Genomic DNA, 57671 nt, shown 5'->3' with positions numbered 1-57671 from the left:
TCGCCACCGAAAACAGATTTGTAAAAGTTAAAAGCTTCTTCGGTATTACCGGCGAAGTTTAAATAAGGGTTAATTACTAACATAACTATAGGTTTTTAATTTATTAACTACTGTTTGCTATCTGCCAACGCTACCCAATCATTAATCAGGTTTTGCAGCGCAGCGCTTTTTGTTTCAATATCTTCTATGCCGTAAAATCGAGCTTCCCTACGATCTTTCCAATCACCCTCTAATATCCCATAACTGTGAGACAACAAGCCTTCGGGAAACAGGAGGATAAGCTGCACAAACTTCTGCTGCCTTAAGTTAAAGGCAGCCACATCTTTCAGGTAATAGTAGCTTGGAGCATTCCATTTAATACGTTCGGCAATTTTAGGGTTCGCTCCGTTTATAATAGCGCGAAGCTTTTCCACTTCGGCTTTCATGGGGTGAATAAGAGCATCCATAAAGTCGCTGACCTGTTCGGCATCCGGCACTCTTTTTTTCATAACTAAGTTTCCAATACCTTCTTTAGGTTCTGTAAACCTACTTCCAGGTCTTTGCCCATCATTTTATCCATGTTCATAAATAATAGCATAATATTCATGGGGTAGGCCATTTTGCTACTGAAGCCCCAGTTTACTTTGGTAGAATCGGCGCCTATAGCGTCCGTAACCATATGTGCATTGGCACGGCCGTCAAATGGCTTTATAAAATGGAGCTCCGATTCGATCCTTTCACCATCAACCACATTTTTGAGCTCTTGCTCGCCTTTACCAACCTTTTTATTACTGCTGTCCCAGCTCGATTTAAAACCGGGAGTACCGTCAACGCCTTCAAATGTTTTGGCCATGCTGGGGTCCATCATCGCCCAAACGCTGTAGTTATCCTGATTTTTAAGGTATTTAATATAATCGAACACCTCCCGTTGGGGCTTATTGATAATTACGCTGCGACCAACGTTGTATTCGCTTTTAGTAACCGCAGCAACAATTAATACAATGCCGATAATGATTACAACACTGGCAACTATGGTCAGTAAAACGCTCATAATTAGTTCGATTTAAATGGTGCGTACAATTTGTGGTAACATACATATGATATCAGCAGAATGGCGAAGCCCACTACCGGGATAAAGGTTTGCGCGTCCATACCATCTACCGCCAGATGGCCAACAAAAGCCGAGATAATTGAGATACCGAAGCCAACGTAAGCCCACTCTTTATAGCGCGGAGGCACCATTGGCAGTATAAGTAAAAGGCCGCCGATAATTTTGCCTACGGTAAGTTCGATCCTGAAATAATCCGGATAGCCTAAATGGCTTATGCCTTGTTTGGCTAAAGGTGTATTAAAGGTGAATGCAGGCATCACAGAATCGAGCAAAAAGAAGATAGTGGTGAATACCCAGTAAACTACTTTGGTTGTTTTGGTACCTTGTACCGTGTGCTGTTCCATTGCTAAAGTTGTCATGATTGTAAGTTTTAGTGGTTTCTGATTTATTATTCCTGAATCACCGACATGATATTACCCGCCGGGTCTGTAAACCACGCTATAAGCGGCCCTCCTCCGCGGAATATATTATCGTCATCGGTTTTAAAGCCGGGCCAGTCGTAACTTTCAAACTTTACGCCTTTATCTTTTAACTGCTGTACTGCCGCAGCCACATCTTTTACCGGAAAATTAAGTACAGTAAAGCTTGCCGGTGTATGATTAGGTTTAGGATAAACAATAATCTTTCCGCCTCCTGTTATATGCAATGTAAGGATGTGCTCCATTTCAGGATTTTCTTCAACATCTAATCCTAATATGTTACTGTAAAATGCTTTGGCGGCCGGGATATCGTTTACCGAAAATCCACTGAAAGCCTTGGTGTCTTTAAACATATTGATCCTCTCTTTTATAGTTGGTTATAATTTACAATACAAACTTATTGGCAATTAAGCATTTAGAGCGGGTGTAAATACGACAATCTAAGGGGTTGATTGCGAAATAGCGATTGTCTAACTTTATTTACATGAAACATATATCCATACTTATCCCGCAGGGCACTTCCAGCCTTAGCAATATAGAGGGTACCTTTCAGATATTATCTGAGGTAAACAATCTGAGGGCCGAGATGAGGCAGGCACCTTTGTTTAATATACAAATGGTGGGCCTGGCAACGGAGGCGAAGCAGCGCAACGGGCTGTTTACCATAAAGCCGGATGTAGTGTTTGAAGATGTAAAGAAAACAGACCTGATCATTATTCCCGCCATGCACGGTAACCTGCCTGCTGCGTTGGAGATGAACAAGGATTTGCTACCCTGGGTAGTAAAACAATATAAGAACGGGGCCGAAGTAGCCAGCTATTGCATAGGCGCTTTCTTTTTAGCCCAAACCGGCTTGCTGAAGGGCAAGCAATGCGCCACGCACTGGAAACTGGCCAACGAGTTTAGGCGCATGTACCCGGATGTAAACCTGGTGGACGATAAAATAATGACCGAAGAAGACGGCATTTATACAAGTGGCGGGGCCTATTCTTATCTCAATCTATTACTGTACCTCGTCGAAAAATATGCCGGCCGGGATGTAGCCATCCTGATGTCCAAAGCGTTTATGATTGATATCGACCGGGATAGCCAATCGCCATTCATAATCTTTCAGGGTCAAAAAACGCATGAGGACGAGCCGATAAAAAAAGCGCAGGTATTTATTGAGAAAAACTTTCAGGATAAAATCACTGTAGACCAATTGGCTGGCATGCTGGCGCTTGGTCGCCGTAACCTGGAGCGCCGGTTTAAGAAAGCAACTTCTAATACCGTAATAGAATACATTCAAAGGGTAAAAATAGAAGCTGCGAAGAAAAACTTCGAAACCAGCCGCAAAAATATCAACGAGGTAATGTATGATGTTGGGTATTCGGACACCAAAGCCTTTCGCACCATCTTTCGTAAAATAACAGGGCTATCGCCTATCGAATACCGCAATAAGTATAATAAGGAAGCGGCAACCCTTGCATAAGCCGACATGTTCTATCGTAACTTTTCGGTTAAGTTAAATCTTGGGTTGTGAGATTAAAATTAACTGTATAACTTACAGCCATTCTAATTATACCTAAAATTACTATAAATGAAAAACCTGTTTGTATTGCTGGGTGCGTTAGCTATGACTTATAGCGCATCGGCACAAAACCAATTATCTAAAAAAGAACAACAGCAAGGCTGGCATTTATTATTCGATGGTAAAACCACCACCGGTTGGCATACCTATTTAAAACCCGAAGCCAGTGCTGCCTGGAAGGTAAGTGATGGTGCCTTAACCTTAGACCCTAAAGCTGAAGGCCAGGGCGACTTGGTGACCGACAAAGAATACGAAAACTATGAACTTTCGGTAGACTGGAAAATTTCGCCAGAAGGAAACAGCGGTATCATTTTCGGCGTACACGAAGACCCTGCTTTGAGCCAAACCTACTTATCTGGTATAGAAATGCAGGTATTGGATAACGAGAAAGCAGAAGACAATAAAAAGGCGAACCACCTTGCCGGATCGTTATATGATATGAAAGCCCCTGCCGTTGCATCTGCTAAACCGGCGGGTGAATGGAATACCGCTAAAATCTCTAAAAAAGACGGCCACCTGATCTTCTGGCTTAATGGCAAAGAAGTGATCAATGTACAAATGGGCAGCCCGGAGTGGAAGGAGCTGATCAACAACAGTAAATTTAAAACCTGGAAAGATTTTGCAGCTTACCCTAAAGGTAAAATTGCCCTGCAAGATCATAATCACGAAGTGGCCTTTCGTAATATAAAGATCAGAGAGATCTAAAAAAGAAAGCCCTCGAATACTCGGGGGCTTTCTTTTTTAGATCTTATTTTTTCAAGAACGTTAATACCTCGTCTTCCGTTCCCTCAAACGGCCCCGATGACTGGATTTTTAAGCCTGCCATAGCCGAAGCAAATTCGCCAGCCCGTTGTATATCGGCTCCCTTTACACGCTTATAAAGATAACCAGCCATATAGGTATCGCCGCAACCGGTAGCATCAGTAATTACCGCTGGTTTATAAACCGGAATGGTGTAAAACACACCATCGGCATAAATAACAGAGCCCTTGCTGCCCAGTGTTATTACTACTTCTTTAACACCCCAGTCGGCTAACATTTTTGCGCCGGCTTCTATATCATTTGCACCGGTAATTACCTTCATTTCATCATCATTTACCTTTAAAATGGCAACATGAGCCAGTGCTTCGCGCTTGGCAGCCCAATCTATATGATGTACTTTTTCGTCTTTCACCTCGCGCAAATAGCCTTGTATGTCTAACGATACCTTGCCGCGTTTAGCCAGTTCCTTAATTACATCAACAGGGATATCGCCAGAAACCAACGGGCCCAGGTGAAATATTTCGGCATCCACATCCAGGAGTTGATCCGGCGAAAACGGGTCGGCCTGCTGGCGTACGCGTTGTGTGCGATGATCCTGATCTTCGTCGTAAATATTTTCGAAGAATACCGTATGCTCACTAGGCAGCACTTTTACTTCAATGCCCTTCCTTTCCAGGTCTTTTACATAATGAATTTCGGTTTCTGCAATGGCAGTTACCAGAATGTATTTCAGATCCATTTGGCTGATGGCGTTTGAAAAGTAGAACGAAGTGCCACCGGCCATAAACTTTTCTCCATGGCTGGTAACTACTTTATCCAGTGTAATATGGCCTATGCAGCAAATATCATATCTCATCTTAATGCGGAAAAAAATTTTAGTAAGGGGCAAAATAAATATTCTAAAAGTATTTAACTAAATATTTACATTGTATATGTTTTATTCGTCTATACATAAACCCCGTTTACCGATACATTTTTGTCCTGACTGACGCGTTTAAGCACTTTTAAACCGTATACCAGGATTGTTGTATGCGATCGAGTTTCCGGGTATATAGTATTTTCTCAATAAGCACCTGTTTTGCAGGTGCTTATTTATCGTATATTCAAGTAAGACGTTACCAGTTTTAATCCGCGCGCACAGCATGAATAGAGTTTTAAGATTAGTGTTGTTTCTTTTAACAATTGCAAACCTGGCCATTGGCCAGCAGCGTCCGCAGTACACTCAATACGTTTTTAACAACTATCTGCTTAACCCAGCGGTAACCGGTATCGAGAATTACACCGATCTTAAATTAGGATATCGTAAACAATGGACCGGATTAACCGGCGCACCAACAACTTCTTATCTAACCATCAACGCGCCTATAGGTAATCAGTTTTTACAGGGCGATGCAACCGCCTCGCCCGCGGGCGGCTCCGAAAATCCGCTTGGCCGCTCGTATGTTCGTGACTATATGGCAGCAGAACCCCACCATGGTATCGGCTTAATGGTGGTAAATGATAAGGCCGGGCCGCTTACCGAAACCAACATAGATGCTACCTATGCCTATCACCTGGGGTTAAGCCCTAAATGGAATATGTCGGTAGGGGTATCGGCAGGGGTAAGCCATGTGGGCTTAAATGTTGCGGATATATTCCTGGGCGACGACAGCTCTATAGATCCGGCTATTGCCAACAACAATATTAGTCAGTGGAAGCCCGACGTTGGCGCAGGTATCTGGATCTACACTTCTAACTTTTACGTCGGTGCATCTGCGCAGCAATTATTGAAGCAAAATTTATATTTCAGCACCAACACTTCGGTATATAATCAAGGCCAAACCGTACCGCATTATTTCTTTACGTCGGGGGTTAAATTGTTTATATCAGACGATGTATCATTTATGCCATCGGTAATGGTAAAGCTAATTAAGCCTACGCCAACTTCGTATGACATTACCGGTAAACTAGCCTTCCGAGACAGGTTTTGGTTTGGTGGAGCTTACCGGCATAATGACTCTTTTTCTGCCCTGGCAGGGTTCAATATAAGTTCGCTTATTAACGTAGGATACTCTTACGACGTTACCACATCGGCCCTCAACACGGTAAGCAACGGCACTCACGAAATTGTGATTGGCATACTGCTTAACAACCGCTACAAGGTTACCTGCCCAATGCATACCTTTTAGATTTTTGGACAAAAGGCCGATTAGCAAATTGTTTTTCTCCTTTTCTACAAGCCGTGTTTATTTTCGCACTGGCTTTCACCCCTTTTCCTTTGTCTCCCGTCTTCTCAACCACAAGTCCCCCAATCCTTTCGTCTACACATAAGGCGCGTTTAACGATACATTATTGCCCGCGGGTATGCAAAGCGCCAATTTTAGATTAAATAAAATTTGTGATGCCCGGCTTGCCAAAACTTAACCGTCTTTCTTACATACTCTTAATTACTTTAATACTGATATTACTAAGTGAGTTTTCGCAGGCCCAAAGTTTAGGCGACCCTGTGGTGAAGATCACTTTCGGATCGGGAACGGCAACGCGTGCAGGAGCGTTGGCAGCCGATTCGGGCAGCACTACATACACTTATGCCGCCAGTGGAGAGATTGGTGAAAACTATTACACGATTACAAATCAGGTTAATACAAGTGTGCACGGAAGTTTTGTTACCAGCTACGACCACGATTATGAAACCAACGGCCACCAAACCACCGGTTATATGATGGTGGTTAACGGAAATATTCAGGCCGGTACGGTTTTTACCCGCAAGGTTACCGGTCTGTGCGGTAACACGCAATATCAGTTTGGGGTTTGGATAAAAAACGTATTATCCAGCAATGGCATTTCGCCCAATATGGTTTTTCACCTTTATGCTGCCGATGGCATTACCGAATTAGGTACGGGCATATCAACTGGCGATGTACCAACCGGCAATACCTGGCACAATTACACAGCCAACTTTAGCCTTCCATCGGGCAACGAAACCGTAATTATTAAACTAGTAAGCAATGCGAGCGGCACCGTTGGCAACGACTTTGCTGTGGACGACATTACTTTTAGTCCTTATGGCTCAACCGTATCGGCTGTGTTTACACAAAACACCAGTACAACCCAAACTACTTGTGCAGGTTCGGCACAAACTTACACCATCAATGCAACCAGCACTCTGGCCAGTGGCTATGAGCAAAAACTACAGGCCTACATTAATGGTGCCTGGACGGACCTCAGCGCAGCAAGCACGCAAACCAGCTATCCGATAACTGCACCAACCACAGCCGGAACTTATTTGTACCGCTTAGTTTCCGCCACAACAGATAATATTGGTTCAGCGAGCTGTGTGGTAGCTTCTAATAATTTGACGCTAACCGTATCGGCAGGGCCTGTAGCCGGTTTTTCTAATAATAACTCGGGGTGTTTAGGTAGCCCCATAACGTTTACTGATAACTCAACGATTGCCGGTGGCACTATAGATTCGCGAACATGGGACTTTGGAGACGGGCAGACTTCAACAGACCCAAACCCGGTTCATACTTATGCCATTCCCGGCGATTATACGGTAAAACTCACTGTAGGCAGCAGCACCTGTACTTCGTTCACAACGCAGCAAATTCATATCAACGCCAAACCGGTTGCCGGCTTCACTTTTACTACACCCGCTTGTGTGGGTCAGCAGGTAACATTAACAGATAATTCAGCCAATGCCAGCGGCGCAATTACGCAATGGATTTGGGATTATGGCGACGGCACAACGGAGACACGTACTACTAACACGCCATTTACACATATCTACACCACGGCTGGGCAATACAATATTACTTTACAGGTTGCATCCGGAACCTGCTTAAGTGATGCGCTACCACAAACTATTACGATTAGCCCTTTGCCTGTTGTTGATTTTTCGCTACCGGATATTTGCCTTTCTGATGCTTACGCGCAGTTTAACGATCTATCAACCATTAGCGACAACACTCAATCGGAATTTACCTATTTATGGAACTTTGGCGATAGCAATGCAACTTCGGCTAATCCTAACACTTCAACGGAGAAAAACCCCAAACACAAATATTCACAGGCTAATAATTACACGGTTACATTAACCGTAAAGTCAAAATATGGCTGTACAGCGGCGACTGTGTCTAAGCCTTTTACTGTGAACGGCGCAACACCGGTATCGGGGTTTACGGTAGAAAACGTTAACAACCTTTGCAGCGGCGATGCTGTTGTATTTGACAATACCGCCTCGGTTGATTTTGGGAACATCACCAAAGTTATTTTCTATTACGATTACGACAACCACCCTACAGATGCCACAACGTACACCCGTAGCGACAACACCATACCTGCCGATGGTAAGTACACCCATAATTATGGTGTATTTAATTCGCCTTTGACTAAGAATTATCACGTACGTATGATTGTGTATTCGGGTGAAACTTGCGTGAGCAACCCTTATGATAAAACCATCACTATTAATGCTAATCCAAGCGTTACGCTTTCTGCAATCGGCTCCATATGCCAGGAATCTGCGCCGGTTCAGATAACAGAAGATAAACAAGGATTTACAGGCACGGGCGTATTTAGCGGCACAGGGGTTTCATCAACAGGCCTATTCAATCCGGCAACGGCAGGGGTGGGCACGTTTACCATCAATTATCTATTTACTGCTCAAAGTGGCTGTACCTATACATCATCGCAACAGGTTACCGTAAATGCTACGCCGGTTATTACCGCACCGACCACACTTACCGTATTAGAAGGCGGGCAACTTACTATTAATGCCACGGCATCGCCTGCAAGTGGCCTTACCTATAAATGGGTGCCGGCAACAGGGTTAAGTGACGCCACAATTTTAAACCCGGTGGCTAACCCTACAGACGATACTTATTACACGCTAACGGCTACTTCGGCACAAGGGTGCTCGGCTTCTGTACAAGTTTTTGTATCAGTATTAAAAGCTCCCATAGTACCTAATACTTTTACCCCCAACGGCGACGGCCGCAACGATACCTGGGTAATTAAATATTTAGATAGTTATCCAAATGCTACGGTTGACATTTTTAGCCGCTACGGCGAGAAGGTATACTCTTCAGTAGGCTACCCTGCGCCATGGGATGGCACTTACCGCGGCAGTGATTTACCCGTAGGGGTATATTATTATGTCATCAACCCTAAAAATGGGCGAAGTGTAATGTCGGGCAGTTTAACCATTGTGAGATAAAAAGCAGAGGCATGCAAACAATACATACCGCATATACTATTTTTGAAAATACCTTAATAAATAATGGCTCGCTCTAAAGCACCTACATTTTTTATACATGCTGCCGGATGGTTAATCTTCCTGGGCTTCCCGTTATTGTTTATGAACAAAACGCAGGAAACCCGCAGCAGTGCTTTTGTGGTGCTTTTCTCGCCCTTTTACTGGCTGTTTTGTTTAACGTATATTTTTATGTTTTACTTAAATGCCTGGTATCTGGTGCCTCGCTTTGTATTTAAAAAGAAGTATATCCATTACGGCATCATCATTTTAATACTTTTGGGTTTTGTGTATTTTTTGCAGCCTTTTGATAACCTGTTGGAGAACAATCTGCTTAAAAACACCAGATTTGCCACCTCACAAACAGCGCCGCCAATTACACCGGGGCACGATACATCGATTCCATCTATCGGCAGCGACACCTCAGCGCCCGGTGTAAAAGGATTACCCTTTGGCCCGCTACCTCACCAGGATATGCGTATGCAGGATCCACGGTTTAAGCAATCGAACAAAATCATATTCATACATCAGTCGGGCAACATAGATATGGTTGGGCTGTTTATTTTCATTATCGTTATCGGGCTTAGCACTGCAGTAAGCACGGTACAAAAGTGGCAGCTAACGGAACGTATGGTTGTGCGCGCTGAAGCCGAAAAGGCCCATGCCGAACTGTCGTTCCTGAAAGCGCAGATCAATCCGCATTTTTTGTTCAATACGCTCAATAATATTTACGCCCTATCAGTGACAGATAGTGAGCATACCTCCGAGAGTATTATGAAACTCTCTAACATTATGCGTTATGTTACCGATGAGGTTGGTGCAGATTACGTATTGCTGCAAAGCGAGATTGATTGTATTAATGACTACATAGACCTGCAACGCCTGCGTTTGGGTAAAACAACCAAACTCAATTTTAATATTTCGGGCCGCATCATAAATCAAAGGATAGCCCCCCTGGTTTTGATGACATTTATAGAAAACGTATTTAAATACGGTGTAAGTAAACACGAAGCCGGGGTAATTGATATCAGCTTAAATGTAGAAGACAAGAAGATAAATTTCTTTTGCCAGAATCCCATTTTTGAAACTTCTGTATCGGTCAGTAAACGCAAGGGTATCGGTATCTCGAACACCAAACGCCGCCTGCAGCATATTTACCCGGGCAAACATAAATTAGATATCAGTACCAATGATGGTCTGTTCACGGTGAATTTAGAAATTGATTGTTAGCGTATGACGACTTTAAAATGTGTAGCCATAGACGACGAGCCACTGGCGCTGGAGATAATGAAAAAGTACATTTCGGAATTTCCGTCGCTGCAATTGCTGCGTACTTTTGAGGATGCGGTATCGGGGGCTGAATTTTTGAAAAAGAATAAAGTCGATCTCCTGTTTATCGATATTGATATGCCCGACATTACCGGTGTAGACCTGGTGCGCGCATTGGTAGAAAAGCCCATGGTGATATTTACCACCGCGCACAAGAACTTCGCTTTCGAAGGATTTGAATTGCAGGCATTGGATTATTTGCTGAAGCCCATCAACCTCAAACGCTTTTCGGCCGCTGTCAATAAGGCGCTCGATTATGCCAAATACAAAAGTGCCGAGGTCACCGAAGACGAATCGTTGTATGTACACTCAGAGTACCGGATGATCAAAATTGTACTCAAGGATATCGAATACATTGAAAGCATGCAAGATTATATTAAGATCTACCTGCTCAATTCCGAGAAACCGATCCTCACCCTCATGTCGTTAAAAAGTGTGTTGGAAAAATTACCAGCCAATCAGTTTGTACGCATTCACCGCAGCTACGCTGTTGCCAAATCACAGATTGGATCTATCCATAATCGCAAAGTAAAACTACCTAGTGTTGAGCTGCCGGTAGGTAACAATTATGCCGATTTTATAAAAGAGTGGTCGAAATAATGCATCACATTCGTCGGTACATTTACCTCATTGGGCGATACATATTATAGTTTAGTAGCTAATTGTGCCAATTTTATTAAACAAGATAGTTTGGTGGGCTGTACCTTTGGTAATTGATTACATTTATAAACCAGGGCCCGATTTGCAATGAGAATTAAAAAGAATATAGCTACAAGTGAGAACGGGTTTATCTTTAATCCGGCTACGGGCGATTCGTTTTCGGGCAATGCCATGGCATCGGAAATTATGGTGGCCATGAAAAACGGCGATACCGAGGCACAGATCAAACAAAATATTCAGGATAAATACGAAGTAAGCGCAGAGCAACTTAACCGCGACTGGGACGACTGGATATTACAACTAAAAGAGGCCAATTTGCTGGAACTTTAACATGACGACAGCAAATAACTACGCCAGCTTATGCATAGCCGTTACCGGGCTGAATGCCAATGATAACCCCGGGCCAGGTATAGCCGTGATCCGCGCTTTAAAGGCAGGCCTGGGTGATGGTATCCGGATCATTGGCTTGTCTTACGAGTCGATGGAACCGGGCATCTACATGCACGAGCTGGTTAATAAAACCTACCAAATCCCATATCCGACAGCAGGCGTCGCGGCCTTAATTAACAGGATAGAAGAGGTACACGGTAAAGAAAAGTTAGACCTCATCATCCCCAATTTTGATGCGGAGTTATATAACTTTATTAAAATAGCGCCGCAATTACAGCTATCAGGTATCCGTACTTTTTTGCCATCGCACGCGCAACTGTCGTTAAGAGAAAAGATTAATCTGGCCGATTTTGGAAAGCAGAACGGTTTTAGTATCCCGGCAGATCATAAACTATTTAACCTCGATGATTTGAACTACGCTGCCGATATCCTCGGCTTTCCTTTGGTTATTAAAGGCAAGTTTTATGATGCGTACGTAGCGCACACTTTAGATCAGGCGCAAAAATCTTTTTATCAATTAGGTGCAACCTGGGGTTACCCGGTAATAGCCCAACAGTTTATTAAAGGCACCGAAATTAATATAGCAGCATTGGGCGATGGCAACGGCAACAATATCAGCATTGTACCTATGCGCAAGTTATACATCACCGAGAAAGGCAAGGCCTGGGCCGGGGTGACGATAGAAGACCCTAAGCTGATAGCGCTTGCCAATAGCTTCGCCAAAGCAACTAAATGGCGAGGAGGCTACGAGCTCGAAATTATGCGTGATGCCAACGATGAGCTGTTTATCCTGGAGATCAACCCGCGCTTTCCGGCATGGGTTTATTTAACTGCGGCTGCCGGCCAAAACCAGCCCGCGGCATTAGCGAAAATGGCTTTTGACGAAAAAATAGAACCCTTTACCGGATACCAGGTGGGTAAACTGTTTATCCGGTATTCGTGGGACCATGTGGTTGATATTGCTGACTTTCAGCAGATCTCAGCCCTGGGCGAACTTTAATAACAAATTACCATGCAGAAGCTTAAATACGAACGACCATACATCAAAAAACTAAATGCCGGCATCATGAATAAATTCGGTACGCGTACCGATTCGCAGGCATTTACACACATTGATGGCGTGCCGGTAAAAAGCTTAATCGCGGAATACGGTTCGCCGGTGTTTGTATTGTCGGAGAAACAGATCCGCAGGAATTATCGTTCAGCATACCGGGCTTTTAGTACCCGTTATCCGAAGGTGCAGTTTGCCTGGAGCTATAAAACCAACTACCTCAATGCGGTTTGCAAAATCTTCCATCAGGAAGGTAGCTGGGCCGAGGTGGTATCAGGCTTCGAATACCGTAAGGCTATCGGCAATGGCGTACCCGGAAATAAGATCATTTTCAATGGCCCCAACAAACCGAAAGAAGATTTACTGTTAGCAATTGAAAATGATTCATTGATCCATATCGATCATTTCGAAGAATTAACGCTGCTGCTGAAAATAAGCGAGAACCTGACAGCCAAACCACGAGTAGCCATCCGGGTTAACATGGATACCGGTATTTACCCGTCGTGGGATCGCTTTGGTTTTAATTACGAAAACGGCGAAGCATGGAATGCCTTAACCCGAATCGTTAATTCGGGCAAGCTGCAACTGGTTGGCTTGCATTGCCACATCGGCACCTATGTGTTATCGACCGCTGCATACGCCATAGCTGCTACTAAAATGGCTGATCTGGCCTGGAGCTGCAAAACGCAGTTAAAGCAAACGATAGAATATTTAGATCTAGGTGGAGGATTTCCATCAACTAATACCTTAAAGGGATCGTATTTACCAGGTGCAGATACCGTACCTTCCGTAGATGACTTTGCCGAAGTGATTACAACTACGCTGCTTAATTCGGGCCTGCCTAAACACGATTTACCTTTGCTGATTTTAGAAACTGGTCGCGCTTTGATCGATGATGCAGGTTACCTGTTGGGTAGCGTTGTGGCCAACAAACGCCTGGGCGATGGTAAACGCGCAATGGTAGTTAATTTCGGTGTGAACATTCTCTTTACATCTTTTTGGTACGAACACCAGATCAGCCCGGCGCAAGATTTTACGCCACATGTGGAGAACATGACGGTGTACGGCCCGCTATGTATGAATATCGACGTAGTTCGCGAGAGTGTTAACCTACCGTTGCTTAATCCGGGCGACCATGTAGTTGTACACAAAGTAGGCGCTTATAACATGACGCAGTGGATGCAGTTTATTACCCAACGCCCTGCTATAGTACTGATAGATGAACAGCAACAAACTCATCTTATCCGCACATCTGAAACGTTAAACTATGTTGAAGAACCGGAAACAACTCCCCCACATTTAATTAAATGAAACTAAGGATACCAGCCTTTATTAAGGCTATAATTAATACCTACTCGGTACTGTTCTTTTCACAGAGCAGTGCTTTAGGCGTTATTTTGCTGCTGGTAACTTTTTTTAATATACAGATAGGGCTTAGCGGATTAGGCTGCGTGGTGTTTTCCCTGCTAATAACCAAGGCTATGGGCTACCAGCGCGATACTATCCAAATGGGTATTTACAGCTTCAACGCCCTCTTAATGGGTATCGCAATGGGCACCTTTTATCATGCTAACGCGCTGTTTTTTTTATGGCTTGGCGTAGCTTGTTTAATTACGGTTATTACAACCATAATACTAACCGAGCGTTTAACCAAGCTAGGTTTACCCGCACTTTCGTTGCCATTTGTACTTACCTTTTGGATTATATTGTTAGCCGCCAATAGTGTTTTCCATACGGGTCTGCAACAGAAAAGCAGTTATCTACTGGAAGAAATCTACAGCGGCCCCGGTAGTTTAGCGGGCTTTCAGGGATACCTTTCGGCCAAATCTCCGTTTTACTTAAACCTGTTCTTCCGCTCGCTAAGTGCCGTGCTGTTTCAGAATAATATGCTGATCGGCATTTTAATGAGCATTGGTTTGCTTATCCATTCGCGCATTACATTTAGTTTGCTTGTTATCGGTTTTGTGGTTGCCTGTGCTTTAAATGGATTAACCCATACCTATCCCGACGGCATTAGCTATTACCATTTAGGCGCCAACTTTATGATGACCACAGCCGCTATCGGCAGTTTTTTTATGATTCCCTCGTGGCGGTCTTACTTGTGGGCCATTGTTTGCATACCCGTTACTTTTATATTGGTGAATGCGTTTACCGGTTTGTTGGGGCTCTATTATTTGCCGGTGCTGTCACTTCCGTTCTGTATCATTAACCTTACGCTGCTTTACTTTTTAATGCTGCGCAAAATGCCCGGCAAAATGCAGCTCACGCCTGTACAGCACTATTCGCCCGAGCGCAATCTGTACCAGTTTTTAAACCACCGCGACAGGTTAAACGATCTTAAATATTTCAACATTCAGCTACCGTTTATGGGTAGCTGGACGGTTTCGCAAGGCTATAATGGTTGCATTACCCACAAGGGAGACTGGGGACACGCACTTGATTTTGTAATAACCGACGATGATAAAAACACTTACCAGTATCCTGGCACACAACCCGAGCATTTCTATTGCTTCGGCAAACCCGTTTTAGCCTGCGGCGATGGCATTGTCGAAAACGTGGTAGATCATGTCGAAGATAACCCTATCGGAAAAACTAACATTAAAGAAAACTGGGGCAATACGGTTGTTATTAAACATGCAACGGGCTTGTACTCCAAGGTATCGCACTTAAAAAAGAATGCCATAAAGGTTAAACCGGGAGATGCGGTAAAACAGGGAGATTTATTAGGCTATTGTGGTAATTCAGGTCATTCGCCCGAGCCTCATTTACATTTTCAATTACAGGCTACACCTTATATCGGGTCTAAAACATTAGCATATCCGCTATCATATTACCAGGTCAGCAACCGGTCCGGTAACCCCCTCCATAGCTTCGATGTTCCGAAAGAGGGTGATATTTTAAGTTCGCCCGATATTAATAACGCTATTAAAAAGGCATTCGATCTGCAGCCGGGTTATGTGGCAACTATTGCAGCAACAAATGATAAACTCGAAGTTATTGAAGTGTATACCGATGAGTTAAACCAATCGTATTTATACAGCCATGATACTGGGGCTTCGGCCTACTTTATCAACAGCGGCACACAGTTTTACTTCACCAGCTTTTACGGCGATAAGGCATCTCTATTATATTCATTTTATCTGGCCGCCTACAAAATAGTTTTTAGCAATCATGAAGCTGTGATAGCTCAGGATGTGTACCCAATTCAGTTAACCGGCGATAAAATAAGACTATGGTTACAAGATTTTGTAGCACCGTTCTATCAATTCATCAGGCTTAATTATGAAAGCCATTGCGTACCTCAGAAAACAGGATTCGCCATCAGATCTAAACAATTTAGGGCCACCAAACAACTGATGGAAGCTACTATATATATTGGCAATAACGGCCTGCAGGGCTTCGGCATACAAAATAACGGTACCACAATTGAAGCACAATGGACTACAGAAAACTTGTATTGATCATCGTCTTCATACTATGTCTACGGCATGGTGTTAAAGCCCAGGAGAATAGCGTCCAGGTTGCCGACAGCACTTCGGCCGAACTTTCGAAGGCCGGCAGCTGGAAAGAGTTGATAGCCTACGGCCAGCAAACAATTGCCAGCGGGACAAACTTTCCGGGTTTAAGGCTACGCGTTGCCTTTGCATGGTTTATTACAGGCAATTACAAAGCTGCCTTGGATGAATATTCTGTAGTGCTTGATAAAGATACTTACAATCAAACCGCCCGTTACTACGCCTATTACTGCAACAAGTTCCTGAATAACGATCTGCAGGCGGCGTACAACGCCAAGTTCTTCGACAAGGAAACCATGAAGACAGAAAACCTTTCACCCTTTGGTTTCATAGACGCATCGGCCGAGACCGGCAAAAAATATGTAAGCAGCAAGCTTCGCGGCGATGGCTTTTATTCGCGCGTTGGTTTAAGTAACCGGCTGGGCTGGCGTTTTCAGTTAGAAGAATCGGGCATTTATTTCAGGCAGAATATTATCAATCGTTATGGCTTCGGCCCGCACTCCGACCGTGTTATTTTATCGGATGATCAGTTCGAATATTTTGCCAAGTTGAGCTATGCGTTAAATCAGAAGTTTACCATTTTGGGCTCGTATCATTATTTAAATACCAAATACAACAGCACAACATATCATAGTAATTTAGGTTTATTAGGTGTTAAGTATATGGGCACTTATGTTGATGTGCAGGCCGATGTTAATTTCGGGCACATTATTCAGCAACCCATTACGCAGTACAACGCTAAACTAACTTTTTATCCATTGGGCAATCTCAATTTCTACACCATCAGCCGCCTGTCTGATAAGCATTTGAAAGATGTTAACCACTGGATTTATAACCAGGCAATTGGATTTAAGGTATTCAAAAACACGTGGCTCGAGTCGACGGCGGTATTTGGCAGCCAGGAAGATTATCTGGATGTTGACGGCCTGTATGTTTACAATTCTGTTGATAACACCAAATTCAAGTTTAACGAAACTGCTTTTTATCAACTCAACAATCACCTGCAGCTGCAACTCACTTATACCTATGAGCAAAAGGCAGATGCATACTTCCCCGCAAACTATCACCAAAATTCTGTTACTTTAGGTGCTTTATGGAAATTTTAAAGAAACCGTTATTAGTAGCCCTCTTGCTTCTGCTGACTGTAAGGTTGCAGGCGCAAACTAATGCTGTTTTACAGAAAGCTTTTCATAACAGCTATACCGACGAGCTGAATAAGAACTATACGGCAGCCATAAACGACATTTCGCCCTACTATGCCGATAATAACTATGAGATCAACATCAGGCTGGGCTGGCTGCATTATTTAAATCAGAATTACAACGCCTCGCAATCGTATTATCAAAAAGCGGTTAACCTAAAACCGGGCTCAATAGAAGCTAAGTTTGGTTACGTAAAACCTTTATCGTTCTTAAAAAGCTGGGACAAGGTATTAGATCAATATAACGCTATCCTTAAAATTGACCCACAAAATACGCAGGCCAATTATTGGGCAGGGGTAATTTACTATAATCGAAAACAATACGACGCTGCCATCGCGCGCTTTAAAGCAGTGGTTAACCTATACCCTTTTGATTACGATGGCACCCACATGCTGGCATGGTCTAACCTGATGGCCGGTAAAAAAGCCGAAGCCAAACCCCTTTTCGAAAAAGCCCTCATCATAAAACCGGGCGATGACTCAAGCGAAGATGGGTTGAGCCGCTGCAGATAGCTTTGCTCATCGACAAATCTCACCCCTTCATCGATACTCGCTTGTTTTAGCCTAAACAGGCCGTTAGTTTTATATTGAAGATAAGGCAGTTAGCGAAGCGCCTTATACAATAAATCAATTTTAAAACTAAAAATTACCGTGATGAACTTAAAGAATTATTACCCGCTAATGCTCTTAGGATTGGTTTTAGTCATTTTGTCGTCCTGTTCAAAAGAGTCTGCTTCAACCAAGTCGCAAAACACCAGCACCTCAACAACCGCTACATCATCCACCGGCGCAATTGCAATTACCACTGCGAGCACACTTGCTGCAAGCAATTCGAAAGACAGTATTTATCTGGTAGGCTGCATTCCCGGCCACGGCAGAAAAGACACCATTGCCTTTAGCGCTTTGCCGGCCGCCATTAGTCCGTATCTAACAACTAACTATTCGGGATATACCTTTGTGAAAGCTTTTCAGATAGACAGCGCAAGTGTAGTTAACAGCTACATTGTAGTTATAAAATATAACAACAACTATGTAGGTTTAAAATTTAGTGCTGATGGCACCTTCATAAAGGTTCTGGAGCAAAGGGCAGGTGTCGATCTGCTTGGCAAAAATGGCTTTCATCCCGGAGGGCCATTTGATAATCGAGATGGCAGACAACGCGATACTATCGCACTATCGGCTATCCCATCTGTTGTGACAAACTATTTTACTACCACCTACCCAACGGATACCTTGCTCCATGCTTCGGTAACGCGGGATACCACTTATATTTTAATCAGTAAAAATAACGGGCTTTTTGCTACGGCCGTTTCAAATACAGGCACGTTGGTTAAACGCGTACAATTAAATCGAATACTTAAACATACCGCCGTAACGCAAGCCAACCTATTAGCGGCAATAACCACATATCTCAGTACAACCTATCCGGGTTATGTATTTGACAAAGCCTTTGCCGAAAGTGTTAACGGCACGGTGCAAGCATATGATGTATTTATAACGGTAAACAGCACCAAGTACGTGGTTGGGTTTAACGCCACCGGTACCTTTGTTAAGGCCGTTGCTCTCCATTAAACATTACGACTTTCTTTTAGCGCATGCCGGTCGAATCTATTAGAAGCGACCGGCTTTTTTGCATTCATTGGCCAATAATCACCTGCTTTTTAGTATCTTAAAGCGGGTAAATTGGGTTATGATCAAAGCATCTGCAGAAACACTTACGCGTACCTTAAAGCCAATACATTTGTGGGCTATTGCCGTAGGCCTGGTTATATCGGGCGAATACTTCGGCTGGAATTATGGCTGGGGTGTAGCAGGCACCATCGGCTTTCTAATCGCCACGCTTGTAATTACCGTAATGTACGTTACGTTTATATTCAGCTATACCGAGCTTACCACGGCTATACCACATGCAGGCGGGGCTTTTGCCTATAGCTATCGCGCTATGGGGCCTCTGGGCGGGTTAATTGCAGGCTATGCCACTTTAATTGATTTTTTGCTGGCCACACCCGCTATTGCTTTCGCATTGGGCAGTTATTTACATTTTCTCTACCCGGCCATACCGGTGCTGCAATCGGCTTTGTTTTTTAATGTGGTGTTCATCTTCATCAACATTTTAGGGGTAAAAGAGTCGGCTACGTTTTCGGTTTTCATAACGGTGTTGGCGGTTGCCGAATTGCTATTGTTTATGGGGGTCATCAGCCCCCATTTTAAAATGGCAAACTATGTTGCCAATCCAATGCCATTTGGATGGACGGGCATTTTCGCCGCCTTGCCCTACGCCGTTTGGTTTTACCTGGCGATAGAGGGCGTAGCCATGGTGGCCGAAGAAGTGAAAGATCCCGAAAAGAACATACCCAAAGGATATATATCCGGTTTAGCAACCCTCGCGTTTTTGGCTCTCGGCGTAATGATCTTAACAGGAGGCATTACCGACTGGCGCAAACTCAGCAATCTCGATTACCCTTTACCGGAGGCCATTGCCGTAGTGCTGGGAAAAGGCAACGGTTTAACAAAAATATTTGCCAGTATTGGCTTGTTCGGCCTTATTGCATCTTTTCATGGCACTATACTGGCATCGTCGCGGCAGGTATTTGCTATGGCGCGGAGCGGTTATTTACCTCGCGGCCTGGCTAAAATCAATCATCGGTTTAAAACGCCGCATTGGTCGGTTATTGCTGGGGGCTTTGTAAGTTTTGCCGCTTTATTAACAGGCACAACCAGTCAGGTTATTATCCTCTCAGTGCTGGGTGCAGTGGTAATGTATATGATGAGCATGATCAGCCTGTTTATGCTGCGCAAAAAAGAACCAGGTTTAAACCGCACATTTCGTGCGCCGTTCTATCCCCTATTTCCGGCAATAGCTTTAATCTTATCTGCAGTTTGCCTGGTGGCCATCATTTATTATAACCTTACCGTAGGCTATATTTTCTTTGCCGGCTTAGCTGCGGCTATACTCATTTTCGTACTTACCGGAAAGCACAAGCAAGCCATAACAGACGATGCACTTTTAAAACAAGCCACTGCCGTAACCCTCGAATAATATGGCTTATCAACACACCATACACCAGCGGGTTTACCGGTTCGAAGATCTGAAAGATCTGCTGGCGAAGGCTTCGCCATTACGTTCGGGCGATGTGTTGGCGGGAATTGCAGCGGCTACCTACGAAGAACGCGTAGCAGCGCAAATTACATTGGCCAATGTGCCTTTGAAACAATTTCTGAACGAAGCGTTAATTCCATATGAAACGGATGAGGTTACCAGGCTCATTATAGATAGCCACGATACCAATGCTTTTGAACCCATAGCCCATTTAACAGTGGGCGAGTTTCGCGACTGGCTACTTGGCGATGAGATTGATACTTCAACATTGCAGAACCTGAAATGGGCACTTATGCCAGAAATGGTTGCTGCGGTATCCAAACTAATGCGAAACCAGGACTTGATTGCCGTAGCCCAAAAGTGCGAAGTGATTACAAGGTTCCGAAACACCATCGGTTTAAGAGGGCACTTCTCCACACGTCTGCAACCCAACCATCCAACTGATGACCCCAAGGGCATTGCGGCCAGCATGATAGACGGATTACTTTACGGTAGCGGCGATGCGGTTATAGGCATTAATCCTGCTATGGATAGCCCCGCCAGTGTAAGTAATTTATTGGAGTTGATCGATGCGTTGCGACAACAATTTGAAATCCCGACGCAGTCGTGTGTACTAAGCCATATTACTACAACGCTCGATCTGATTAATCGTGGCTCCCCGGTTGATCTATGCTTTCAGTCTATTGCGGGCACACAGCAAACCAATAGTAGTTTCGGCATCAACCTCGATCTTATTACCGAGGCCTATGAGGCAACATTGTCATTAAACCGGGGTACTGTTGGTAATAATGTAATGTATTTCGAAACAGGACAGGGCAGTTCACTATCCGCCAATGCACATCATGGCGTCGACCAACAGACCTGCGAGGCGCGGGCTTATGCCGTCGCCCGAAAGTACAACCCGCTACTGGTAAATACCGTGGTTGGCTTTATCGGCCCCGAATATTTGTACGATGGTAAACAGATTATCCGGGCTGCTTTAGAAGATCATTTTTGCGGTAAATTATTGGGGCTTCCAATGGGTGTCGACATTTGTTATACCAATCACGCCGAAGCCGACCAAGACGATATGGATAACCTGTTAACCTTACTGGGTGTAGCGGGATGCAATTTTGTAATGGGCATTCCCGGCTCTGATGATATTATGCTCAACTACCAGTCCACCTCGTTTCACGATGCCTTGTATTTGCGTAAGGTACTTGGCTTGAGGCCTGCCCCTGAATTTGAACAATGGTTGCTTAAACAAGGTATTACAGATGAAAAGGGCCGACTTACCCATAGCCAGGCCATGGGTAAACTAATCGATCATTTATTCTAACAACGACCATGAAGAAGCCTGCCATAAAAATTGCCGATCCCTGGGACTCTTTAAAAGAGTTTACTGCTGCACGTATAGCCATGGGCAGGGTAGGTAGCAGCATACCGTTAGCCCAATGCCTTGAATTTAAACTCGCTCACGCTCACGCCCGCGATGCTGTGTATTCGACCTTAAACAGCGAAGCCATCATCTATTATTTAGATCACCTGGATATACCCATCATAAAGCTGCACAGCCAGGCGCAAAACCGCCAGCAATACCTGCAACGCCCTGATCTGGGCAGACTACCGGATGAACTAAGCGTTCGGACTTTACAGGAAAATGCAGGAGCGTATGACATCAGTATTATAATTGCCGATGGCCTATCAGCGCATGCGGTAAATAGTAACGCAGTGCAGTTGGTTGAGGCATTGGTGAAGTTATTCCGATCGGCAAAGTATAATCTGGCCCCAATTTGTGTTGTTTCACAGGGCCGTGTTGCATTAGCCGACCATATAGCGCACGGATTAAATGCCCGCCTCTCTGTTATGCTTATTGGCGAACGGCCGGGGTTGAGCTCGGCAGATAGTGTAGGAGCTTATTTAACCTATAACCCTAAACCGGGTTTAACAGACGAATCGCGCAATTGCGTATCTAATATCCGGCCCGAAGGCCTGCTTCATGAACCTGCTGCCCAAAAGATCTTTTACCTGGTACAGGAAGCGTTTAGAAGAAAGCTGTCGGGTGTTGGCCTTAAAGACAATGCAGGTTTACTACCCTCTTAAACCAAAAAAGCCCCGGCATTACACCGGGACTTCAGTAGTCAGTAGTTAATATTTTAGTTTTCTGCCAGCACTTTTGGGTGCTCAAAGTACAGGTACTTAACTTTGTATTGCTTAGCAGCGCTATCAAAGCTGATCAAATCTGCATCGCTGCGAAAGTTGTTTTGTAAGCTGTAACGAAAGTTAGCGCGCGTTGCGAAACTCGCGGCTAAGTTGGCAATGGTAAGTTCTTTAATCGGCTGACCATTAGCTACACTATAGAAATAATGCGTTGATGGCTTATATCCTTTAGTGTGTTGCGCCAACTTTTCGCGGCTGTATAATGTAAAGCCTGCGGTGTCAATTATCTGGTAAGCATCGTTGTTGTAAAAACGGTAATCCTGGTTATTTAACCGATAACCAAAAATTTCGCTTTTGCTTAGCTTTACCTTTTTGCCCTGGTTAATCACACTAATGCTATTACCGCCTAAAAAGGTGTTCAATTGCAACTTATCATTCGCTCCCAGCTGGTAGCTTAATTTGTGTGTTTTGTAATCATTAGTGTTAAGGTAAATACCATTAGCATTTTGTGCTTTTGAGGCAATACCCTGTAACATAAGGATAGCAGCCAGAAGCACTTTGATTGAAGTTTTCATTTTATTATTAGTTGATGTTTATTCCCTTCTAATTCTCCCCACGAAGTAGATTCCCGATTGGTTGTCGCAGTGTCGCCTGCCTGTCTAATAACGCTCAAAAATACATGCTGAAGGCCTTTTACGGCAACTTTTAACAGCATTATTACACAATATTTACACTCATTTGGGATACATCTGATAGTCAGCAAGTTTGATATTAAAACCGCACCAGCAACGCGCCTATAAACCGTGTTTCTGATTTTACCAGATCGGGTTCAAAGTCGCCAACAGGAGTGGTATTGTATCCATCAGGTGATGTTACGCCGCCATGGCCTGCAAAATAGGGTACGTTAACATGGCGGTGTACCAGTTCGATACGGAAGGTTAGATAATCGTTGGGCATAAAATCGAGTGTTGTGGAGTAATCGTAACCCTTAAAGCTATCGCCGGGGTTTGCGGAAAACGGATGTGTACCAACAGCTCCTGTATTTACTGCAGGTATGGGATTGGCATCGCCCGTTGGGTATAACACCAGGTAGCGGCCAGGGTTGTTAATAAAACCACCGCCTACGGTCCAGCCAATGTGGCCTCCATCTAACCATAACCGGTGATAAACCATTCCGCTGGCAAAATATTGTGCAGGGCCTTTAATTGGGTCAGAAGAAAAACCGTTTACGCCGGCGCCACTTTCGTTGCCAATATCGCCGGTCATAGAGAACGCAGCCCGGGTAATAAACTTCCCTTTAGGATTATTGTAATAACGCACCTCGATGCTGTTATCGGAATGGAAACGCTTACGACCGGGTTTGTCTTGTGTATCTGCCCCATAATAGTTGTTGGTTAACCCCTGAAACCACTCCACCGGACGCCATAAAATCTGCCCACCAATGCCTGGCCTACTGTTAAACATGCCATACGATTGCCAGCCGTTAATTAACCACGGTTCGATCTTTAACTTATCGGACACGAAGATCTGCACACGGATACCATTAAAAAACCAGGGTGTGTTATCAGAAGTGAACGACGGCTGATAGGCCCAGTTTTCGGCATTATAATAGGAGAACAATCCGACGTACGACATGAATAAACCGGCGTCCACATTGATGCCATGTAGCGCATTGAAGTGGTAACCTGCATTGGCTTCGCTCAAATAACGATATGCAGTCGAGAGGTCGAACTGCCCGCGGGTAACGCTCAAATCATTACGTGGTACTACGGTAGATCGTGTACCAAATTGGGTTAATAAACTTGCTCTTATGTTATCGTAATGAAAGTCGCCCCCGAACGCAATGGTAGAAATTTCAAATTCATGGTCGCGGGCCAAAGCTGTAGAACCAACCACCGTATGGTCAACCGGGTTATGGTTAGATGCTGTATAGTTCATATCGAATAAGAAACGGCCAGTAAAATATTTGGTGTCGAGCAAAGCTTTGTGGCGACGGTCATTTCCGTTAAGCCATGTAAAATCGCCAAATGCAAAAGGCTCACTTTTAGTTTTTACCGTGTCTTTAGCTAACGTATCGGCAGGTGCCGTAACCGGTTTTTCTTCGGCATTGGCAAAAAATAAGGACATACCAAGAGCCGCAGATAATAGAAGTTTTTTCATTTTAAATTATTGTGTTTGTGTTTTTATATCGGCCTAAGGCCAATTAGTTGTTGAGGTATCCGAGTTCGTTTTTATACCCGGTTGGGTTATTGATAAGTGTGAGGGGCAGGGCTTCGAGCAGCTTGATATATAAGCCGATTCCTTTTTTGATCTCTTCGAGGAAAATAAACTCGTCTGAAGAATGTGACCGGGCCGAATCACCGGGGCCAATCTTTACAGACGGGATATCCAGCCAGGCCTGGTCTGAAGTAGTAGGCGAACTATAGGTTTTGCAGCCGATTGCCAAACCTGTTTCGACTATCGGGTGATCCAGCGGTACCGATGAAGCCCCCAAGGCGCCGGGTCGTACAATAAATTCCGACGAAATATTCTTCTTAATAGTCTCCAGTATCTCGTGGTGCGAAAACACATCATCGTTACGGATGTCTACTGTAAACTCGCACTTGGCAGGTACAATATTATGCTGCAAACCGGCTTTAATAGCGGTTATAGTCATCTTAACAGACGGCAAACCGAAGGCTTGCTGTTGAAATTGATAGGAGCGAAACCATTCGAGATCCTTCATACATTTATAGATCGCATTGTCACCTTCTTCGCGAGCGGCATGGCCCGAGCGTCCGGTGCTAACACAATCTATCACCATGTTCCCTTTTTCGGCAACCGCCATTTGAAGCAGCGTAGGCTCGCCTACTATAGCGAAGGCTAATTTGCCCAACACGGGTAAAATGAGTTTAACACCGTTGCTCCCCGAGTTCTCTTCTTCCGCAGTGGCAGCAAAGCAAAGGTTGAAACCGAGGCCCTGATAACTATAATAATGAAGAAAAGCGGCTAATAACGATACTAAGCAACCACCAGCATCATTACTTCCAAGGCCATATAATTTACCGTTAGTTACCTCGGCGCAAAAAGGGTTTTTAGTATAACCCTCGTTGGGCTTTACGGTATCTAAATGCGAGTTTAATAAGATGGTGGGTTTGCTCTCGTCGAAGTATTTATTGTAGCACCAAACATTGTTTCGTTTACGTTTAACCTTTACGCCATAGTTTAGTAAATGCTCTTGAACCATATCGGCAGCGACAGATTCTTCGCCACTGAAAGACGGCGTTTCTATTAATTTTTGCAGCAGGGCTACCGATTCGCTAAATAGCAGCGAACTTAAAGGCAGCGTTTCCCTAACAGTCACGGGGGCCTGTTTTATATGCTTTATCATGGTGTTTTTGTGATTAGTTTAATTGGGGATTGAACAGCATGGCGGTACAAAGACAGTTGCACCTGTTCTTAGATTCGAGTATGTTATAGTTTACGCAGCTTTTGCAACCATCCCAAAAGCGGGCCTCGTGGACTACTTCGGCATAGGTTACCGGTTCGAAACCCAAGCGGGTGTTCATTTTCATAATAGCCAGGCCAGATGTAATGCTGAATATTTTGGCGGAAGGATATTTATTACGAGACAATTGAAAAATCTGATCTTTGATCTCAGATGCAACACCATTGTTGCGATGCTTAGGTGATACAATTAGGCCGCTGTTCGATACAAATTGTTCGTTGTCCCAGGTTTCGATGTACGAGAAACCAACCCACTCGCCCTGCTCTGTTACCGCAACAACCGCCTTGCCGTCGTTTATTTTTTCGATAATGGAGGCGGCAGACCTTTTGGAGATACCAGAGCCCCTCGCTATTGCAGAACATTCCATTTCATGAATGATCTGGTCGGCAAACATCACATCAGATGCGATTGCCAACCTTATAATTATTCGTTCACTTTCCATTTTGATATTATTTCAATTGCCGTATTAAGCAACTGTGATGGCGGGTATGCCAAAAGAATGCCCATGCAAGTCGCAAAGCACCAAAATGTGCCCTATCATGTTTAAAAGGCTGTTTTATTTTGGAGATAAGATGGGGGGCTCGAAAAAAGCCTCTCAAAATGGAAGGTCTGTTTTTCAAAAAAGATTTTTTTTCGAATGATGTCCAATTCCGGTAACCTCATGCATCATTGAGGTGTAATTCGATTTTAACAACCATAAAAAATTAAGAAAATGGAATCAAGGATCAATCCCTTCGCATTAGGACAAAATGCAATGAAAGTTATGTATGGCTTTGCTACGTACCTGTCTAAATCTTCAATCGAAAAAAATCTGCTGGAGCTTATTTATTTACGTGTATCGCAAATTAACGGTTGTGCTTATTGCCTGGATATGCATGCAAAAGATTTGCGCGCCGCTGGCGAAACAGAACAACGCCTGTACCTTTTAAACGCGTGGCGCGAAACCGACCTTTATACCGAACGCGAATGCGCAGCACTAGCCTTTGCAGAAGCGGTTACCAAACTCAGCAACGGCCACGTGCCCAACGAGGTTTACAGCGCAGCAGCAGAACAATTTACCGATACCGAAATGATAGAGCTAACCATGGCTGTCATTGCAATTAACAGTTATAACCGCGTTAATATTACCTTTGGTGTAAAGGGTGGCAGTTACGTAGTTGGCCAACACGCGGCACCTGCTACGCAAGCAGTATAAACCAGGTTTTAATTCATAAATTCAATTGTTATTAACATCAGGTATCATGAAAGATTTTGCATTGGTATTTCGCCAACCCAATTATGACTATAGCAAGTTTACACCCGAAGATTTTGAAGCCCTTAACGTAAAGTGGCAAAATTGGATGGGTAATATAGCAGCACAAGGGAAACTGGTAAACAATGGCACCCGGCTATCGCCCGAGGGAAAGGTGTTGAAATCCGGAGGCGTAATCACCGACGGTCCCTTTGTTGAAATAAGGGAAATGCTAGGCGGGATAGTTGTCATTAGAGCTAATGATCTGGACGAGGCCACAACCCTTGCCCACGGCTGCCCCGCAGTTGACAATGGTGGAAGCGTAGAAATTCGCCCGATATATACAGGTGCTTAAACCTGCGTTACAAAGCCCGCGTTACCTTCGCGGGCTTTGCTTTTAACTATGAAAAATCAACACGAATTTTTAAAGCAGCTGTTTCAGCAGGAATTTGCCAAAATGGTGGCAGTGATCAGCAAGCAATATGGTTTGCAACACATTGAGCTTGCAGAGGATATTGTAAGCGAAACCTTTCTGTTGGCTACTGAAACCTGGGGCGATAAGGGTATTCCGCAAAATCCGGCCGCCTGGCTATATACAGTTGCGAAACAAAAAACACTTTACCATTTCAGGAGGAACAAGATTTTCGAAGAGAAAGTAATCCCCCAGGTAACCTTAACTCAGGAAACAAATACCGAAATGGGCGAACTCAATTTCTCGCCGCAATACATTAAAGATAGCCAGCTGCAAATGCTTTTTGCTATATGCTCGCCAGCTATTGCCAGCGAAGCACAAATTGGTTTAGCCTTACGTATCCTTTGCGGTTTTGGTATTGATGAAATTGCCGAAGCCTTCTTATCCAATAAAGAAACCATCAACAAACGCCTCTTCCGTGCCAGAGAAAAACTGCGCGCCGACAATGTAAAGATGGAACTACCGCCCCCCGGCGAGATCAATAATCGTTTAGATAATGTACTTCACATCATTTACCTGCTGTTTAACGAGGGCTATTATTCTAAAACCCAAAATCAGACCCTGCAAAAAGAGCTGTGCATCGAGGCCTTGCAACTTGGCCTAATGCTTACCGAATATGAAACTACCAATTTGCCGCAAACCAACGCGCTTATTGCGTTAATGTGTTTTCATGCCTCGCGGTTTGATGCCCGGGAAAATATTGATGGTACAACAATATTATACGATAAGCAGAATGCAGAACTGTGGAATGCCGACCTTATTAACCAAGGCGTGCATTTTTTAGAACTATCCGCCAAGGGCAATGAGGTTACGTCTTATCATTTGGAGGCTCGCATTGCGTATTGGCATTGCCAAAAAGAAGACACGCATCAAAAATGGCAGAGTATTTTGCAACTATACAATCAGCTGCTCATGATCAATTATTCGCCCGCAGTGGCGCTGAACAGAACTTACGCACTTTACAAAGCAAATGGTTGGCAGGAGGCCTTAACCGAAGCAGAAAAGTTAAAGCTGGAAAACAACCACTTTTATTTTCTGCTACTTGGCGAACTCTACCAACATCAAGACTATGCGAAAGCCCTGTTAAGCTATCAAAGAGCTTATGACCTAGCTAAAACTTCGACGGAAAGAAATGGCATTCAGGGAAGGATTGATAGCCTTATGCCGAAATAACTTCACAGAACTATTTATCAGCCAATTCTATCCAAACCGGGCCATGATCGCTGCTTTTTTCCCATCCACGTACATTGCGGTCTACACCGGCTGCTACCAGGCGGGCATCTGTTTGAGGATTTAATAAGAAATGGTCGATACGCAAACCGGCATTACGGCCATAAGCATCACGGAAATAGTCCCAAAAGGTATAAATTGTTTCGGTTGGATAAAGCTTCCTGATAGCATCTGTCCAGCCCTGGGCCATCAACTTTTCAAAAGCCTCCCGCGTTTCTGTGCGAAAGAGGGCGTCTTCAACCCAACGCTCGGGTTTATAAACATCGTGGCCTGTGGGGATCACGTTGTAATCACCCGTTAAAACCACCGGCATACCAGAGGCCCACAATTCAGCTGCGTGTAGCCTAAAACGTTCCATCCATCCTAGCTTATAATCAAATTTTGGACCCGGTGCAGGGTTACCATTCGGCAGGTACAGGCATCCAATTACAATACCATTCACAACAGCCTCTATATACCGGCTGTGCAGATCTTCCGGATCGCCGGGTAATACGCGGCGACGCTCCTCAATTTCGGCATTGCGGGCCAGTATCGCCACACCGTTCCAGCTTTTTTGTCCATGCCATATCGCGTTATAGCCAGCTTCCTTAATGGCTTCTTCCGGAAATTTCTCTTGCGGAGCTTTCAATTCCTGCAGGCAGGCTACATCGGGCTGTGTTTCTTCGAGCCAGCGGAGCAGCACCGGTAATCGTCCGTTTACACCATTAACGTTGTAGGTCGCTATTTTCATGATATGAGTGAATGTGGTTTAATCAAAGATATTGTTATAAAAAACAAGTCGATTTCCGGTTTTAAACTTTTTTTCAAAAAACACTTGACTCTAACCTTAGGTCATAGCTTAGCTTTGTGATAAGCAATTTATTTTAAGCACTATATGGCAACTCAATTAGCTGTAAAACAATTGGCAAACCTGGCCGGGATAAGCGTCCGCACATTACACGTGTATGATAAGATTGGCTTGCTGAAACCATCCATTCGCACTACTGCCGGTTACCGTTTATATGGCGAAGAGGAACTTTTGCGTTTACAGCAGATCTTGTTTTACAAAGAACTCGACTTTCCGTTGAAGGAGATCATCAGCATACTCGACGATGAAAATTTCAACCTGGTAAACGCCCTGCACGAACACCAAAAGGCGCTAATCATTCGAAGAAACAGACTCGACACTTTGCTTAATACCATCGATAAAACAATCACGAATTTAAAAAATAAGACTATGGATAATTACGAAGAGCTATATGAGGGCATGCCCAAAGAGCAGATAACGGCCATCAGAAATGAGGCTATTGAGAAATGGGGAGAGAACGCGGTACTCCGTTCGGAAAAAGCTTTGCTCGAAATGCCTAAAATGGACATCAACCGTTTAAAGGCCGAACAGAAAGATATCACCAACCAACTCAGGTTTAAGTTTCTCGCTGGCCAAGCTCCAGAAAGCGAAGAAGTGCAGGAACAGATTGCACGTCATTACGCCAACATCCGTAGCTTCTGGGGCGTATCCGACCCAACGGATTTAAAGGCCGCCCAATATAAAGGCCTTGCGGAACTCTATACATCGGATGAGCGTTACATTACATCTGACGGTAAGGCCGACGCCGAATTTGCAGCCTTTTTACGTCGGGGGATGATTCGTTTTGCCGACAGAATGTTGAGGTAGAGGACGACTTTTGTTCATTTCGTCAATAGCTATTAGCGGTAGGTAAAAACTATGCCATATTTAATGCAGAGGAGCTTTAGTACCTCATATTATATCTAATTTAAACATGTCTACTAATTGATATAATGATGAAAAATTTAAAACCCCTATTAATGCAATACCTATTTACCCTAGCTCTTTTAATAATAACATTAAATACCGCTGATGCGCAAACAACGGAAACTGCCATCCCTGCCACTTCAGGTACAAGCGTTATTTGGGGTAAGGTAGATGGTGTTACAATTGAAGGATTAGTGCAAGGCCCATCTGGCGCAAATACCGATTTACAGGTGGCTTGCGTTTTCGAATATACTGAGGGTGATATTTTTAATTCGCCGCCGGCGCTGCCCGCCAATTTAAACGGCATGGTGCATTTAGACGAGGCGCTTAACGGCATTATTACCGAATTACGCAAAACCGGGAAGTTTAAAGGACATGCCTTCGAAACTTTATTAATAACGCCACCGGTTGGAATGCTGCCTTCAAAAAAACTTCTTTTGATTGGCCTTGGCGACAGAAATAAATTCGGCCCGGATATGATGATAACCATCGGAAGCGTGGCAATGAGCGAAGCCTTGCGCCTCGGTGTAACCAACTACGCTTTTGCAAGTGATTTGAAAGATGCCGGTATCGATTCTCCAACTGCATTGGTAGCTCAAAACGTTGTGCTGGGCTCGTTCGAAGCATACAGAACCCAGCAATTGCTAAAGGACAAAAAACTGTCGGATTATAAACCCTTAGCAAAGATCTCACTACTTGCCGGCCCAACGTTTTATATGGAGGCTGGAAAAGGAATTAAAGAAGCAATTGTTGAGTTAAATAAATAACAACTTATCGTCCCCTCATCCAGTTTTGTTGTCCGGCTTCATCAAAGAAAGTCCAGGCCACAACCCGGCTTACCTTTTGGCCTTGGGCCATGTTAATGGTTTTAACATTAGTTGCTTTAGTACGCTCTAACGCTTTATAAACAATCGGCAACGAATCTTTTTTGGATACAAGTGTAGAAAACCAAAGGCACTGCTCGGCAAATAAAACGCTTTGCTCAACCATTTGTCTAATAAAAGCGGCTTCGCCGCCAGGAGTCCAAAGCTCATTGTTTTTACCTCCGAAGTTTAGCAAAGCCTTGGGCAACCTGCCGCCATTGAGGTTCTCCCATTTTTTGTTGGTGCCTGCATGTGCTTCTTTTAGCGATGCGTGGAAGGGCGGGTTACAAATCGTAATGTCGAATTTATCGTTGGGTTTGATAATCCAGTTGAAAATCTCCTTGCGGTTGGTTTGCTGACGAAGCTCGATCAGCGGCTCCAAATTTTTATTTGAAGATACAATTCGCTTGGCCGATTGAATAGCCCCCGGGTCGGTATCAGATCCAACAAACGACCAGCCATAAACGCTGCTGCCAATTAAAGGATATACACAATTAGCGCCAACTCCAATATCCAGCACCTTCACCTTACTACCAGTTGGGATGGTTCCACCATTATTTTCGGCCAGCAAATCTGCCACGTAATGAATATAATCCGCCCTGCCTGGAATGGGTGGGCAAAGATACCCGGCAGGAATATCCCACTCATTAACCTTGTAAAAATGCTTTAACAGCGCCTTGTTTAAAGCTTTAACCGCATCGGGGTTACTGAAATTGATCGACTCGTTGCCATACTGGTTAACAGACACAAAATCCTTCAATACCGGGTTGCTTTGGCGCAGCTTCTTAAAGTCGTACATATCCCTGTGCACATTCCGTGGGTGCAGGGTATCCTTTTCGGTTGGCTTTGAGTTTGGTTGTTGCGGCATAATGCTTCGGGCGTGTAATTTCCAAAGGTACGGAATAAAAAGATGCATGTATGGTTATACGACGCCAATACAAATCAAAGGCACAATTATTCAAATTGGTACGGGTTAAAAACATTTCGTAATTTTCAATTACAATTGGATGCACTCGTATGTGGTAAATATTTTCTGAATTTGACCAATATATAGCCAATGAAAGTAAAACATCTTATGCCTCACGCGAAACTTTCGGAATACGTTGAGCGGGTCTTGACGATAGAAAGCGGCGCGCTTTTAGAGCCCTTTTCTTTGGCCTTATTCGCTAATGGCATGCCAACCCTGCTTTTTAGTTCGGCAAAGGGTAGCCTTAACAATAATATAGCAGGCAATATCACGCTGTTTGGTCAAACAGTTTCTCCGGGCACGCTGCTACTTAACGAGCCGTTTACCTTAATTGCCTATTTCTTTAAACCCATTACCCTCTGCTCGCTCTTTAACGTATGTGGGGGGGAGTTAACCAATAACCCAGTCGATCTCAATTTAATTGCGTCCTCAAAAATTACACCCCTACAGGATCATCTGCTTAACATTTCAAATACAGATGATATGCTTTTACTACTCGATAACTATATAGCAGATTTAATAGCCAAAGCAAAAACAGGCTACTCTGCTATACAATACGCGGCGCACAGCATTGCACATAATCCTTCAAAAAACACACTTGCAGCAGTGCAAAAAGAGCTATACTTCTCGGAAAGAACATTTCAGCGAACCTTCGAAAAGCAAATTGGCATTAACCCCAATCTGTATAGGCGTATCTGTCAGTTTAACGCAGCTTTTCAACAATTAAATAGTAGACGTTATGATAAATTGTCGGACATCGCATTTGAAAATGGGTATGCCGATCAAAGCCATTATATCCGCAGCTTTAAAGAGTTTACCAACATTACCCCGAAGGACTATTTCACCGATACCCGATCTTAATAGTGAATTACGATTGTCGGTTTTGTTCTATTTTTTGCAGATGCCTGCTGTTAATTTTGAGTATAAAACAAAAGAAAATGGCAAACACAATGTATCCCTGCTTATGGTTCGATGGCAATGCCAAAGAAGCTGCAACTTATTACTGCGAGATTTTTAAAAACTCGAAAATAACCGATGAAAATGCTTTTGCAGTAGGTTTTGAGTTGAACGGAAATAAATTTATGGGCTTAAATGGTGGGCCTAAATATAAGTTTACCCCGGCAACATCCTTTGTTGTAGAATGTGAAACCCAACAAGAGATAGACTATTATTGGAACAAGTTAGGCGAAGGTGGCCGCTATGATCAATGCGGTTGGCTCGACGACAAATTTGGCGTATCCTGGCAAATTGTACCGGCAGTATTAAAAAGCCTGCTGGCCGACCCGCAAAAGGCACCAAAGGTCGCGCAAGCGTTCATGCAAATGTCAAAGTTTGATATCGCAACGTTAGAAAATGCCTGATGGGCATAAAACAAGATGCCTTCAGGTTTTAAACTGAAGGCATCTCAGATGTTTCTTACCATTCAGATCCAAAACTCATCCGCTCGAGTCTCTACTCGCTCCTTAAACTTTTCACCGGGTTGGCCAGCGCCGCTTTGATGGATTGAAAACTGATAGTAACAAATGCGATAACGATGGCTATACATGCGGCCAGCACAAAAATGGTCCAGTGGATGGGTATGCGGTAGGCAAAAGCACTTAACCAGTTAGTCATGGCGTACCAGGCCAACGGCGTCGCCACAACGATGCCAATGAGTACCAATTTGATAAAATCCTTAGCCAACAAGCCCACAACACCCGTAACCGAAGCACCCAATACCTTGCGCACCCCGATTTCGCGGGTACGTACCTGGGCGGTATAGGCTGCCAGGCCCAAAAGGCCTAAGCATGAGATTAGTATAGCCATGCCGGCAAAATAATTAAACAGGGTGCCTTCGCGTTGTTCTCCCTGGTAAAGATGGTTGAAAATATCATCGAGAAAGTTATAAGAAAAAGGGAACTCGCCATTGTATTGTTTAAACTGACTACCTGCTGCGGCTATGGCTGCAGCCGCGTTACCAGTACGGGTTTTTATGTATAGCGTTTGGTAAACGCTGGGGCGATAAAAGAAAATGGCAGGTGCAATTTTTTCGCGCAAGCTGGCAAAATGAAAGTCTTGAACTACACCGATAATTACGCCGTTTGTTTTTTGGAAACGAAAGGATTTGCCGATAGGGTCTTTCATCCCGATTTCTTTTACGGCAGCTTCATTAAGAATAAAGTGGGTAGAATCGGCTACGGCACCGCTGAAGCTGCTGCCCAATCGCATTTTCAACTTAAAAAATGAGATAAAATCCTTATCAATTCCCATGGGGTGAAGGATAAAGGTTTGGCCTGTTGCTTTGCCCTCCCATGAATTATCACCAGAGATCATGCCATTGCTGATAATGTTGCCGGTTGCCCGGGTTACGCCTTCAATACTGGGTTGTTTTAAAAGTTCGGCCTTTACAGCATCGTAATGGCTTGCGGCATCACGCATCCAAACACCGAAAACATGCGTTTTATCATATCCCAAATTTTTTGATTGAATATATTTGAGTTGCTGTGTGATAATTAAAGTACTTACAATAAGCATTACCGAAAAAGTAAATTGAACAACCACCAATATTTTACGAAAAAGGGCATCGCCAATACTACCGCTTATCTTTCCTTTTAACGCTTTTAAAGGCTCGAAGGATGATAACAGCATGGCCGGGTAAATGCTGGATAATGCCAGGGTAGCTATTACAGTTATGGCTATAATAATCCAAATGTGTGGATCGAGCAGATTGAACACCAGTTGTTTGCCGGCCAGTTGGTTAAATACCGGCATTAACAGGTAGATGGCGAATAACGCAAATATGGTAGCGATGAGGAACAATAACGCAGTTTCGGTTAGGAATTGTGTAAATAACTGTGCCTTACCCGCTCCGATAATTTTGCGCATGCTGATCTCTTTAGCGCGCAGCAACGAGCGTGCTGTAGAAAGGTTTACATAATTGATGCAGGCTATTAATAGAATAACCAGGGCTATGATGATAAAAATGCGTACTGTTTGGATGCCACGATCGGTACCATCGGCATTATACAAGTGCATTTTGTTGATGGGTAGCAATAGGTAGTCAGCATCGGTATCTTCGGCGCGGTGCTTAATGTGTATTTTAAATAAATCGGCCGAGAGCTTTTTTAACGATGCGCCAGGTTTTAGTTTAAAATAGGTTTGATAACTGTAATTACTAAAATCGGCATTCACATCGAACTTGCTGTTCACCAGTAAATATTTCACTTGGTAACTCATGGGCATAATCATATCAAAGTTAATGCTCGAGTTAAGTGGAAAATCGTCAATAACTCCGCTCACAGTAAAGTTTTCCTTACCCTCAGCTGCAATCACTTTACCAAGGGCGTCGGCAGTACCAAAATATTTTCGCGCCGTGCTTTTGGTTATTACAACAGAGTTATCGTTTGCGAAAGGTTTGGCTTTATTTCCCTCTATTAGCGGAAAATCAAAAACGCTGAAAAGAGAAGGATCGGCGAAAGCCACGTTTTGCTCGCCAAAAGCTTTTTCCTTGTATTTATATAGCGTAAAAAACCAGTTGGGAGTTATGCGCACCTGGTCTTGCACATCACTTAGCTCTTGTTTAGCCAGCGGCCCCATAGGCGCCACCGTACTTTCCCAAATTTGTTTACTGGCCCCTGTGCCACCAAAAAGCTCTACACGATAAATATTATCCGTGTTTTTATGGAATCCATCAAAACTTAACTCATCCTGCACCCAAAGCAAAATCAGTATACCAATGGCCAGCCCGGCGGTAAGTCCGGCAATATTGATAAATGAATAAAATTTGTTGCGAAATAAATTCCTCCAGGCGGTTTTAAAGTAGTTTCTAAGCATGACAACAGCAGGTTATTGAACTTATTGTATTACAAAACCATGCCACCTTTTCAAACAGCTGATTAACAATAACTTAAAGCAGAGTCCATTTCCTCTTTCGTTCGGAAGCGGACGATTTGCGTGCGGTTGTATTACAAAGCCCCTTTGTATTTACCTGCCTGTGGGTGAGCATCGACGTTTGCCATGGATGCCCAAGTCGCTAACTACATCAAAGATATTTTTGGCTGCCATATTTTTACACAAAGAAAGCTTTCAGATTTTCGTCTGAAGGCTTTCTCGCCCGTCGGTAGTTCCGGCGGGAATCTAACACACATCCGACGTTTTAATGTCTATTTTACGTATTCACAAACCTACTTTTTGACAGGTGCGAGAATACCCGGATATAGTACGCCATCCGTTTTTAGGTTAAGCCCAAGCAAGTTTGCAATTAGTGGGGCAATATCTTCCTGCCCTATAAGCGGTAACACAATACCTGGCCGAATGCCGCGACCAAATGCCACAAAACCGGTTTGGATTTCTTTAAAATCTGTTGGCAAGTAACCGTGGGTACCTCCCTTTACCGCCGTCAACAATTCGCCTGTGGCGGTAGAACCAAAGCTAATGCCCTGATAAGCTGCTAGGGCCAACGCTGCGTTTGGATCGCCCTGGGCTTCGGCAAGTTGCTTTTTATCCAATACATGAAAAAGCTTTTTAACACCATCAGGTAAATCGGCGAGTGCTTTGTTTACTTTTTCTAAGCTTGCTTTATCTTTCGGATCGCGTAGATGCAGAAATGCCGAGCCGCCGCTGCCCTGGAAATAGGCTTTCCAGTTCTCCTTGTTAGCATCATCATACAGGCCAATTTTTGCCAGCATTACATTAGGATTAAACAGCGTGTGGATATCAACAAAGCCATGATCACCGGTGATAATGAAAGTTGTATTCTCGCGTATCCCTGCTACCTGCACAGCATCCATAATCGTTTTTATAGCCACATCGGCACCCTCAACGGCCGAACGTACTTTATCGCCATCGCGACCCTGTTCATGTTCAAAATGATCTGTAAGCGCAATATGAACGGCCAAAAAAGCTGGCTTGTATTTGCGAACAATATAAGCTGCCATGCGTGCCTTATTTTGGTCGCTGTTGTAAAAATCGAACGAAGCTCCAAATTCGCCAAACTTGCCTATCGCGTTATCCTGTACTTCCTGAAACAGCGATTTAGGGTTCGACTCGTCGTATAGTGCTTTGATCTCGTCGCTTTTTTCGCCTTTACCTTTTGGTAATATAACATATTCGGGTAGGTTATAATCTATCGGCGCGCCGACAGTTACCGGCCAGCTTACACCAGCAGTAGTGAGTCCGGCTTCTTTAGCAGCGGTCCACAAGGTAGGTACCTTAATATCTTTGTAATACCAAAACCATTTGCCGGTAATGCCCAATGGCTCTACAGGTGTGTTATAATAAATACCGTGTTTAGCCGGCAACACGCCGGTTACAATAGTAGTGTGCGACGGATAGGTAACCGTAGGGAAACTTCCGCGAACTCCCTGAGCGTAAGAACCGGTTTTCATGCCGTTGCGCACGTTCACCATTCCCCACGATGGGTCCATATAAAATTCGGGGCGTAGGCCATCGATACTAAGTAATACAACATGTTTTTCCTGGGCGTGTGCCATCGACGCCACCAGTAAACACGCGGCAAGACTTTTGAATAAGTTTTTCATAGATTTTGCCCAAAAATATCCGATTGGGGTAGTCTATGAGTTAACGGGAGATTAAGAGTGTATTAAGGTTCTACTCCGGGTCCGGCTTCGAAGCAATAAAAATAAAAAAGGCCGAACCCTGCCCGAAAATACTTTCGAAGCCGATACTTCCGCCTTGCCGCTCTATAAACTCTTTGCATAGCAACAATCCCAAACCTACGCCTCTTTCGTTATTAGTGCCAAAAGCGGGTTCAGAAGTTATGCGAAAAATATTCTCCTGTTCGGCAGGGGCGATGCCTTTTCCATTATCACTCACTGTTAATTTGCATTTGCCGCCGAGTATTAGGGCATCTATATTGATCGCGCCTCCTTTAGGTGTAAACTTAATGGCATTGCTTACCAGGTTACGCACCACTAATTGCAGCATATCGGTATCGGCAATTACGGTTATTGTATCGTCGAGGTTATAATTTAAAGCGATGCCTTTTTTTTCTGCAAGAGTTTTCTCCATATCTAACGTGCTTCGTAATGCCGAAAACAGGTTGAGCGTCTGCAAGTTTATGCTGGGCCGTTCCATTTGCGATTTTGTCCAGTACAGCAAATTGGATAGCATTTGCATAGTGTTATTGGTAGCGGCCAGCAAATCTTTTTCTAATTCAGGCCGCTCGGTTTTGTCGATTGCATTTTCGTTAAGCAGCCGCAGATAACTTTGAATGTTAATGAGAGGTGCCCGCATATCGTGCGAAATGATGGACATCAGCTTATTCTTTTCCGCATTGCTTTGCTCAAGCAGGCTTTTTTGTAGCGTTATCTCTTCATTTCTTAATTCTACTATGTTCTTCTCCTTATCATAACTCCGCCTGATAAATTTAATAATTAAGTAAATGGTAACTACCGGGATCGGAAAAGCAGTAATACGGTCGATGAACATCCCTTTGGCGCCACTAAAAGGATATTGTACCAATGTAGGGTAGTAATATCCAATGGCATGAAGAATCAAAAAAGTTAGCACGTAAATTATTAACCAGGCCAAATGCTGGCGGTATGGAGAAATGGCTAAGAGCAGTAATAAGTAAGCCGGCCATATTAAATCGGTAGAGCCATTGATACCCGAATTGGCAAAATAATTTACAGAGAAAATAATTAACCCGGCTAGCCCAAATACGACGTCATTATGCTTTTTATGATGATACCGCGAATAGTAATACTGATAAAAAAAGACAGCAGCAAGTATAAGACACGATAAGGAAGCCACATACATCCCTGCATATAAGTCGTACGGAATATAAAAGCAAGCCAAGGCAATAATACAGACACTTATAGAATGAAATATCCTACTCTCTAGTGAGAACGCATAGGTTTCTCCTACAAGCTTAAGCCAAAAATTATTGATCTTTTTAATACAGACAAAATTGGAGACAGCAAATTATTTTTTGGCATCGCAATTAAACTGGCGGCAAACAAGGCAGCCAGTTTCAACTGTGCGAAAAGTAAATATTTTATTCTGAAGTTAAAAAAATGTGACATGTAAAAATCATACAACTGGTTGGGGTAAACAAAATAGTGTATGACGTAAGTCAAATGCTTGTCAGTGCCTACCTATGTCTTTTTTACAAATTCAGATTTAAGCGTCATTGCACCGAATCCATCGATCTTACAATCAATATTGTGATCGCCCTCTACCAAACGAATGTTTTTAACTTTAGTGCCTGCCTTTATACTTTGCGATGAACCTTTCACCGGCAGGTTTTTTATCACCACTACCGCGTCTCCATTTTGCAGAATATTGCCGTTACTATCTTTCACCACCAACTGGTTATCCCCGATAATATCTTCTTCCGCACTCCACTCGTGGCCGCATTCTGGACAGGCCAACAGGTTTTCCATTTCGTAAGTAAAGGTTGATTTGCACAAGGGGCAAGGAGGTAGCTCTATCATATTAACGTTTTGACAAAGGTAAACTGTTAACCGTAATTAGTTATGCTAGTATCGTCCTAACCGGCGTTTAATTCATAAAAAAAAGTTGCCAATGCTATTGGCAACTTTCAAGGAAGGGAAGCTTCAAAAGCCCCTGATTTACGATATTTTGTTTAGAAACCATACATACCGCCCGAAACAGAAATTTGCTCTCCTGTAATCCAGGCGGCATCATCCGAGGCTATAAAAACAACGGCTTTCGCTATGTCTTCGGGTTGGCCTCGGCGGCCAAGCGGTGTATTGGCAATAAACATTTTTTCGTACTCGCTGCCGGCAGTTACGCCCGCACTGGCTGCACCTTCTGTTTCTGTAGCACCCGGTAAAATAGAATTAATACGAACGTTTTTTGCACCCAGTTCTTTCGATAATGCAATGGTGAAAGCATCTAACGCAGCCTTAGTTGCAGAGTACAGGGAGGCCGAGGGAAGCGGGTATTTGCTGGCACCCGAACTGATATTGATAATATTCCCGCCTTTGTCTCCAAATAATTTCAATGCTGCCTGAATAGCTAAGACAGGCCCTAGTACATTGACATTGAAACTCTGGTGAAAAGCCTCCACCGATATCTGTTCTATAGGTGCGTACCCTTGAGAAACCGCGTTGTTAACTAAAATATCTAACGTGCCGAACGCTTTCCGGGTTTCTTCAAATAACCTGTTTACATCTAACTCATTAGATACATCAGCCTGTACTGCAATAGCTATGCCTCCGTTTTCGGTTATGGCTTTCACTACCTTATCAGCTCCCTCTCTGCTCGAAGCATAATTCACCACAACCTTTGCGCCTTCGGCAGCGAAGTGTTTCGCGATAGAGGCACCTATTCCTTTTGAAGCACCGGTAACTACCGCTACTTTGTTTTTTAATCTGTTCATATTGAAAATTATTTAGCTAAATAGGTCATACCGCCATCCACAATAAGTTCGGCACCAAGCATAAATGAAGAATCGTCAGAGGCCAGGAAAACCGCTATTGTGCCAATGTCGGCAGGTTGACCAATCCTGCCTATCGGCATTTGATCTGCAAAGTGTTTTTTTACAGCTTCAATTTGCTCTGCGGGAACAAACTTGTCAAACGCCGGTGTATCTGTTGTTCCGGGTGTTATTACGTTTGCCCTGATCTTTCTATCTAAAAGGTCGCTCGAAAATCCTTTTGCTAAATAGATCACGGCTGCTTTTGCAGCACCGTACAGCGTAAATGATGGATAAGCGCGGTGGGCTGCATTTGACCCGATCAGGATAATAGAACCGCCCTCATTCATATAGGGTAATGCTTTTTGAACAGTGAAATACACACTTTTCAAATTCAGATCAATTGCCTTGTCAAAGTCGGCTTCGCCAAAGGTCGCCACAGTTCCAACGGCTCCGCCACCTGCATTGGCTACAACCACATCTATTTTACCAAATCTTTCAGCTGTTTCTTTAAATACTCTTTCTAGGTCGTCAACATTGGTTACATCGGCATTTATGGCTATAAAATTTTCTCCAAGTTGAGCCACGGCACTTGTTAAAGTTTCCTGATTTCTGCCGACAATAGCCCCGACGGCGCCTTCATTTCTAAATGCCTCAGCAATACCCAATCCGATACCGCTATTGCCGCCTGTAATTACGGCAACTTTATTTTTTAACTTACTCATTGTTTCTTTCTTTAATTATTGAGCAGCAAAGGTAGAGCAATCAAGTTATTTTAAGTAACTTTGTACTGAAAAGTAATAGTAACATCGGTGTAACTAAGTAACATATGAAGTGCGCAATAACAGAGTTCCAGCAGGAACAAAAGAAAAGAATGAGGTCTGTTCAGGATGCTATGGACGCCTTGAACGGGAAATGGAAAATCGCTATTATCTCGTCTATTTGCTGTTACGGTAAAAGAAGATTTTCTGACATTCTGAACGATGTTGAAGGCGTTTCTAACAGAATGCTGAGCAAGGAATTAAAGGAACTGGAAATAAACCAGCTGGTAAAACGGACTGTTTTAGCCACACAACCCATAACCGTTGAATACGAACTAACAGAACACGGCAATACGCTGCAAACCATCATCACAGAACTTTCGGATTGGGGAACGGTACACCGAAAGAAGATTGTAGGGAAATAATATGTTGGGTGTTGATTCGCTTTAGTTACAGACAGCACGCGTGCGCAGCGAGAACCAAGTTTGATTGCCTCCCTTGGGTGGGCCGAGAAAATCTCCCGAACACATATCGTGCTGTCACCGTATCATCCATTTCACAGAAAGGCTGTGACAACTCCAACCTTAGGCTGAAAAACATTAACGTCATGTTTACTTACTTATACGCTATCGCCGCGCTTGAAGGCCCCACCAACGGGAGCAGCGAGGTTGATTTAAACCCAACAATATTTGCCCATTTGTTGAAATCGGCAAAGGTGTAATCGAATCCCGTTCCTGTTTCAATAAGCATATTTAAACTCATCATCATACCAAAAACGTTTTGCTTTCTTTCATCATCTATTATGCCTTCTATAGCTACAAACGCGCCATTATCAGGCAACGCCTCATAGGCTTTTCTCATTAACGAAATCTTATTTTCTTCGTTCCAATCATGCAGGATATTTCCCATTACCACTATGTCTGCATCGGGTATTGGCATGGTGAAAAAGTCGCCGCTTGCGGCTTTCACGCGATCTGGCAATCCGAATTGCTGTATGGTAGCATTTGCAATGGGCTCAACCGGCGGCAGGTCGAAACTTGTACAATGCATATGGGGATTATGCTTTGCAACCATAACAGAAAGCAGGCCAGCTGAACCGCCCACATCAATCAAGGTTTTATATTTCGTAAAATCGAACTTTTGGGCGAATGTTATAAAATTACCCATTTGGATGCCGCTCATGGCGTGGGTAAATTCATTCAGTTTTTCGGGATCTTTATAGATCAGGCCGAAAAAATCTTCGCTCCTTTTTGCTTCATTTTGCGGAAGCCCTGTAAGCAACCCCTCGCCCAGGTTGCCCCAGAAACCATATAAACGGTTGTTCATCATTTCGAGGATGCCTCCAATGTACGACGGCTTATTGCTATCTAAAAATGTATCCGTATCCACCGTATTGGAGTAAATAGCTGTTTCTAAAACCCCATCACGCTTTAAAAAACCAAACCCGGTTAAAGCATCTAAAAAATCATATACATGCCTGTTTGCGCATTTAAGCCCTAAAATGTCTTTAACATCTTCGGCTTTCATCGTTTTCTTTTCGGCAACTATGGTGAATAGCTGAAAGCTCACGGCGGTCAGAAGAATTTTTGAAGCCCAAAAGCCCGTACCAATTTTCATAATGTTTTCGGGCGATGGCTGGTTAGGTTGCTGTTCCATTTTTCCTTAATTGATTATCGGTTTAGTAGGTTGGATTGCCTGGCGGACAATGCTACCGGAGGCTGGCAAAAATCGGGTTATCTAAATTACAGTTATTTATTCTGATACAAGAACAAAAATTTCACAAATAACTGATTGACTGCACAATGCAAAATTGGCTAGCGCATAATCATCGCCTCTCCAATTCCAATACAACCACATTATCTTGGCGCGATTTACCCCTCAAATTGTCGTCTTTACACAGCCTGAAATGCTGAAATATCGCCGATATTTATATTATTGATAGATCACAATAATTTAATTGGAGCGTTATGAAAAAGGCATTAAAAGGACTTAACGTCTTAAAACCGGCATTAGTAATTGCTATGCTTCTTTTTACAGTATTTCGGTCTAAAGGGCAACAAAGCAAGCCTGCCGAAAGTGGCTACATACCCGTTAATGGCATAAAAGTTTATTATGAAGTATTTGGTAACGGTAAGCCACTTGTTTTGCTACATGGTGCTTTTATGACTATTGATGCAAACTGGGGCGAATTAATACCTGAGCTGTCAAAAACAAGAAAAGTAATTGCTATCGAATTTCAGGGGCATGGGCATACCCCGTTTTCGGACAGAAAATTTGATTTGGCCACCCTGGCAAGTGACGTAGATAGCGTAATGAATTATTTGAAAGTTGACAGCGCCGATGTTGCCGGATATAGCATGGGGGGATCCGTAGCTTACCAGTTGACCATACAAAACCCCAAACGTGTAAAGAAATTGGTAATAATTTCTTCCACCTATAAAAGTACCGGCTGGGCCCCACAAGTAACCGAAGCATTTAAAAACATGAAGCCTGAAATGTTTACGAACAGTCCGATGAAAACGGCATACGACGCGGCGGCACCGGACAAAACAAAATGGACAAAGTTTATAGCGCAAATGCTTGCTTTTATAGCGAGCCCATTTGACATGGGTGATAACAATATCGCAAAAATCACGTCGCCTGTATTGATCATTTCCGGCGACAACGATGGACTAGATAAGGTTGAACTCGGAAAAACCTACCAACTCCTGGGCGGTGGCGTATCTGCCGATATGCAGCCGATGCCGAAATCGCATTTGGCCATTGTCCCTTCGCAAAGCCACGTGAGCTTAATGATGCAGTCTAAAATGATATTGGGTTATTTGAATGGATTTTTAAATTAATTGAAGTGGTTTTGGATATTATCCAGAGGCTTTTTAGCTTGCAAGGCTGGTGTTGTCACCAACCTTTTGATTGATGTTCTTGCGGGTTCTCTCGCAGAGGACCCCGCAATTCCCTGCTAACCTATCCTAAAGCGCAGGGTCCTCTTCGAGAGACCCGGCGGCGACGGGTAACAGGACAAATTGCTTCACCACACGGCAGAGCCTTGCGGGAGCATGGGGGAATCTAAATCCTCTTCATTTGCTATTCTGTTTTATAACATGCGACACACGTACGCCAGCAACGGGGCCTATAGTTTTTTAGGGTGAGTGACCTTTTGTATTTCCGAAGCTTTGTCAACATAGCTGGAAAGATTGGTGTTTATATCCACCAACTCCACATCTTCGTTGTTTATGACTCTAACACTTTCGGTCGAAGAATTATAAATAAACCAAAACCCTTTTGAACGTCCCACAAAATATATGTTTTTTACCGTTCGTAATTGTTGTCCATTTTTAAATTTGAGTCTATAATCGAGGTGGGTTTGCGGCGTATTTAGCGCCGTGTAATTGGCAAAGGAATCGAATATTGCATACCAAATAGTAAAAATAACGACCGCTATTACCTTGTTTTTCACCATAAAATTACCTCCAGCTTGGGTTGTATTTTCTTGTATATACATCACTGTTACAACATAAATTACAAATGGCACTACGAAATAATACCAATATCTAATAGGAATTATTAATGCCAAACGTATTCCTGGATCATTTCTGTAAGCTATGACAGTAATAAATATCGCCAAACCATAGGCCATAAGCCCATACAAATATTTCTCTGCCTTAATAAGTTTATTACTCTCGAAAACAAACATTCCCGCCTCTATCGATCCCATAAATATTGCCCAAAATACCGCAGTTGGGGCCATTGCAATAACATCGATGACATCGGTGTATTGAAATATTGGGACATGTAGAAACAGTTGGTAGAAAATAAAAAGCTTAACTACTGCAAAAGTAAAGGTAATCGTAACGCTTGCGGCGGCTAAGCCTGCTAGATTAGAAAGTGATAACAATTCATTATCGCGAACCTCATTTGAACTTTCTTGCATCGTCAAGATTTTAGGGCAGTCCCAATTATATGAAAATACGAAAACCCATGCTTTATTACAATTAGATTTTAAAGCCTATGGTCGGTGTTGTCACCGCACCATTCGACATAAAGCGGACAAGCCTCACCTATCTTAAACAAATGAGGCTTTTCAAGTGGTCCCGACGGGAATCGAACCAATATCTAGAGTTTGATGTTCTTGCTGGGTCTCTCGCAGAGGATCCCGCAATTCTCTGCGCCAACCTATCCTAAAGCGTAGGGGCCTCTGCGAGAGACCCGGCGACGACGGGGAACAAGGCAAATCACGTCATCACAAAGCAGAGCCTTGCGGGAGCATGTGGAAGGGCTGAATTACGCTAGATAGCTTGATATTGCTTCTCTAACTTTTTTTATATAAATATCGGAAAACAACACACCAAAGTTATTATCTTTTCTGGTCGTGTAAAAATAGGGGGCTGCCTGCGGATCATTATCCCAAATCAACACTACGAGATCGCAATAGCTTCCTCCATCTTTTAATAAACGTATACAAGTAACAATATCCCGCGATATGCAATTAGGATCTTCTTCGAGCCTAGGAAACCTTTCGTTGAATTGTGGGATTAAATAGTTTTGATACCCGTCCGCCGTCAAATGCCGGACTATGGCGTTTCCATTTTGATAGCTATTATGAATGAGAGATATGGGCGCGATTTGTGTTGGCTGTTCAACTTTAACCACATGAAAAGCGTAAGTTAATTGATCAAAGCGATGGAAAACTCCTTTATCATAATATACCACATCGAAGCCACCGCCCCAACCATCCATAAGATTTGTTATCGACTGTCTCTCTTGATTTAAAAAAGAAATGCAAGTTAGCAAAGCTCTTTGCTTACAGAAATGAACAGATATTTCACTTTCGTCGAGATATCCAGAGTTTTCAACCAAATGTTTTGTCCAAGCTTCAGCCCCACTACCACAAGATAAAACATCAAGATTCTCACGACTCTGATCATTCAGCCAATTTCCTTTGTAAACTACCATGATCTGATTGTTAGAAAATTCGGGGCCACCAATTGCGAAAAGCACAGAAACGTCATCATTATATTTTAATGTTCCTAAAAGCTCTTTTAAGTTGCCTTTATTCACTCTTCTATATAAGAAATAGTCGGAAATATCAGCCTGTAACTGCTTAATACCGGTTACATTTCCGGCAAAAGCTACGCACAGAACGTCTTGAATTATAATAGTTTTAACGTTAAAATCTATAACTGGGGTATTTTGGGACGTGTGTTTGTTGGTCGACGGCAAAATAACAGGCTTTTTATTTCCGGCTTCGGAAATAGCTCGGTCACTAATAATGACAGGGAAGCCGTGGCCATTAATCATTGAAATAAGTGTCATGTTCGTTAAATAATTAGACAACATTCAAAAAAAGTGTCACAATCCGTAGAAGCGCAAGTCTCCAACCCACATCTTAACACTGGGTACTTGCGCCAGGCTGACATGATAGCTGTTAGCCTATGGTCAGTGTTGTCACCGCACCATTTCGCGTAATACAGAAAAGCCTCATCTGCTTTAAACAGATGAGGCTTTTCATTTAGTGGTCCCGACGGGAATCGAACCCATATCTAGAGTTTAGGAAACTCCTATTCTATCCGTTGAACTACGGGACCGGTTAATTTGTCAATTTGTTAATTAGCCAATTTGACAATGCTGCAAATCTATTATTTAATGTGGAAATATGCTAATGCACATTTCCACATCTGTTTAGCGTATTACCGATCCTTCGCCCATAGCATTTACCGGGGCTACAAAATCGAGTTTACCTTCGGCGTTTTCGGCCATCAGGATCATACCTTGCGATAGGATACCTTTCAGTTCGCGCGGCTCCAGGTTTACTAAAATACTTACCTGTTTACCGATAATAGCCTCCGGCTCAAAGTGCTCGGCAATGCCCGATACCACCGTACGCTTGTCGATACCGGTATCGATGGTCAGCTTCATTAGCTTCTTGGTTTTAGCTACCTTTTCGGCGGTGAGTATGGTACCCACACGGATATCCATCGCTGCAAACTGATCGTAATTGATATTTTCTTTGGTCGGCAATACTGCTTGCTCTACAGGCTCTTCAACCGCTGCCATAGTTAATGAATCTGCCTTAGCTTGCAGTTTATCAATTTGCGCCTGTATCACGTCGTCTTCAATCTTCACAAACAACAACGAAGCCGGGTTCAGTTGATGCCCATCCTTAAATTTCAGCTCCTGATCAAAAGTTACTTCACCCGCTGGTTGGTTCAGCATCTCGAAGATCTTAGCAGATGTATTCGGTAAAAACGGTTGTAAAGCAGTTGCCATGTGGCCTATCAATACCAAACAATTATGCAGGGTATTACGTGCATCTTCGGCATCAACTTTGAAGGTTTTCCAAGGCTCTTTCTCTGTCAAATAACGGTTACCTAATCGAGCCATTTCCATAGCAGTTTGCTGTGCCTGGCGAAACTTATAGTTCTCGAAACTGCTCTCCAGTTCGTCATAGAGCTCACCTACGGTTTTGTTTAGCGTTTCGTCGGTAAAATCAACTTCGCCCGCAGGGGCTGTAATTTTTCCATCGAAAAACTTGTGCATCAACACCATTACGCGGTTTACAAAGTTGCCCAAAATGGCTACCAGCTCGTTGTTTACACGTGCCTGATAATCTTTCCAGGTAAACTCACTGTCGCTGGTTTCGGGTGCAATGGCAGTTAAGTAGTAACGCAACTCGTCAATCTTATCCGGGAAATCGGCAAGATATTCGTGCATTTCAATGCTCCAACCACGGCTAGTCGACATTTTGTCGCCTTCCAGGTTCATAAATTCGTTGGCAGGCACATTCTCCGGCAGGATAAACGAACCCTGCGCTTTCAACATCACCGGAAACACTATACAGTGGAACACGATATTATCTTTGCCAATAAAGTGCACCAATTTAGTTTCTTTATCTTTCCAGTACAGTTCCCAGTCTTTGCCTTTATCAATAGCCCATTGTTTAGTGGCCGATATATAGCCTATAGGTGCATCAAACCAAACGTATAGCACTTTTCCATCGGCTCCGGCAACGGGTACTTTAATACCCCAGTCCAGGTCGCGGGTTACCGCGCGTGGGTGCAGGCCGCCATCTATCCAGCTTTTGCATTGGCCGTATACATTGGTTTTCCAGTCTTTAGCGTGGCCTTCCAGAATCCACTCCTTCAACCACGGCTCGTACTCGTTTAATGGCAGGTACCAATGTTTGGTTGGCTTTAACACCGGCTTAGCACCGCTTAATGCCGAGTGAGGATTGATCAGCTCTTCCGGACTTAATGAAGTACCGCAGCGCTCGCACTGGTCGCCATAGGCATGGTCGTTACCGCAGTTAGGGCAGGTGCCAATGATGTATCTATCCGCAAGGAAAGAATTTGCTTCTTCGTCAAAATATTGATCCGATACTTTCTCTACAAAGCTTCCTTGATTATTAAGGTCGGTAAATAACTCCTGCGCTGTTTCATGGTGCAGTGGTTCGCTGGTACGGTGATAGATATCAAATGATATATTCAGTTTCTCAAAGCAATCTTTGATCAGCGCATGGTATTTATCAATAATAGCGCGTGGGGTAGTACCCTCTTTCATGGCCTGGTTGGCTATGGCAGTACCATGCTCGTCAGAGCCGCATACAAAAACCACATCGCGCTTTTTAAGGCGCAGGTAACGTGCGTATAAATCGGCCGGAATATATGCCCCGGCCAGGTGACCGATGTGCTTTGGCCCATTTGCATAAGGCAAAGCTGCGGTGATGGTATATCTTTTATATTTTTGAGTTTCCAAAGTTTTAAGCGCTTTGTTATAATTTGGCAAAGATAATTTATAAATATGAGCATAACGCCCCCTTATCTTAAAAAAGGCGACCTGGTCGCTATAACTTGTCCGGCAAAAAAATTACCGCAACCTATGGACGATGCAGTGGCGTTGCTACAATCATGGGGCTTACGTGTAGTTTTGGGCGAAACCGTAACTGCATCATACCACCAATTTGCAGGTACCGACGAATTACGTGCGCAGGACATGCAGCGTTTTATTGACGACAACGAAGTAAAAGCCATTTTCGCCGCACGCGGTGGTTATGGCACCATCCGCATAATTGATGATATAAATTTCGACAACCTGAAGCAAAATCCTAAATGGATCATCGGCTTTAGCGACATTACAGTAATACATTCGCATTTACAGGCTAATCTGCAACTGCAAAGCATTCACGGGCAAATGCCCATCAATATACCGGATGCATCGGCTGCTTCGTTGCAATCGCTTAAAAAAGCCCTGTTTGGCGAGGAGCTTAGTTACAGCTTCACAACCGAAAATCACAATCGCGTAGGGCAGGCCAGCGGCGAACTTATCGGCGGTAACTTAATGCTGCTAATGTCCGTATTAGGCTCTGCTTCTGATGTGGATTACGACGGTAAAATACTGTTTATTGAAGACGTAGGCGAGTATATGTACGCCATAGACCGCATGATCTATTGTTTAAAGCGGGCAGGAAAATTTAAGAACCTAACGGGCTTAATTGTAGGCGGGTTTACCGATTTAAAGGACAACGATATCCCTTTCGGTTTTACCGTGCCGGAAATGATATTAACTGCTATTAAGGAGTATGATTATCCGGTTTGTTTCGATTTCCCGGGAGGGCATGTACCTAACAACAACGCATTGATATTCGGTAGAACAGTAAGCCTAAACGTACAGGCACAGCAGGCAGAATTGAGTTTTATTTAACAACAACCTTATATATTACATGGCATATCTAGCAACATTAGGCAAGTACAAAAATTTCGGGCTTCTGGTTATCCGGGTAGGATTGGGCATTATGTTTATCTATCATGGCTTCCCTAAACTGGCCGGCGGCGTCCATACCTGGGAACAAACCGGACAGGCTACCAGATACGTGCACATTACATTTTGGCCTATGGTATGGGGCTTATTATCTGCAGTTGTTGAAACCTTCGGGGGCTTTCTGCTAATCATTGGCTGGGCTTTCAGGCCAATATGCTTACTGTTGCTTATTAATATGATAGTAGCTACTGCAATGCATCTGGGCAAAGGCGATGGCTTAATGGCCGCCTCGCACGCTATTGAGGATGCGGTAATGTTTGCCGGCTTAATATTTCTAGGCCCGGGAGCTTACAGTGTTGACAAGAAATAGCCGAAACCATCCTTCCACAAAAAAGGCCATCGATAAATCGATGGCCTTTTTTGTGATTGCTGATTATTGATGAATAACCAGATATAACTTGCTCACTAAATTGAGTTGTAATAGGTAAGAAGCTTCGCAATATCGCTCTCTTCTTTAAGATTTAAGTTGTTGCTTTTAATATAAGCTTCAAGCTCAGTTTGTTTATCACCTAAGGCCTCAAGAATCGATTTTTTGTCTTTTTTTACAATGGCAGACTTATCTCCATTTACAAGAAAATATTTGGTTGTGCTAACAAATTTCTTGTCGCTTCCAGTTGAACCATAAACGCTCTGTGTTTCAATTTTCTTTTTTGTTTTTTTCAGGAATTGAGCTTTTCCCTCGTTAAAAACTTCGAAATAGGCGTTGCCGTCGTATCCTTGAATATGATAGCCGTTTCTAAAATGCTTTAAAACCGGGTTCCCGTCTTCCGCATAGGAAATGGTGAAATCAACAACGGGTACAGCGAACGATTGCATCTTATCTTCAGCACTCTTAAAATATAGTGCGTCGTCGTAATCGCTATATTTCAAGTCGATATTGGTATATACTTTATCGTCTTTTAGTTTAACTGTACCTTTACCCCATTCGGCATTAACATAGGGTGACCCTACAACATCAGACATATCGCGATCCTGAACAGGAACACCGCCGGCTGATATTTGAACTCCTTGTGCAGATGCCGACTTAACACCGGCGCAGATTAATAGAATTAAAAAAGCTTTGTAAAATTTCATGATAATTGTTTAGTATTTGAAACCTGAAAATAATGAAATAAGTATACAAAAAAACAGAAAAGGCTCAATTAAGAGCCTTTTCTGTTTTTATTAGTTCGCCATGGATTAATATCCAGGGTTTTGTTTCATGTTAGGGTTAGCATCCATTTCAGCTTGAGGAATCGGTAAAATTCTTCTGAAATCTGTTAAACTAACAGTTGGATAAGATGGAGCAGAGTTCGCCATTTGCGGACGATTGATTACCTGGTTGGTACGGGTAAGGTCGAAGAAACGCAAACCTTCAAAAGCAAACTCTTTTCTTCTTTCATTTAAGATATCATTGATCAACTGTGTACCTGTTGAAGCGTATACCAATGATGGATCGCGCTGTGCAACAAATTGGTTAAGATACTTCAATGCGTTTACTTCATCAGCGCTACGTGCGTAGCCTTCTGCCAAAGTTAAAAGCACTTCAGAGTAACGGATAATTTTAATATCATCACGATCTGATTGTGAAACGTTTGGATATTTACTTACAATTAATGCAGGTAAACCGTTTCCTTTTCTTACACCAGCTGTTATAAAAGCTCTTCTGGCATCGGTTGCTCTGTACTGGTTGTACAAATCTGTAGTGGCTAAGAAGTCGCCATAACCTACTGGCTGATCATACTCATAATCTAAACCGTTAGTACCGTTGTTGGTAGCCGTATTTAAAGCCATTTCAAAAATGGTTTCTACTTTATTTGTCGAACCAACGTTGTTAGCCCAATAAGCAGATAAACCTGTTGCAGTTGCTTGAGTATAGCCACCACCTTGAACCACTAATAAAGCAGCGTCACGAGCACCAGCGTAGTCTCCTTTGTACAGATATGCTCTGGCCTCAATCGCTTTTGCTGCATATTTGCTTAAATAGTATGAGCTGTTACCATGGGTAGATGTAGCTGGCATAATAGCATAAGCACTGTCCAAATCACTGATGATTTTGGCATAAACTTCGGTTACTGTATTTCTGCTTGGCTTAATGTTCGGGCCAGTATATCCAGTAACCAGCGCTACTCCGGGAGCAGCAGGGTTTACTGTATACGGCGTAGCAAAGAAGTTAACTAACTGTAAGTAATTTAAAGCTCTAACAATATAAGCCTCTCCTTTATATTGACCTACTGCACTAGATGAAGCAATACTTGTATTGATAATTCTGTTTGCCTGAAGTATTGTATAATAGCTCTGGTTGAATATATCTGCTGCCTCAGCGTTGTTGTTAATGTAAGAGTAATTGTTCTCTTGCAGATACCTGCCCGAGTTGGAAGAACTTACATAAACGTTGTCCGATAATATATCACCTAAAGCAGGGATATCACGACCGAATGTGTTTGAAGTACGCATACTCGCATACATACCATTCACAGCGTCAGACATATCATTCTCAGTTTTTATAGCGTCAGCAACCGGAACTGCTGTAGGGGGTTTCTCATCTAGAAACTCCTTTTTGCAGGATGTAATTCCCATTACACCTGCCATTAATATATAGATATACTTGTTAAATTTCATTGTACTGATTATTAAAGACCAACATTTAAACCAATTGTGAAAGTTCTGATTTGAGGAACTTCAAGGTTGCTCTGACCAGTAAAGCCAACTTCTGGGTCAAACGGCAAGTTTTTGTCGTAAGTTTTAGTCCATAAGTTGGTACCGCGGCCGTAAAGGTATAATTTAGATATACCTAATTTTTTAACTACGTCGAAGTTTTTGAAATCGTATCCAACAACAAGGTTTTTAAGTCTGATAAAGTCTCCTTTGTATAAGAATCTTGATGAGAAAGATGCAGACTGACCACCGTTTGTACCACCGGCAATATATTTAGGTACATCTGTAACCTGGCCTGGAGTAGTCCATGCTCTAAGGTTAGATGCATATTTACCATAGGTGCCATAGTAAACACCATCAGTTAGATAAGATGCCCATGCATCTTGAATATAGTTACCAAAGTTGTAGTAGAAATCAGCAGATAATGTTACACCGTATACATTAAAGGTGTTGTTAAAACCACCAAAGTATTTAGGGTCTGCTTGTTTGTATTGTACACGTGCAGCAGCAGCGTACGAAGTAGTGGTAGCTGTTTTAGTACCATCTGTATACCAAAGTGCGTTACCGTTAGCTGGATCTACACCTGCATATAATCTGGTATACCAGGTTTGGATGTCGTAACCTTCTTTAACATAGATGTTGCTGTTAGAAGACGGGCCTGCAGAAGCAACATATGGAAGGTGGTTAGCTAACTCGGTAACTTTATTATGGTTAAATGAGATGTTAAAGTTTGTTGACCATGTGAAGTCTTTGCTTTTAATAGGCACACCTTTAACAGCAAATTCCAAACCTTTATTCAACATCGAACCAACGTTTTCGTTAATAACCGTAAAGCCGGTTTCGCGAGCGATTGGCACTTGTTGAATTAATTGGTTAATTGTATTTCTGTAATAATCTACAACAAAACCTAAACGATCTTTAAAGAAACCGAAATCGGCACCAACGTCAAATTTAGTTTGTGATTCCCAGGTTAAGTCCGGGTTACCAATAGTATTAAAGTTTTGACCGGTTCCGCCGTTATAGTTGTTACCATAACCAGCAGTTGGTCTTGCAAGATAGTTGGGGTTAGATGAAACAGATAACGAAGCATTACCCGTTGTACCAATTGATCCCCTTAGTTTTAAAGAGCTTAATGCATTTTGTTGTTTGAAGAAATTTTCTTCATCAACATTCCATACACCACCTACAGACCAGAAGTTACCAAAACGGTTATTAGTACCAAAACGAGAAGAACCATCGCGTCTGAATGAACCGGTGATAGCATATTTGTTTTTGTAATTAGCACTCAACAATGAATAGAAAGAGTCGAATGTATAATTAGAAAATGCTGAACTTGCCGCAGTAGGAGTTGATGAGTTAGCCAAAGAGGTTAACAAAGGCTGAGTTAATGGATAACCAGTTCCTGAAGCATTGATGTAATATTGCTGAGATCTTTGAGCCTCGTAACCAACAGTTGCGTTAACATAAAAATCTTCGATACCTGGAACATTGTAACGATAATCTAATTGGTGACGAGTTAACCAGTTGAAATAACGGGTATAGTAATCGTAACCACGGCCACCTGTTGAAAAACCATCACCCATTATTGGGTTCCAGAATTGGTGCTCCTCTAATACATCATAATCGATGCTACCATAACCGGTGTAACGTAATTGATCCCAAATGTTCCATTTTAAAGTAGCATTAGTTAAAATGCGGGTTTGAGATAAGTTTTTAACATCATTTGCAGCTGTATACAGTGGGTTAAATACGCTACCGAAGTTTGTATTACCAGATCTGCTTGTGTTAAGAGTTCCGTCAGCATTGTATGCTAATTGGAACGGACGTAAGAAGTAAGCTGCTAAGATAGGGTTAGCAAATGCACCACCATTAGAAGGAGTGTTCTGGTTTACATTCGAAAAATTGATCCCTGCATTTAAACTGATTCTTTTGCTGATGTTATGATCGATATTTAATAAACCAGTAAACCTGGTAAGATTTGATCCTATGGTAGTTGCTTCTTGTTTAAAGTAACCTGCTGAACTGAAAATTCTTGTATTTTCGTTACCACCGTTAATAGAAACGTTGTATTGTTGTTGTGTACCATTTTTAGTAACCAGATCGTACCAGTTATTGCTTGCACCGTTAAAACCATTAGCAAGATAAGTGTTGATGTCCGCTTGAGTTTTACCGGCATTAGTCATACCCTGTATAATCAAGTTTCTGTATTCATCACCAGTTACTGGTCTGCCAGATTCAGGAACTTTTAAGTTTGAGCTTGCACCAGCTTCTGCATCAACGCGAACAACTGTTTTGCCAGCTTTACCTTTTTTGGTAGTAATAACGATTACACCGTTAGAACCACGTGAACCGTAAACTGAAGTAGCAGCAGCATCTTTTAATACCTGGATAGTTTCGATATCATTTTCATTGATACCAGCCAGCACGTTTGATGTCGTTGAGTTTCTTGAAAGGTCACCAGCGTTGATGATCATACCATCAATAACATAAAGAGGGTTTGAATCAGCACCGATAGAACCAACACCACGTAAACGTACTTGTACGTTTGCACCTGGCTGGCCACTGCTTGATGAAATATTTAAACCGGCAACTTCACCTTGTAATGCGCCAAGGGGAGTAGAAAACGGCTTGTTTTCGTTTTCGGCACCCTTAACTGTTACTGTAGAGCCAGCATAAGATTTTTTAGATTGTGTGGTGTAACCATCGGTTACAACAACCTCTGCAAGCGCCTTAGAATCGGCTTTTAATTTAATTACTGCAATTGTATTGCCATTAAAAGTAACTGATTGAGATACAAAGCCTATATAAGAAAATGTTACAACCTGGCCTGATGTTAATGACAGAGAATAACCTCCGTCGCCGTCTGTTAATACACCTTTTTGTGTACCTTGAATTTTTACGGATACTCCGGGTAATGGCAGTCCGTCGTCTGCGCTTAAAACCTTACCCGAAACTTTTTTGCCTTGAGCAAACGCATTTGTTAATGCAAGCATGCTTAAGAACAAAAGAATAAGTAAATTTTTTTTCATGCGTTATTAGTTTGTTTATTTAAGAGGTCTAAAATAGAGATATTTTTAAAAAAACAAGATAAAATACACATTTTGTTATCCATTACTTAACACAAATGCCATTTTTATGACAATTGTGAAAACGTGGCACCTACCGGAAAGTATGTATTTTTTACACTATATAAAAAAAGCCCTGACGTAAACGTCAGGGCTTTTTTTAAACAAATTGGTTGTAATTACTTATCCCAATATACCCTCCTTAACATACCAGTATTAGCAGGTGTATTTTTATTGTAACGGATTTCGCTCGATGGGTATAACAACGATCTCGGCAACTGCCCATTTAGCGCACCACCGGCAACAGGGGTCAAAGCCGGCAAGCCTGTTCTTCTCCAATCTGTCCATGTTTCCGGGTTTAAAAAGTTTGCATAGTACTTTTGGGTCATGATGTCATTTAGGGTAATATTGCCAGCCGTCTTGGCTACTGTTGCGGCATAATCTGTTGCATCAACTGTTCGTTGCAGGTTGGCCGTTACGCCTGCATTGTAAGCCGTAGCAGCATCAGCCAATTTGCCTGTTTGGAAGTTAGCTTCTGCTATAATAAACTGCACCTCGTCGTAGCTTAGCAAGTATACCGGCGAGTTAGGGCTACCGTATAATGTACCCAAACCACCGTCGCCATCGCTATATACGTCTAAACGGGGATCGCCGGCTGTAGCCAGTTGATCGTATATATAACCATCGAACGCGATATCGCCACGTTGCGAATTAAATTGCTCCCAAGGGTTCTCGGTAGTAACGCTTGCACCGGCAAACTGTACCGCGGCATCATCTGCCGAATTTTTGAAACCTAAGGCTGCTTCGGTAAGTGCCTTGCCGTAATTACTCGCGTCAACTTTAGCAAGATGTAAATAAAACTTTGCCCTCAGGGAGTGTGCAAACCGCAACCATTTGCCCAAATCACCCCCATATAAAATATCGTCGCTTGCGGGCTGTACTGTCGATTCTGTTTTACCTAAATCTGTAATAGCGGTTGCTAACAGATTATCAAGTGTGGCATAAATCTGCTGTTGAGTGTCATATTTAGGTTGCAGATTTGCCGAACCCTGAAAAGCCTCAGAGTAAGGCACATCACCCCAAAGGTCGGTAGTTAAACCTAAGGCATTAGCCATTAAAATACGGCCTACCGCCGCATAGTGCGTTTGCCCGCTGGCATCGGCCAGTTGTATCAGCGCGTGAGCATTATTCATAATACCGCCGTATAAACCAAAAGTCCACATATTATCAACATCATCTGTTGAAACAGCATAACGGTTAGCCGAAAAAGACTGGTTGGCTGCACCCCGTACCTGCTGCATAAAGGTAGCCGGATAGCGAGATGCATCGCCTCCCCACTCATATCCGGTTGATGCAATAATACCCGGTAGAAGGTTAGCCGGAATAGGTTTTTGCAACTGCGTTGGGTCGTTATTGATACCGTCGTAGAAGTATCCTTTTTTACAGGAAGTCACTGCCGTAATAACTGCAAGCAGTAAAATGACCTTCGTAAATTTATATTTGATTATATTTTTCATGTCAATTGTCCTCGATTAAAATTTAACCTTAA

The 57671-nt window shown here is 43.1% G+C and carries 54 protein-coding genes and 1 tRNA gene (2 of these 55 running past the window's edge); 27 read left to right on the top strand and 28 right to left on the bottom strand.

Annotated elements, in window-relative coordinates; genetic code table 11:
- The 5 genes in view from GSY63_RS09370 to GSY63_RS09350 are tightly spaced (at most 29 nt apart) and all read right to left on the bottom strand, a layout consistent with a single transcriptional unit that may run on beyond the window.
- Nucleotides 1-83 carry the 5' portion of a VOC family protein gene (locus GSY63_RS09370; protein WP_166585524.1) on the bottom strand. It extends 358 nt beyond the left edge of the window, so 83 of the gene's 441 nt are visible here — the first part of the coding sequence; it begins with the start codon at nt 81-83; its stop codon lies off the left edge, out of view.
- Between the two features lie 24 nt (nt 84-107).
- Nucleotides 108-488: a DUF1801 domain-containing protein gene (locus tag GSY63_RS09365; RefSeq protein WP_166585523.1), complete on the bottom strand. Its 381-nt coding sequence runs from the start codon at nt 486-488 to the stop codon at nt 108-110.
- 2 nt (nt 489-490) lie between these two features.
- Entirely contained in the window at nt 491-1030 is a 540-nt protein-coding gene (locus GSY63_RS09360) for an SRPBCC family protein (protein ID WP_166585522.1), read from the bottom strand.
- A 2-nt stretch (nt 1031-1032) separates the two neighbouring features.
- Complete coding sequence (locus tag GSY63_RS09355; RefSeq protein ID WP_243749191.1) at nt 1033-1449, bottom strand: DoxX family protein; 417 nt, start codon at nt 1447-1449, stop codon at nt 1033-1035.
- Between the two features lie 29 nt (nt 1450-1478).
- A complete protein-coding gene (locus GSY63_RS09350) occupies nt 1479-1862 on the bottom strand; it encodes a VOC family protein (protein ID WP_166585521.1) in 384 nt (127 codons plus the stop codon).
- Between the two features lie 131 nt (nt 1863-1993).
- Between GSY63_RS09350 and GSY63_RS09345 the strand changes: the two genes are divergently transcribed.
- Together GSY63_RS09345 and GSY63_RS09340 are read left to right on the top strand one after the other, a co-directional pair.
- Nucleotides 1994-2980 (top strand): GlxA family transcriptional regulator, encoded by a 987-nt coding sequence (locus GSY63_RS09345; RefSeq protein ID WP_166585520.1) that lies wholly within the window; start codon nt 1994-1996, stop codon nt 2978-2980.
- Between the two features lie 108 nt (nt 2981-3088).
- Entirely contained in the window at nt 3089-3784 is a 696-nt protein-coding gene (locus GSY63_RS09340; protein WP_166585519.1) for a 3-keto-disaccharide hydrolase, read from the top strand.
- A gap of 43 nt (nt 3785-3827) precedes the next feature.
- Here GSY63_RS09340 and GSY63_RS09335 read toward each other — a convergent pair whose 3' ends face one another.
- Nucleotides 3828-4697 (bottom strand): PfkB family carbohydrate kinase, encoded by an 870-nt coding sequence (locus GSY63_RS09335; protein WP_166585518.1) that lies wholly within the window; start codon nt 4695-4697, stop codon nt 3828-3830.
- 286 nt (nt 4698-4983) lie between these two features.
- Between GSY63_RS09335 and GSY63_RS09330 the strand changes: the two genes are divergently transcribed.
- From GSY63_RS09330 to eutC, 14 genes are all read left to right on the top strand, one after another.
- Entirely contained in the window at nt 4984-6009 is a 1026-nt protein-coding gene (locus GSY63_RS09330; RefSeq protein WP_166585517.1) for a PorP/SprF family type IX secretion system membrane protein, read from the top strand.
- A 212-nt stretch (nt 6010-6221) separates the two neighbouring features.
- The gene (locus GSY63_RS09325) at nt 6222-9038 is read left to right on the top strand and encodes a PKD domain-containing protein (protein ID WP_166585516.1); all 2817 of its coding nucleotides are present in this window, start codon (nt 6222-6224) and stop codon (nt 9036-9038) included.
- A 63-nt stretch (nt 9039-9101) separates the two neighbouring features.
- Nucleotides 9102-10304 (top strand): sensor histidine kinase, encoded by a 1203-nt coding sequence (locus tag GSY63_RS09320; protein ID WP_166585515.1) that lies wholly within the window; start codon nt 9102-9104, stop codon nt 10302-10304.
- Nucleotides 10305-10307: 3 nt separating this feature from the next.
- The gene (locus tag GSY63_RS09315; protein ID WP_166585514.1) at nt 10308-11003 is read left to right on the top strand and encodes a LytR/AlgR family response regulator transcription factor; all 696 of its coding nucleotides are present in this window, start codon (nt 10308-10310) and stop codon (nt 11001-11003) included.
- 147 nt (nt 11004-11150) lie between these two features.
- Nucleotides 11151-11393 carry a PqqD family protein gene (locus tag GSY63_RS09310; RefSeq protein ID WP_166585513.1) on the top strand — a complete coding sequence of 81 codons (243 nt, stop codon included), beginning with the start codon at nt 11151-11153 and terminating at the stop codon, nt 11391-11393.
- A 1-nt stretch (nt 11394) separates the two neighbouring features.
- Nucleotides 11395-12453 carry an ATP-grasp domain-containing protein gene (locus GSY63_RS09305; RefSeq protein ID WP_166585512.1) on the top strand — a complete coding sequence of 353 codons (1059 nt, stop codon included), beginning with the start codon at nt 11395-11397 and terminating at the stop codon, nt 12451-12453.
- A gap of 12 nt (nt 12454-12465) precedes the next feature.
- Complete coding sequence (locus tag GSY63_RS09300; protein ID WP_166585511.1) at nt 12466-13815, top strand: type III PLP-dependent enzyme domain-containing protein; 1350 nt, start codon at nt 12466-12468, stop codon at nt 13813-13815.
- Entirely contained in the window at nt 13812-15965 is a 2154-nt protein-coding gene (locus GSY63_RS09295) for an urea transporter (protein WP_166585510.1), read from the top strand. The genes GSY63_RS09300 and GSY63_RS09295 overlap by 4 nt, the downstream gene beginning before the upstream one ends.
- On the top strand, nt 15941-17125 hold the full coding sequence (locus GSY63_RS09290) for a hypothetical protein (protein ID WP_166585509.1): 1185 nt from the start codon (nt 15941-15943) through the stop codon (nt 17123-17125). Before GSY63_RS09295 ends, GSY63_RS09290 begins: the two co-directional genes overlap by 25 nt.
- Nucleotides 17113-17733, top strand: coding sequence for a tetratricopeptide repeat protein (locus GSY63_RS09285; RefSeq protein WP_166585508.1), 621 nt, complete (start codon nt 17113-17115; stop codon nt 17731-17733). Before GSY63_RS09290 ends, GSY63_RS09285 begins: the two co-directional genes overlap by 13 nt.
- Before the next feature lie 141 nt (nt 17734-17874).
- Nucleotides 17875-18792 (top strand): PepSY-like domain-containing protein, encoded by a 918-nt coding sequence (locus tag GSY63_RS09280; RefSeq protein ID WP_166585507.1) that lies wholly within the window; start codon nt 17875-17877, stop codon nt 18790-18792.
- Nucleotides 18793-18910: 118 nt separating this feature from the next.
- Nucleotides 18911-20260 (top strand): ethanolamine permease, encoded by a 1350-nt coding sequence (gene eat, locus GSY63_RS09275; RefSeq protein WP_166585506.1) that lies wholly within the window; start codon nt 18911-18913, stop codon nt 20258-20260.
- Nucleotide 20261: 1 nt separating this feature from the next.
- A complete protein-coding gene (locus GSY63_RS09270) occupies nt 20262-21638 on the top strand; it encodes an ethanolamine ammonia-lyase subunit EutB (RefSeq protein ID WP_166585505.1) in 1377 nt (458 codons plus the stop codon).
- A gap of 8 nt (nt 21639-21646) precedes the next feature.
- The gene (eutC, locus tag GSY63_RS09265; RefSeq protein ID WP_166585504.1) at nt 21647-22402 is read left to right on the top strand and encodes an ethanolamine ammonia-lyase subunit EutC; all 756 of its coding nucleotides are present in this window, start codon (nt 21647-21649) and stop codon (nt 22400-22402) included.
- Nucleotides 22403-22455: 53 nt separating this feature from the next.
- Here eutC and GSY63_RS09260 read toward each other — a convergent pair whose 3' ends face one another.
- From GSY63_RS09260 to GSY63_RS09245, 4 genes are all read right to left on the bottom strand, one after another.
- Nucleotides 22456-23034, bottom strand: a complete 579-nt coding sequence (locus tag GSY63_RS09260) for a hypothetical protein (RefSeq protein WP_166585503.1) — start codon at nt 23032-23034, stop codon at nt 22456-22458.
- 196 nt (nt 23035-23230) lie between these two features.
- The gene (locus GSY63_RS09255; RefSeq protein ID WP_208094500.1) at nt 23231-24619 is read right to left on the bottom strand and encodes an outer membrane beta-barrel protein; all 1389 of its coding nucleotides are present in this window, start codon (nt 24617-24619) and stop codon (nt 23231-23233) included.
- 43 nt (nt 24620-24662) lie between these two features.
- On the bottom strand, nt 24663-25829 hold the full coding sequence (locus GSY63_RS09250) for a M20 family metallo-hydrolase (RefSeq protein WP_166585502.1): 1167 nt from the start codon (nt 25827-25829) through the stop codon (nt 24663-24665).
- Nucleotides 25830-25842: 13 nt separating this feature from the next.
- Complete coding sequence (locus GSY63_RS09245; RefSeq protein ID WP_166585501.1) at nt 25843-26388, bottom strand: GNAT family N-acetyltransferase; 546 nt, start codon at nt 26386-26388, stop codon at nt 25843-25845.
- A 270-nt stretch (nt 26389-26658) separates the two neighbouring features.
- On the opposite strand from GSY63_RS09245, the gene GSY63_RS09240 reads away from it, so the two are divergent.
- From GSY63_RS09240 to GSY63_RS09230, 3 genes are read left to right on the top strand one after another with little or no spacing between them, the layout of a single operon-like run.
- Nucleotides 26659-27141, top strand: coding sequence for a carboxymuconolactone decarboxylase family protein (locus GSY63_RS09240; protein WP_166585500.1), 483 nt, complete (start codon nt 26659-26661; stop codon nt 27139-27141).
- A gap of 46 nt (nt 27142-27187) precedes the next feature.
- A complete protein-coding gene (locus GSY63_RS09235) occupies nt 27188-27532 on the top strand; it encodes a YciI family protein (protein ID WP_166585499.1) in 345 nt (114 codons plus the stop codon).
- 48 nt (nt 27533-27580) lie between these two features.
- Nucleotides 27581-28822, top strand: coding sequence for an RNA polymerase sigma factor (locus GSY63_RS09230; protein ID WP_166585498.1), 1242 nt, complete (start codon nt 27581-27583; stop codon nt 28820-28822).
- 10 nt (nt 28823-28832) lie between these two features.
- Here the strand turns inward: GSY63_RS09230 and xth are convergent, their stop codons facing one another.
- Nucleotides 28833-29609, bottom strand: a complete 777-nt coding sequence (xth, locus tag GSY63_RS09225; RefSeq protein WP_166585497.1) for an exodeoxyribonuclease III — start codon at nt 29607-29609, stop codon at nt 28833-28835.
- A 144-nt stretch (nt 29610-29753) separates the two neighbouring features.
- Between xth and GSY63_RS09220 the strand changes: the two genes are divergently transcribed.
- Both GSY63_RS09220 and GSY63_RS09215 read left to right on the top strand, forming a co-directional pair.
- Nucleotides 29754-30533, top strand: a complete 780-nt coding sequence (locus GSY63_RS09220; RefSeq protein WP_166585496.1) for a MerR family transcriptional regulator — start codon at nt 29754-29756, stop codon at nt 30531-30533.
- Between the two features lie 152 nt (nt 30534-30685).
- Nucleotides 30686-31399: a M17 family peptidase N-terminal domain-containing protein gene (locus GSY63_RS09215; RefSeq protein ID WP_243749190.1), complete on the top strand. Its 714-nt coding sequence runs from the start codon at nt 30686-30688 to the stop codon at nt 31397-31399.
- Between the two features lie 4 nt (nt 31400-31403).
- Here GSY63_RS09215 and rlmF read toward each other — a convergent pair whose 3' ends face one another.
- Entirely contained in the window at nt 31404-32363 is a 960-nt protein-coding gene (gene rlmF, locus GSY63_RS09210) for a 23S rRNA (adenine(1618)-N(6))-methyltransferase RlmF (RefSeq protein WP_166585495.1), read from the bottom strand.
- A gap of 189 nt (nt 32364-32552) precedes the next feature.
- Between rlmF and GSY63_RS09205 the strand changes: the two genes are divergently transcribed.
- Entirely contained in the window at nt 32553-33323 is a 771-nt protein-coding gene (locus GSY63_RS09205) for a helix-turn-helix domain-containing protein (protein ID WP_166585494.1), read from the top strand.
- A gap of 77 nt (nt 33324-33400) precedes the next feature.
- Nucleotides 33401-33823, top strand: coding sequence for a VOC family protein (locus tag GSY63_RS09200; protein WP_166585493.1), 423 nt, complete (start codon nt 33401-33403; stop codon nt 33821-33823).
- A gap of 91 nt (nt 33824-33914) precedes the next feature.
- Here GSY63_RS09200 and GSY63_RS09195 read toward each other — a convergent pair whose 3' ends face one another.
- The 6 genes from GSY63_RS09195 to GSY63_RS09170 form a co-directional block, all read right to left on the bottom strand.
- Complete coding sequence (locus GSY63_RS09195; protein WP_166585492.1) at nt 33915-36275, bottom strand: ABC transporter permease; 2361 nt, start codon at nt 36273-36275, stop codon at nt 33915-33917.
- 350 nt (nt 36276-36625) lie between these two features.
- The gene (locus GSY63_RS09190; RefSeq protein ID WP_208094499.1) at nt 36626-37981 is read right to left on the bottom strand and encodes an alkaline phosphatase family protein; all 1356 of its coding nucleotides are present in this window, start codon (nt 37979-37981) and stop codon (nt 36626-36628) included.
- A 70-nt stretch (nt 37982-38051) separates the two neighbouring features.
- Entirely contained in the window at nt 38052-39260 is a 1209-nt protein-coding gene (locus GSY63_RS09185) for a sensor histidine kinase (RefSeq protein ID WP_208094498.1), read from the bottom strand.
- A gap of 299 nt (nt 39261-39559) precedes the next feature.
- Nucleotides 39560-39898, bottom strand: coding sequence for a zinc ribbon domain-containing protein YjdM (locus GSY63_RS09180; protein ID WP_166585491.1), 339 nt, complete (start codon nt 39896-39898; stop codon nt 39560-39562).
- 152 nt (nt 39899-40050) lie between these two features.
- Nucleotides 40051-40809 (bottom strand): SDR family NAD(P)-dependent oxidoreductase, encoded by a 759-nt coding sequence (locus GSY63_RS09175; protein WP_166585490.1) that lies wholly within the window; start codon nt 40807-40809, stop codon nt 40051-40053.
- Nucleotides 40810-40817: 8 nt separating this feature from the next.
- Nucleotides 40818-41570 (bottom strand): SDR family NAD(P)-dependent oxidoreductase, encoded by a 753-nt coding sequence (locus GSY63_RS09170; RefSeq protein ID WP_166585489.1) that lies wholly within the window; start codon nt 41568-41570, stop codon nt 40818-40820.
- A gap of 104 nt (nt 41571-41674) precedes the next feature.
- Here GSY63_RS09170 and GSY63_RS09165 point away from each other — a divergent pair, with 104 nt between their 5' ends.
- Nucleotides 41675-42031 (top strand): winged helix-turn-helix transcriptional regulator, encoded by a 357-nt coding sequence (locus GSY63_RS09165; protein WP_166585488.1) that lies wholly within the window; start codon nt 41675-41677, stop codon nt 42029-42031.
- A gap of 190 nt (nt 42032-42221) precedes the next feature.
- Here the strand turns inward: GSY63_RS09165 and GSY63_RS09160 are convergent, their stop codons facing one another.
- Nucleotides 42222-43262 carry a methyltransferase gene (locus GSY63_RS09160; RefSeq protein ID WP_166585487.1) on the bottom strand — a complete coding sequence of 347 codons (1041 nt, stop codon included), beginning with the start codon at nt 43260-43262 and terminating at the stop codon, nt 42222-42224.
- Between the two features lie 311 nt (nt 43263-43573).
- Here GSY63_RS09160 and GSY63_RS09155 point away from each other — a divergent pair, with 311 nt between their 5' ends.
- Complete coding sequence (locus GSY63_RS09155; protein ID WP_166585486.1) at nt 43574-44449, top strand: alpha/beta fold hydrolase; 876 nt, start codon at nt 43574-43576, stop codon at nt 44447-44449.
- A gap of 287 nt (nt 44450-44736) precedes the next feature.
- Here GSY63_RS09155 and GSY63_RS09150 read toward each other — a convergent pair whose 3' ends face one another.
- The 4 genes from GSY63_RS09150 to metG all read right to left on the bottom strand — a co-directional run bounded on the left by GSY63_RS09150 (nt 44737) and on the right by metG (nt 49358).
- Nucleotides 44737-45537: a hypothetical protein gene (locus GSY63_RS09150; RefSeq protein WP_166585485.1), complete on the bottom strand. Its 801-nt coding sequence runs from the start codon at nt 45535-45537 to the stop codon at nt 44737-44739.
- A 350-nt stretch (nt 45538-45887) separates the two neighbouring features.
- Nucleotides 45888-46919: a hypothetical protein gene (locus tag GSY63_RS09145; protein ID WP_166585484.1), complete on the bottom strand. Its 1032-nt coding sequence runs from the start codon at nt 46917-46919 to the stop codon at nt 45888-45890.
- Between the two features lie 200 nt (nt 46920-47119).
- Nucleotides 47120-47191: transfer RNA gene (locus GSY63_RS09140), tRNA-Arg, on the bottom strand.
- 94 nt (nt 47192-47285) lie between these two features.
- Nucleotides 47286-49358, bottom strand: coding sequence for a methionine--tRNA ligase (metG, locus tag GSY63_RS09135; protein WP_166585483.1), 2073 nt, complete (start codon nt 49356-49358; stop codon nt 47286-47288).
- A gap of 45 nt (nt 49359-49403) precedes the next feature.
- Here metG and GSY63_RS09130 point away from each other — a divergent pair, with 45 nt between their 5' ends.
- Complete coding sequence (locus GSY63_RS09130; protein WP_166585482.1) at nt 49404-50303, top strand: S66 peptidase family protein; 900 nt, start codon at nt 49404-49406, stop codon at nt 50301-50303.
- Nucleotides 50304-50322: 19 nt separating this feature from the next.
- On the top strand, nt 50323-50730 hold the full coding sequence (locus GSY63_RS09125) for a DoxX family protein (RefSeq protein ID WP_166585481.1): 408 nt from the start codon (nt 50323-50325) through the stop codon (nt 50728-50730).
- A gap of 95 nt (nt 50731-50825) precedes the next feature.
- Here the strand turns inward: GSY63_RS09125 and GSY63_RS09120 are convergent, their stop codons facing one another.
- From GSY63_RS09120 to GSY63_RS09100, 5 genes are all read right to left on the bottom strand, one after another.
- A complete protein-coding gene (locus GSY63_RS09120; RefSeq protein WP_166585480.1) occupies nt 50826-51494 on the bottom strand; it encodes a hypothetical protein in 669 nt (222 codons plus the stop codon).
- Between the two features lie 105 nt (nt 51495-51599).
- Nucleotides 51600-53021 carry a RagB/SusD family nutrient uptake outer membrane protein gene (locus tag GSY63_RS09115; RefSeq protein WP_166585479.1) on the bottom strand — a complete coding sequence of 474 codons (1422 nt, stop codon included), beginning with the start codon at nt 53019-53021 and terminating at the stop codon, nt 51600-51602.
- An 11-nt stretch (nt 53022-53032) separates the two neighbouring features.
- On the bottom strand, nt 53033-56086 hold the full coding sequence (locus tag GSY63_RS09110) for a SusC/RagA family TonB-linked outer membrane protein (RefSeq protein ID WP_166585478.1): 3054 nt from the start codon (nt 56084-56086) through the stop codon (nt 53033-53035).
- A 215-nt stretch (nt 56087-56301) separates the two neighbouring features.
- Nucleotides 56302-57639, bottom strand: coding sequence for a SusD/RagB family nutrient-binding outer membrane lipoprotein (locus tag GSY63_RS09105; protein ID WP_166585477.1), 1338 nt, complete (start codon nt 57637-57639; stop codon nt 56302-56304).
- A gap of 15 nt (nt 57640-57654) precedes the next feature.
- Nucleotides 57655-57671: the final stretch of a SusC/RagA family TonB-linked outer membrane protein gene (locus GSY63_RS09100; RefSeq protein ID WP_166585476.1), read on the bottom strand. It continues 3235 nt past the right edge of the window; only the last 17 of its 3252 coding nucleotides appear in the window; its start codon lies off the right edge, out of view; the stop codon is at nt 57655-57657.

It is taken from the genome of Mucilaginibacter agri, from assembly GCF_009928685.1.
GTDB classification, from domain to species: Bacteria; Bacteroidota; Bacteroidia; order Sphingobacteriales; family Sphingobacteriaceae; genus Mucilaginibacter; species Mucilaginibacter agri.
This window is presented reverse-complemented; position numbering and strand designations above follow the sequence as displayed.

Coding starts and splice junctions, on each gene's coding strand:
- GSY63_RS09365 (WP_166585523.1), bottom strand. CDS start 488: ATGAAAAAAAGAGTGCCGGATGCCGAACAGGTCAGCGACTTTATGGAT.
- GSY63_RS09360 (WP_166585522.1), bottom strand. CDS start 1,030: ATGAGCGTTTTACTGACCATAGTTGCCAGTGTTGTAATCATTATCGGC.
- GSY63_RS09355 (WP_243749191.1), bottom strand. CDS start 1,449: ATGACAACTTTAGCAATGGAACAGCACACGGTACAAGGTACCAAAACA.
- GSY63_RS09350 (WP_166585521.1), bottom strand. CDS start 1,862: ATGTTTAAAGACACCAAGGCTTTCAGTGGATTTTCGGTAAACGATATC.
- GSY63_RS09345 (WP_166585520.1), top strand. CDS start 1,994: ATGAAACATATATCCATACTTATCCCGCAGGGCACTTCCAGCCTTAGC.
- GSY63_RS09340 (WP_166585519.1), top strand. CDS start 3,089: ATGAAAAACCTGTTTGTATTGCTGGGTGCGTTAGCTATGACTTATAGC.
- GSY63_RS09335 (WP_166585518.1), bottom strand. CDS start 4,697: ATGAGATATGATATTTGCTGCATAGGCCATATTACACTGGATAAAGTA.
- GSY63_RS09330 (WP_166585517.1), top strand. CDS start 4,984: ATGAATAGAGTTTTAAGATTAGTGTTGTTTCTTTTAACAATTGCAAAC.
- GSY63_RS09325 (WP_166585516.1), top strand. CDS start 6,222: ATGCCCGGCTTGCCAAAACTTAACCGTCTTTCTTACATACTCTTAATT.
- GSY63_RS09320 (WP_166585515.1), top strand. CDS start 9,102: ATGGCTCGCTCTAAAGCACCTACATTTTTTATACATGCTGCCGGATGG.
- GSY63_RS09315 (WP_166585514.1), top strand. CDS start 10,308: ATGACGACTTTAAAATGTGTAGCCATAGACGACGAGCCACTGGCGCTG.
- GSY63_RS09310 (WP_166585513.1), top strand. CDS start 11,151: ATGAGAATTAAAAAGAATATAGCTACAAGTGAGAACGGGTTTATCTTT.
- GSY63_RS09305 (WP_166585512.1), top strand. CDS start 11,395: ATGACGACAGCAAATAACTACGCCAGCTTATGCATAGCCGTTACCGGG.
- GSY63_RS09300 (WP_166585511.1), top strand. CDS start 12,466: ATGCAGAAGCTTAAATACGAACGACCATACATCAAAAAACTAAATGCC.
- GSY63_RS09295 (WP_166585510.1), top strand. CDS start 13,812: ATGAAACTAAGGATACCAGCCTTTATTAAGGCTATAATTAATACCTAC.
- GSY63_RS09290 (WP_166585509.1), top strand. CDS start 15,941: ATGGACTACAGAAAACTTGTATTGATCATCGTCTTCATACTATGTCTA.
- GSY63_RS09285 (WP_166585508.1), top strand. CDS start 17,113: ATGGAAATTTTAAAGAAACCGTTATTAGTAGCCCTCTTGCTTCTGCTG.
- GSY63_RS09280 (WP_166585507.1), top strand. CDS start 17,875: ATGAACTTAAAGAATTATTACCCGCTAATGCTCTTAGGATTGGTTTTA.
- eat (WP_166585506.1), top strand. CDS start 18,911: ATGATCAAAGCATCTGCAGAAACACTTACGCGTACCTTAAAGCCAATA.
- GSY63_RS09270 (WP_166585505.1), top strand. CDS start 20,262: ATGGCTTATCAACACACCATACACCAGCGGGTTTACCGGTTCGAAGAT.
- eutC (WP_166585504.1), top strand. CDS start 21,647: ATGAAGAAGCCTGCCATAAAAATTGCCGATCCCTGGGACTCTTTAAAA.
- GSY63_RS09260 (WP_166585503.1), bottom strand. CDS start 23,034: ATGAAAACTTCAATCAAAGTGCTTCTGGCTGCTATCCTTATGTTACAG.
- GSY63_RS09255 (WP_208094500.1), bottom strand. CDS start 24,619: ATGAAAAAACTTCTATTATCTGCGGCTCTTGGTATGTCCTTATTTTTT.
- GSY63_RS09250 (WP_166585502.1), bottom strand. CDS start 25,829: ATGATAAAGCATATAAAACAGGCCCCCGTGACTGTTAGGGAAACGCTG.
- GSY63_RS09245 (WP_166585501.1), bottom strand. CDS start 26,388: ATGGAAAGTGAACGAATAATTATAAGGTTGGCAATCGCATCTGATGTG.
- GSY63_RS09240 (WP_166585500.1), top strand. CDS start 26,659: ATGGAATCAAGGATCAATCCCTTCGCATTAGGACAAAATGCAATGAAA.
- GSY63_RS09235 (WP_166585499.1), top strand. CDS start 27,188: ATGAAAGATTTTGCATTGGTATTTCGCCAACCCAATTATGACTATAGC.
- GSY63_RS09230 (WP_166585498.1), top strand. CDS start 27,581: ATGAAAAATCAACACGAATTTTTAAAGCAGCTGTTTCAGCAGGAATTT.
- xth (WP_166585497.1), bottom strand. CDS start 29,609: ATGAAAATAGCGACCTACAACGTTAATGGTGTAAACGGACGATTACCG.
- GSY63_RS09220 (WP_166585496.1), top strand. CDS start 29,754: ATGGCAACTCAATTAGCTGTAAAACAATTGGCAAACCTGGCCGGGATA.
- GSY63_RS09215 (WP_243749190.1), top strand. CDS start 30,686: ATGCAATACCTATTTACCCTAGCTCTTTTAATAATAACATTAAATACC.
- rlmF (WP_166585495.1), bottom strand. CDS start 32,363: ATGCCGCAACAACCAAACTCAAAGCCAACCGAAAAGGATACCCTGCAC.
- GSY63_RS09205 (WP_166585494.1), top strand. CDS start 32,553: ATGAAAGTAAAACATCTTATGCCTCACGCGAAACTTTCGGAATACGTT.
- GSY63_RS09200 (WP_166585493.1), top strand. CDS start 33,401: ATGGCAAACACAATGTATCCCTGCTTATGGTTCGATGGCAATGCCAAA.
- GSY63_RS09195 (WP_166585492.1), bottom strand. CDS start 36,275: ATGCTTAGAAACTACTTTAAAACCGCCTGGAGGAATTTATTTCGCAAC.
- GSY63_RS09190 (WP_208094499.1), bottom strand. CDS start 37,981: ATGAAAAACTTATTCAAAAGTCTTGCCGCGTGTTTACTGGTGGCGTCG.
- GSY63_RS09180 (WP_166585491.1), bottom strand. CDS start 39,898: ATGATAGAGCTACCTCCTTGCCCCTTGTGCAAATCAACCTTTACTTAC.
- GSY63_RS09175 (WP_166585490.1), bottom strand. CDS start 40,809: ATGAACAGATTAAAAAACAAAGTAGCGGTAGTTACCGGTGCTTCAAAA.
- GSY63_RS09170 (WP_166585489.1), bottom strand. CDS start 41,570: ATGAGTAAGTTAAAAAATAAAGTTGCCGTAATTACAGGCGGCAATAGC.
- GSY63_RS09165 (WP_166585488.1), top strand. CDS start 41,675: ATGAAGTGCGCAATAACAGAGTTCCAGCAGGAACAAAAGAAAAGAATG.
- GSY63_RS09160 (WP_166585487.1), bottom strand. CDS start 43,262: ATGGAACAGCAACCTAACCAGCCATCGCCCGAAAACATTATGAAAATT.
- GSY63_RS09155 (WP_166585486.1), top strand. CDS start 43,574: ATGAAAAAGGCATTAAAAGGACTTAACGTCTTAAAACCGGCATTAGTA.
- GSY63_RS09150 (WP_166585485.1), bottom strand. CDS start 45,537: ATGCAAGAAAGTTCAAATGAGGTTCGCGATAATGAATTGTTATCACTT.
- GSY63_RS09145 (WP_166585484.1), bottom strand. CDS start 46,919: ATGACACTTATTTCAATGATTAATGGCCACGGCTTCCCTGTCATTATT.
- GSY63_RS09130 (WP_166585482.1), top strand. CDS start 49,404: ATGAGCATAACGCCCCCTTATCTTAAAAAAGGCGACCTGGTCGCTATA.
- GSY63_RS09125 (WP_166585481.1), top strand. CDS start 50,323: ATGGCATATCTAGCAACATTAGGCAAGTACAAAAATTTCGGGCTTCTG.
- GSY63_RS09120 (WP_166585480.1), bottom strand. CDS start 51,494: ATGAAATTTTACAAAGCTTTTTTAATTCTATTAATCTGCGCCGGTGTT.
- GSY63_RS09115 (WP_166585479.1), bottom strand. CDS start 53,021: ATGAAATTTAACAAGTATATCTATATATTAATGGCAGGTGTAATGGGA.
- GSY63_RS09110 (WP_166585478.1), bottom strand. CDS start 56,086: ATGAAAAAAAATTTACTTATTCTTTTGTTCTTAAGCATGCTTGCATTA.
- GSY63_RS09105 (WP_166585477.1), bottom strand. CDS start 57,639: ATGAAAAATATAATCAAATATAAATTTACGAAGGTCATTTTACTGCTT.